Raw genomic sequence first — 48,524 nt, 5'->3', positions numbered from 1 at the left:
GGTATCTCGATCGCGGTGGCGGCGTACGTCGGCGTCCACCCGGGCCCGGACTCCGCCCGCCGCAGCGGGTGGTTGGCAGCTTGGCACCGTGGCTGCCGGGGGCCTTCGCCGGCCCCCGGACCCCCGCTCCCGTGGCACCGACCGGCGCGGCAAGGACTCGGGACGCTCCGGCCGGTGCGCGCCGGACGGCACCACGGCCCTGGTGTCGCCCCCGTCCGACCCGCCGCCACAGCAACCACACGGGCCACGAAATTGCACTCGATGCGCCGAACGCGCCCAGTAGCGCACTTCCTCGTTCCCGGACCGTTGTCGGTGCTTCGCGCTACCGTCGAAGAGGCCGCCGTACGTCGGCCTGACTCCGAGCCAAGTCCCCTCCCACGCGGGGGAAACGGCGACCGAGGACAAGGGGCTCCGCCTCACGTGCCGCATCCATCTGCCCCGTGGTCACGACCACCCACGGTGGGGATGCGTGGGATCTCCACCGGACGAAGGGATCTCGTGACCAGCGACAAGCAGTTCAAGAAGGACGTCCGCGCCCTCGCCGACGCCAAAGGCATCTCCTACACCGCCGCCCGCAGGCTGCTGCTGGCGGCCGCCGAGACCGCACCGGAGGCCGATGCGGCCCGCTACGGGTGGGCGGAGGTCACCGTGGACGCTCTTTCCGCCATCGTCGCCGAGCGCGGTGTCGTGCCGGTGACGGTGATCTGGGACGAGAGTGTCCGCCGGACCATGGTCCAGCGGGACAACGGCGTCCGCTGGGGCCTGGCCGAGCCTGCCGCCGACGGCTACGTCATCCGGGAAGTCGCCGACTGCATCAAGGCGGTGGAGAAGGGGACGCGGGTGCCCGTGCCGCACCGGTTGCCCGACGGCCGGGTGGAGGTCGCCGCAGTGTGGCCGGTTGTCTGGCTGTCCAGCGACCAGCCCTTTTGGCGGTTCGTGCACAACGGCTGGTCCGTCGAGCGGCCGGGCGACTTCCCCGACAGCCTCGACCCCGTATGCCCGAGCCGCGACCTGCCGTACGAGGTGCGCACCTACGACGTCCCGGACGGCGTCCTCGGGGAGGACCACAACGGCGGGGCGCCGAGCTGGTGGACGCGCGCCTGGTGCACCGACCTCGACAAGGCCCGGGAGCTGGCCGACGCACTCGTCGCCTACCGGCTGAGCGCCATCGAGCGGCCCGCCGGCGGAGACTGCGGGCGCCTGCGGGCCGAGGTCTGGGAGCACGTCACCACCGACCTCTCCACGCTGCCGACCCGGGTCCACCGGGCCGACGCCGCCCCGGACCGCCCGATGGTGCCCCGCCTGCCGTTCGACACCTGGCCGCCCGGGCGGCCGCAGTCCGCCCCGCCCACACCGGAGCCCGCCTGGTACCCGGGCGAGAAGCACCCGCCGACCTACGAACTGAAGGTGTGGCGCGAGGACACCGGGTGGACCTCGTACGCCTGGGTCACCGGCGGCCGCTCGGGCGGGAGCCTCGCGGCCACGCTGCTGCGCGTCGGCACCGGCGGCCCGTACCCGTTCGCCGAGACCTGGGGCCCGCGCCACCCCGACGCCTGGGCACACGACTGGACCCAGGAAGGCCGCGAGCTCACCGACCACCACCCGGACATGCCGTACAAGGAGCGCTCCGCCCACTACGACGCTCGCCGCCAGGAGAAGGAGGCCTGCCTCGTCGCCGCGCTCGCCGAGCGCAGCCGGGGCGCCCTCACCCCCGAGCAAGTCACCGAACGGCTCCGGGCCGGGGGCCAGGAGTACCGGGACTTCCTCCAAGTCGGTTCCGCCTGCATCGCCCGTGCCCTGAACCAAGCGCGCTGGGCGGCCGACGGAGATGAACGGCTGCGGATGCGCGAAGCCCTGGACGCTCTGGAGCGCCGCGGTGAGGTTGCGGACTGGGTCATCGACCTCACGCACACCTACCTGGCCACCAACCCCGACGCGCGCTTCACGGAGGGAGCACAGTTGTACGCGCGTAGGGCCTTGGCGGAGTTCCTCAGCCCCGGCTCGGCCCACGCTGTCCCCGGACTGTCCGCCGTCTGATCAGCCTGCCGGAACGGCAGGCAGTCCTCGTTCCCGTCGCGGCGTGCAGCCGTACGGCGACGTTGCCGCCCGGGCTGCGCTGTCAGGGCGCTGTGAGCGAGTTCAACGTGACACGGAAGCCCTGTCACTAACTGTAACTGATGCAGTGCGTGCAGTTACAGTGATCCTTTTGGTCTGCCCTCTGGCCCGGGTTTCTTTCCCCTATTGGGTTGAATTTTTCGCAGGGGCGTTCGAGGCGGAGGAAACCTGCTTCCGTGCAGGTAGAGGGAAAGATCACGTGGAAGGTTAGGCGGCGTGAATGCTCGCGCAAGTGGATTTGGTTGTCGGGTGGGCCTCGTAAGCTCTTTGCTGCGAGTTCGGCATGGAAAACGGAGAGCCCCACTGCGGCACCAGTGCTTTGGACGGCGTGGTGCAGCAGGGGGCCCACCGGACGGTGTGACCGGCTCGTGTCCAGGGATGGAACGAACTCATGAGGAGCATGAATGGCCACACCTGAAGACGAAGGTACCCCTTCGTCAAGCCATAAGCGTCATCACGGCGGCCACCCACTGGGTGAAGAATCGAACGCCCTGCTGACTGCGCACGCCACGCTCGTGCTCGTCGCTGCGGTGCTCATCGCCCTGATCTTCGGCGGCCTGACGTACCTCAGTGCGGGTAACGCGGCTGGCAGCGTGCTCGCCGGCCTCATGGCGGGAGGGGTGAGCGCCGTGGCGCTGCACAAGCTGATCGGTCCTTAGCCCGCGTACGGCTAACCGTGAGGCATGCCCCCTCGGCCCACCCCCCGTGCGAGGGAGATCGAGGGGGCTTTCCCCATCCTCGGCAGGCTGCTCGGGCGGGCGCCCTCCGGGCGCCGGTGTGGAGCTGCGGTGTCTTGAGAAGGCCCCCTGGAACGTCGCGGCCGGCCAGGGGCGCATCCAGAATACGCAGCTCCCGAATGCGACAAAGTGAGGGGACCGGTTACCCACGAGAAGGCGGGCGAGCGCATTCGCGCAGGGCTGCTCGTCGACACCGTACGCCGCCTGCACGAAGAGGGAATCTCGGGCGACGTCTATCTCTTCAAGAACAACACCGACTCGGCGGGAAACTCCTACGGCTGTCACGAGAACTACCTCGCCGCCCGTCACGGAGAGTTCTTGCGGCTCGCGGACATCCTCATTCCGATCCTCGTCACCAGGGACTTGCTCTGCGGCGCCGGAAAGGTGCTGCAGACCCCGCGCGGCGCCGTCTACTGCGTCAGCCAGCGCGCCGAGTACGTCCGGGGGCGTCAGCTCGGCGACGACCCGCTTGCCCATCATCAACACCCGCGACGAACCGCACGCGGACGCCGAGCGGTACCGCCGCCTGCACGTCATCGTCGGTGGCTCGAACATGCTCGCCGTAGCTGTACGAGATCATGGCCGCGTACGGCGGCCACACCTGGCCGCACGCGTCGGTCGTTGACCAGGCCATGAGCGACTTCGAGCAGTGGATGGCCGCCGTCGCAGTGACGCCCGGGCCGGACGAGGACCGCCTCGACCAGCTACGCGGCGGCGACGGGATCGACGGGATGGACGAGCGCGAACAGGCTGCGTGGGTGCTGCGCGTCATGGTCGACTACACCCGCGAGCCCATGGGCTGGCACGCCCGCGTCCTCGTCGGCCGAACCGGCCCCGAGTGTGCTGGCCCCGCCACGGGCTTCGGCCGCCTCAACCACACGGTCGTCGCCGTCATGGACCAGGCGCAGGCCCTCGCCAACATCACCCGCAGGCCGGTGAAGGTCATCCACGGCGTGAACGGCAAGCCGGATCGCTTCCTGCCCGCCCTGGCCAAGCACGCCCCCGGCGTGCGCGGCGTCGATTCCCCTGTGTGGGTCGCCTTCCCCGAGCCCCTCGCGGCCCCGGCGGCGCCCTGGGTCAGCCCCGTTAGGTCTGACGGTTCCTGAGAGCTGCACGGCAGTCCCGTCACCGGCCGCGGTCGCGCAGACCCGGCTCGCCGGCCGGGTCGTCAAGGGAACGGCGCGGGTGGACGAGCAGGCGCCCAGGGCCGCTACGCCGGGTGTTGCCGAGCCTGCATGTGGCGGCGACCCGGCCTAGATGTAGACGAGATTGAGCGAGTAGTGCGTGAACTCGAACTGGACGCCGCCGAAGATGGTGACAGGGCGCTTCCCGGCGGTGCCGTGGTGGTACTCCACGACAGCGCTGGTGATCCATTCGCGGACCGTGTTGAGATCATCCGCCTCATGATGCGCCACATGGCGAGCCCATCCGGCAAGCCGCCCCTCGCTGGTGACCAGGCCGCTTACGAGACGGTCGAGCGCGGCATACCGCTCATCGACGAGATGTAGATGGTGGCGGACCAGCCGGTCCACGGCAGGAAACCCACCCTCTGCTGCTGCTGCTCGCAGGTCGGACGCTTGAAGGAGTCCTTCGGTCAGATCGGCCGTGCGGTCCACGTACGCGGCAACATCGAGCCGCCGTGCCGCGGGGACGTAGTGGAACCTCCCGCTGCGCCAGCCCGCCCGGAAGTAGTCCGCATGCCAGGCGTCTACGTCCTTCCGAGGACGTAGACGGATCTCCGCATCCCCACACGTGAGCGTGTGCAGGTCGCGCCCCACTGCGCACCAGTCGCCGCTGGTACCGAAGCCGTCCCGAATGGAGTCCGCGAGGTTCTCCAGATCGTACCCGTGACCGCCCATCAGCTCCGGGGATGCACTTACCACGGGGATGTCCTGGACTCGGAGTTTCAGGGGGGAGATGTCGTAGTCGGCGACCATGGCGGGCTTCCCATCTGATCTCGGCGTAGGGGTATGCGGCACGGTCAACGAACGCGCGCAGCGGCCGGTACGCCGGTTGGGCCGTGCGAGCGTGGCTGCCCAGCGGCGCGGCAGCGAGTTCGTCCAACAGCTCCAGGACCTCGTCGCGGTTGATGGGAACCGTGCCGACACGGGCCCGCCGGCCAGCGGACGCCGAGGTTAACCCTGTTGGTTCCAACGCCCCTACCCCCCCCCCGACCGCCGGTCACCCGACGGGCGCCCAGCGGCTGCGGACCAGAAGACCTTCAGCCGCCCCCATATTGCGCCTTCCTATTTTAGGAAGCTACAATTGTGGCGGAAGTCAGGGGAACAGCCCCAGACTCGCACCGGAAGGACCCGGGCCCATGAGCATCACCACCTCCGCCGACCTCGCCGCCCTGCTGAACACCCACAGCCCGGCGACCCCCGAGGACGCGGCCGAGACCCCCCTGGACTGGACTGGCGGCCTGTGGGTCGACGGCGTCACCTACGAGGTCGACGCCACCGCCACCACCACCGACATCCTGGTGCTCGGCAACGGCGCCGCGGTCCGCTTCTCGCCCGCCGGCCAGTACTGCGGCGGCGAGGACGCCGGTTGCGGCCACGTCCGCAACGGCGCGGTCGCCTCCATGGCCGCGCACTGGGTCCCGGCCGACTTCGAGAAGTGGGACGACGACACGGACTGCACCGAGTGCAACGAGCCCACCTGCGGCGTGATGCGCGACTACCGGACGGTCAGCGTGTGGGACGGTGACGCCTTCAGCCAGAACGACGTCTACGACACCGTCGAGGACGCAAAGGAGGCCTACGTCAGGGAAGTCCAAGAGCTGACGAAGATGTCCGTCGAGACCGGCCGCCACGCCCACACCGAGGACGACTGACCATCCCACCCCCCTTCTCCCCAGCCCGCCCCCTCCCGGGGCGGGCCTCTGCCTTGGAGCCTGTCTTGACCGAGCACAAGAAGACCCGCCACTACACCGACCCACCGGGGATGCCCGAGGACGAGCGGATGACGTCCGCCGAGTTCAAGGTCGTACGCGAGTTCCTGGGGCTGACGGGTGACTGGCTCGCCGGACACCTGGGCGTCTCACCTCGGAGCGTGCGCCACTGGGAGCAGGGCAAGTACGCGATCCCGGACGGCGTCCGCATGGAGATCGAGGACCTGGAGCGCCGCACAGGCGAGTTCGTGGCCGGGTGCGTCGAGCGTCTGATGGACCTGCCCGATCCCGGAGTGATCACCTACCGGGACGATGCCGAGTACCACGCCGCCCACCCAGAGGTGCCCTTCCCGGCCTCATGGCACCGCGCCGTGGTCGCCCGCATCGCGCAGGAGGTTCCCGGCCTGTCGATCGCCTTCCCGGACGAGGCCTCTGACACGGCCAGCAGCGAAGACGAGCCGGGTGCCGACAGTCGCGGGAGGAACGCCTCCTCGTGACGATCCGCCCTCGCGCCCTGCCCAAGCTCCGTGCTCAGACGCTCCGGCGCATCGCCGCCCTCGGGCTGGACGACGGCAACTCTCCGCTCCTGCTACCCGGTGACGATGACCTGGTAGGGCACCTGTCCACCCACCTGCGCGCCGCCGAGCTGTACTGGGTCAGTGACGACATGACGGCGCTGGCCGTGCACGCGGGCGCGAGCCTGGCTGCGGCACGCTGGGCAACGGCCGACAGGCCGTCCCCGATCGGCCTCGCGGTGTTTGATGGGGGCCTGGGCATGGTCGACGTGTCCCCGGGGATTCAGGCGCCGGTCCAGGCCCTGGCCTGGGGACCGGGCCCGGGCCAGACGCTCACCGTCTGGCACATGCTCCACGGCCCCGATCTCTTCGCAGGGCTGCCCGGTGCAGACGCCAGTCGCGTGCCTCCGCTGCTGGCCGTGCGCGAGGCCCGCCTCCCGGTGACCGAAGAGCCCCTGCCGCTGGACGATCTGCCGGCACACGAAGGTATGCGCCCCTCACGGACGATCGTGGCCGCGCTGGCTGCCACATGGAACTTGATGCAGCAGCCCCAGCTCGTAGACCGGACAGTGCACGAGCCGGGAAAGGCGGATGCGAGGTCACTTCGGCGCGCAGCTATGCCGGACGCCGGGGTGACGCTGGTAGCTCTGCGCCGCCAGTACCGACCAACTGAGCGGGATCCCGATGCCGGATCGGACGGACGCCGCTACCGGCACCGGTGGGTCGTCTCCGGCCACTGGCGCCAACAGCCGCACGGGCCGGACCGGTCGCTGCGTCGGCAGACGTGGATCCCTGCCCACGTGAAAGGCCCGGAGGGCGCGCCGCTACTGGCGACAGAGCGCGTCAACGTCTGGCGCCGGTAGGGCGGCGGAGGGCGGCGAGACGCCGAAGGCGCCATCGGCGAGCAGCAGCGCGGACTGGTCCCCGTGTCGTCGGCGGGGCGGGCGGCCGACCTACGGCGGAGATCGGGAAGAGGGTCAGGCTCCGCCGGACGGCGCGCAGCGCGGCCCCAGCACCGCCGCTCCACGGCCTCGCTGTCCCCGGGTTCTACCGGTGCATGGAGCCCACGATCGAGAAGACGCGCACAGCTCGCCAACGCGAGATGGTGGTCTCGGTCGTGGTCTCCGTCATGCCTGTACCTCCGCGGTCTCGGTGGTGACGGGAAGGGCCCGGCCTCGGTCGGCAGGCCAGATGAGCTTGAGGAACTCCATGCGCCCCCCGTAGCTGCTGATGTCGACATGGGCGTTGGTCACCTCGTACGGCGGGTGGCCCCACCGCTCGATCCGCGCCGTGGCGGTGGGCCAGGGGATCCCGGGCCGCTCGGGTTCGAGGTAGCCGCTGAACTCCTGGTAGCCCGCGCCGCCGCTCCACGGCAGCGCGGGGCTGTGCAGCTCGGGCCCGTACACGGTGACCGCAGGTCCGCCCGTGAACGTCACGGTGGCCGGCGGGCGGGCCTGGGCAGGCTCGGGGAGCCTGCCCAGGTCGCGCAGCCACTGCTCGGCGGCGGCGCGGGGGAACGTGGGGCTCTCCTCGGTGCCGCCGGTGGCATCGAGCCCTCCGTGGCGGCGGCGCCAGGCGACGACGGCCGCGCGGCCGACTCCGGCCAGGCGGGCGATCTGGGCGAGGTTCACCTCGTCCTCGAAGTGAGGCAAGGGTGTGCGTCCTTTCTGCTCGTCAGGCAGATGCGGGGCTGGGGCCGGTGGCTGCTGGGGGCCTTCGCCGGCCCCCAGACCCCCGCTCCCCCGGCACCGCCCGGCGCGGACAGCGCTCCCGTGGTGCGGGTCGTGCGCGCCGGACGGCACCGGGGCCGTGGCACCGCTGACCTGGGCGAGTTCTAGATTTCCGACCGAAGGTGAGGCGGCATCAGGCCGCCGCCGGAGGTCACCGGAAGCTGGCCCGGGCCACAACGGCGACCAACTCGCCTCGGGCGGCCGCAGCGAGGAGTGCGTCCGGGTCGGGAGAGGAGACCGGCCCGCACAGCAGCGCGTGGCCAGCGATGTCGAGCAGACCCCACCAGTCCTCGAGCACCTTGACCTGGCCCCGCCACAGCCGGATGTCGTCCCAGCCCTCCATGTCGGTGTGGGCGACCTCTTCCAGGGCCTGGGCGGGGATGCTCGTGCGGATGCGCCAGTTGAAGTCCAGCTCAGGGAAGGCGCTGCCGCGCCCGTCCCACGGCTGCCACCGGCACTCGTCGCGCAGGTGCTCCAGCCCGGTCTTCTCACCGCGCGGCTCGAACGCAATCAACGGGAGCGGGCGCCCGTCGGCCATCTCGACGAACCCCAGGTGCAGGCCGTAGGCGCCCCCGGCCGCGCCCGCGCCCTCGGATCCGGCGACCTGGTTGGCGTAGAGGGAGACCTGGGTCTGAGGGTCGACCGCCGCGGCGACGTCCTCAGGAGACATACCGAGGTCGTCCGGGCTGATCACCTTGAACATGTCGGCGAGCTGCTCCGGCGTTGCCCCGCCCATCGCCCAGTGATCGAGCGCGTCCTCCAGCAGCTCCGACGCCTGCTCCGGCGTCATCTGCTCTACGGAGGTGAGCGCCGTCGCATCCGCGCCCATGAGCGCCTGCCCCTGGAGCATGTCCGTGACGGCCGCCACGGTCGGGCCCCCCTTGGCCAGGGCCATCCCGGCACGGGCCAGCGGCGCCCAGGCGCGGGTGGTGGGCGAGGCGAACGCCCCCGGAGTGGGGAGCGTGCTGTACGGAGCGGCCGCGAGCGCGGTGAGCGTCACGCGGTCCTCGACCATCTTCTTGGCCAGGGACCGCTGGCAGGGCTGGCAGGCGGTGCGGCACGCGGCGACGAGCCGGGCGGCAAGGTCCAGGTCGACTTCCCGGTCCCGGACGTGCGGGAGGTCCTTGAGGACGCTCATGTCCGGCAGAGGGGTGTGCTTGTGCGTGGTGTTCGCGGCCGCCGATGCGTGGGCGGCTCCGGTGCGCGCGGCCCTCTTCTTGGCGCGCTGCTTCTTCCCGTGCTTCTTGACCACGAGTTTCTCCTCGGTGGCGTGCAGCGGTTACCCATGACCCGTTGCACGCGGAGAACGTGGTGAACTGCGCGGCAAACGGAAGTGCGTCGTCGTGGACGAGCTGGTGATGCTCTCCGCACTGATGCGCTGGGACCTCCATCGGGTCCTGGCACCTTCGCCTCAGATGCCCCAGTCATGGGCTAGAGGCTGGCTTGGGCCTGTGCGTGGCCGTGCACGAGAACGATATCGGCCCCCACTGACAAAGAGCGCAGAAACCGGCCAAGACGCGGCCATAGAGATGCCGTTCGGAAACTCCGCATTCACCCGGGCTGGCCCCGGCGTATCTGGATCGAGGTTTTTGACCTTGGTCGGTAGGGTCCAGTGGGACGACGTGGCATGTGCTTGCTGACGTGCCACGGGAGTTACGTGGCACGGGGAGAGCGCATGGGGGATGAACTCGCGACGGTAGACACGGAAGCGCAGACCGCGTCCGAGACGGAATCGGCTGCCTCGCCTGGTCCGCTGCCTCTTCCCGAAGGGGTGGAGCCAGTCGACGGGGTGACGGGCTATCACGCGCTCATCAAGGACAGCTCGGTCACCGTCTTCGGTCCGGACGGCACCGAGATCGCCTCCGCTGCCCGACGGGGGTACAACGACGCCCTGGTCGGCCGGGTCGGTGACACCCGCCTGGTGAGCGACGGATACGGGGACGGGCGGCTGTCGTCGTTCGCGATGCTGGCCGCGCGCCACCACCGGGCGGCGACCGACCCGAACGTCCGCGACAAGGTCTGGGTGCGGTGGGAGGAAGACGGCGTCGCCGCGGTGTACGGCACCGACAAGTACGACGACGACGACGACCGTCGCGCGGTGAAGGCCGGGAACTTGTACTGGTCGGGGCAGCGCCAGGGATGGGTGACCGGCCGAAAGTGGAACCCGGGCACCCGCGACCGCAACCTCGCCGCCGTGCTGCAGGCGTTCTCCCGGCAGGACCGCAACATCGTGGTGCTCGGGCCCGGCCAGACCCCGGAGGACCTGGTCGCCTCGCCGGCGGCGGCCGCGGCCGTCCCGGCCCAGCAGGCCCCGCCGCCGGCGGCGGCCGCGCCCGCTCCCCCGCCCGAGCCGGAGCCTCTGGACCTCACCAGCCTGTCGTACGAGGAACTGGTGGAGGCGGAGGACGCCGCCGCCGTGGAGCGGTCCCGGGACTACAGCGCCACAGCGGAGGGGCGGTACCGGGCGCTGCGGCAGGAACGCGGCAAGCGGCTGCTGGACCGGGTGGCGACGGCGACGGCGGTCACCGAGCTGAGCAACGAGGAATTGGCCGCCGAGTACGAGTGGTGGCAGAAAAACCTCTACAAGACGCCGTTCCACTCCTCGGATGAGGAGTACCGGACGCTGGAGCGCCGCAACAAGGCGGTGCGCACCGAGCGGTACGCCCGCACCGCCCAGGTCCTCCTGGCCGGTCCGGCGGCGGACCTGGATGACGAGGCGCTGGAGAACGCCCACGAGCAGATCGGCCCGGTGTGGACGCGCCTGCCGAGCGACCACGAGCTGCACGACCAGGTCACCGACTACCGCAAGGCCGTCCAGGAGGAACGGGTCGCCCGCCGGGCACGGTCCTACAGCGAGCGGACGCCGGCGGGCGAGATGACGATGGAAGATCTGATCGCCGAGAACGCCGAGCTGGGGTCGAGCCTCAACGCCCGCAACGAGCAGTCCGCCTACTCCTACAGCGAGGCGGTCAGGGAGGCCCGGGCGGAGCGGCTGAAGGCCGTGGAGGCGGAGTGGTTCCAGCGGGGCATGGAGCAGCACCCGGAGGCGGCCCGCGCGACCCTGGGCGGGAGCCTCACCGGCCGCCGCACGGTGCTGATCGACGGCTCGGTGCGCACCTACGGCTACGTGGAGCGCCAGGGCCAGAAGTTCCGGGCCCTGGCCAACTACGACCAGCGCAGCAGCATCGGCGACTTCGACTCCGCACCGGCCGCGATGGCCGCCCTCGTGCAGCGCTACGACCAGGACCCGGAGACGCTGCCGCGGCGCACGTGGGGCCTGGAGCGGGAGGTGGACCTGCCGATCGGCTCCTACGACCCGCTGGTGTCGTGGTTGCGGCGCAGGCCTTCGGAACTCTCCCGCGAGCACGACCGGGTATTGACTCTCCTCACCCCCGACCAGATGCCGACGCAGACGAAAGTGGTGAACCCGCTCACGAACCAGGTGATGCGGGCCTACCCCTTTTACTTCGAGGAGGGGCTGCTCGGGGAACTGGCGCGGATCGCGGAGCGGACCACGGAGGACCTGCGCGAGCAGTCGCTGAATAGCAACCTGCCCAAGCGAGAGCGGGAGGCGGCCAAGCGGCGCATCCCGGCGTTGGGCGCCGCGCTCATCGGCGTCAACGCGGTGATCGAGCAGGTGCGCGCCGCCGGCGGCGACGTCGAACGGCGCGGTGTGGATCAGGGACGGCTGGCGGCGCAGATGGCGGCGCTGACCGGTACCGTCAACGAGCAGGAGGGAGGCGAGACGGATGGCGACGAACAGCCAGTACGCGACGCTGCTGCGCAGGCACTGGGAGGAGTTCCGGCCGCGGGAGCTGGCGGCGATGCAGGACCCGGATCGGTTCTTCCGGACGCTGGGGGCGCAGATGGGCGAGGCGATCGCCGTGGCGGAGGAGGACCTGGAGGAGAGCCTGGAGCCGGAGACGGACTACCAGGCGCGGGTCGGCCAGATGGCGCAGATCGCGGCGACGGCGCGGGAGCAGGTGCTGCGCGAGATGCTGCCGCCGCCGGAGGACGCGGACGGCCAGGCGGCGCCGCTGAGTCCGGAAGCGGCGGAGCTGGCGGCGATCCGCAGGGAGCTGGAGAACCTGTAGCGCGGTTCCGCCCTGATCCGGCCGACTTGCCGCGCGGCCCGCTGGCCCGGGCCGAGGCGAACCTCGAAGCCATCAAGGTGCTGCGAACGCTGGAGAACGACCGCCGCGGCGCCACCACCGAGGAAAAGCGCGTCCTGGCCCGCTGGTCGGGATGGGGCTCGGTCCCGACCGTGTTCCTCGACGAGCCGGACCCCGATGAGCCGATCTACCGGCCCGGCGGCGAGTGGGAGGGCAGGTTCGAGACGGACCATGCCCGCTGGGAGTCGTACGACCGGGTGCGCGGCGAGCTGCGGGAGCTGCTGGACCCCTTCGAGTGGCGGGCGGCGTCCCGGGCGGTGCTGTCGGCCCACTACACCCCGCAGGGCGTCGCTGAGGCGATGTGGCAGGGCCTGGTCGCGTACGGCTTCGACGGCGGGGAGGTCTTGGAGGCCGGGTGCGGGTCCGGCGCGTTCTTCGGGGTGGCCCCCCAGACCGCGCGGCTGACCGGCGTTGAGGTGGACCCCACCACCGCGGCGATCGCGGCCCGGATCTACCCGCACGCCAACGTGCTGTCCGAGTCGTTCACCGACACCGACGCCCCAGTCGGCACGTTCGACCTGGTGATCGGGAACGTGCCGTTCGCGCAGGCCCCCTTCGGGGAGCGCCGCTACGGCGCGACCGGGCACTCTCTGCACAACGGCTTCATCATCAAGCAGCTCGCACTGTTGCGGCCGGGCGGCTACATGGCCGTGATCACCTCGCGGTGGACGCTGGACGGCGAGGACACCGCCGCCCGCCGGGCCATGTCCCGCTGGGGCGATCTGACGGCCGCCTACCGCCTGCCGGCGGGCACCTTCGGCGAGACCGCCGACACCGACGTGGTCGCCGATGTGCTGGTCTTCCGCCGCCGCGCGGAGGGCGAGGAGCCGGGCGACCAGACCTGGATCGACGCGCCGGAGCGGGATCTCGGCGGCAACAGCCTCGCGGTGAACGCCTACTTCACCGAGCACCCGGAGAACGTGCTGGGACGCCTGACGTCCGAGACGGGACCGTACGGGCCGCGGGTGACGGTGCAGGGCGACCCGGCTGGGGCCCCCCGGCTGCTGCGCGAGCGGATGGAGGCCTCCGCCGCCGCGGCGATCGCCGCCGGCTTGGGCTACGTCCCGCATGAGGACGGGCCCGACCGCGCGCCGCTGCTGCTGCAGACCGCCCGCGAGAAGCACGCGTCGGATTTCACCGGCCGCCTCTACACCGACGACCACGGGCGGATCTGGCAGCACGTCAACGGCGAGGACCCGATCCGGGTCATCACCGCCGACGGCATCACCGGCACCGAGCAACTGCGGATGCTGCTGTCGCTGCGCGACACCGCGAGCGAACTGCAAGAGCTGGACCGCACCGGCAGCGATGCGGACCGCGCGAGCGAGGTCCGCAGCCAGCTTGCCCGGCTGCACACCGCCTACACCGAGGCGTACGGGCCGCTGTCCCGGCCCCGGCAGACCCGGATGGCGCTGCCGACCGACGAGGCCAGGGCCGCCGCCCGCGCCGCCGGCGTCGAGCTGGTTGACGACGAACGCCTGCCCACGGGCTGGGGCTGGTTCCGCCAGGACCCGCACGCCGCCGTCGTACTGGGCCTGGAGCACTGGGACCGGGCAAACGACCGGCCGGTGCCCTCCGAGGTCCTCACCCGGCGACCGGGCGCCCGCCGCGGCGACCTGAAGCCCACCGACGACCCGAAGACGGCACTGACGGCCGTGATGGGCGCCACCGGCCGGGTGGACCTGCCTCTGATCGCCTCACTGCTGGGCACGCCCCCCGAAGAGGCCCGCCGCCGCCTGGGCACCGAGGTCTTCGACAACCCAGTCACCAAGAAGCTGGAGCACGCCGGCGCCTACCTGTCCGGGCCGGTGCGGCAGAAGCTCGAACAGGCCCGCGAGGCGGCCGCCACCGATCCGACGTACGCGGTGAACGTCGCCGCGCTGGAGGCGGTGCAGCCGCCGCCGAAGCGCCTGGGGCAGTTCACCGCCCAGCTCGGCGCGCACTGGATCCCCGCCGAACTGGTGCAGGGGTTCTTGCGTGAGTACCTGGGCGACCCGACCCTCCAGGTCAGCCACAACGAGCGGTACGGCTGGTCCCTGGCCGCGGGCAAGGTCCCCGACGCGATCAACGCGCTCAAGGGCACCGAACGGCGCTCGGCGGTCCACATCGCCAAGGCCCTGCTCGGACGGGCCTCCATGGTGGTGAACACCCTGGACGGCGTCGGGGTGGACGAAGACGCCACCCGCGCCATGCGCTACAAGGCCGACGCGATGCGGTCGGCGTTCGAGGACTACTGCACCGCCAGCACCGCCCGGGTCACGCTGCTCACCGACGCCTACAACCGGCAGATGAACGGGCACGTCGTCCGCAGCTACGACAGCCTCACCCCGACCCTGGAAGGGTTCACCACCGAGCGGACCCCGCACCCGTGGCAGCTCTCGGCGGCCGCACGGATGCAGTTCGAGCGCGGCGTCGTCCTCGCGCACGAGATGGGCCTGGGCAAGACCACCACGATGGTCATGGGCTCCCAGGCCCTCAAGGCCTCCGGCCAGATCGCCAAGCCGTTCGCGGTCGTCCAGCCCAGCCTGGCCCGGCAGTGGCTGGACGAGGCCAAGCTGCTCTACCCCAACGCCGACATCCACCTGATCACCTCCGACGACCTCGCCGGCGGAGATCGCCGCCGGGTCCTGGAGTGGCTGCGCTCGAACACCCCGGACCTGGTGATCTTCACCGAGGGCGCGTTCGGGTCGATCCGGATGAGCCCCGAGCAGCAGGAGCTGTACCTCTTCCGCGAGCTTGAGTCGCTCAAGGAGCAGTTGGAGCGCGAGCGCGGGGTGCCGCACAACGCCTTCGCGCTGATGAAGCTGGAACAGCGCCTGGCCACGGTGGAGGCCCGCATCCGGCGCAACGACGCGCCGATGCGCACCCCGGGCGAGGTCTACTGGGACGACCTCGGGTTCGACTACGCGCTCGTCGACGAGGCCCACCGCTTCACGGCCGTGGGCTTCCGCTCGAAAGAGGCCGGTGGCGAGAGTGCGAGCGTCCGCGCGGTCGACATGCACCAAAAGCTCTCCTGGCACCACCGGATGGCGGAGTTGGACGGCGGCCGCCCGACCGTCACCCTCGGCACCGGCACGCCGATGGAGAACTCCATCTTCGAGCAGTACGCGGTCCTCGAACTGGCGACGCCGTGGCTGCTCGACCAGTTCGGGGTGCACGGCCCGGACCTGTGGTCGGACACCTTCGGGCAGAAGGTCCAGCGCATCGAGATGGCGCCGGACGGCAGCGGCCTGACGATCGTGGAGCGGTTCTCCCGGTTCGTGTCGAAGTCCACGATGAAGACGATGTGGGGGCTGGCCACCGACACCAAGACTGGCGACGACGTCGGGATCGAGCGGCCAAAGCTCGCCGGCGGCGCCCCCGAACTGGTGCTGGTCGAGCCGACGGCCGACCAGCGCGCCCGGCTCCAGTCCCTGGTGGCCAGGGGTCAGGCGATCCACGCCGGTGAAGTCACCCGCGACGAGGACAACATGCTGGCCGTCTCCGGCGAGGGCCGCGCAGTCGCGCTGGATCCCCGGCTGGTGGACGCCAACGCGCCCGCGGCGAACAAGCTGGTAACGGCGGCCGACATCATCGCGGCGGGGTACCACGCCCACAAGGACCACACCTACGCCGTCTCCAGCCGCGACGACACCCCGCACCCGGTCCCCGGCGGGCTGTTCTTCGTCTTCTGCAACAGCGGCACCCCCGGCGGCAACAACAAGGGCGGCTTCGACGTCTACGCCGAGCTGCGCGACCTGCTCGCCGCCCGCGGTGTCCCCCGCGACATGGTCCAGTTCGCGCAGGAACACCACACCCCGGAGAAGAAGGCCGCGATGACCGAGGCCGCCAACAACGGCGGCATCGCGGTGCTCATGGGCTCCAGTGAAGTCCTCGGCACGGGCTTCAACGGCCAGAACCGGGCCTACGCCCTGATGCATCTGGACCAGGACTGGACCCCGGCCATGATGATGCAGCGCAACTACCGCGTCATCCGCCCCGGCAACCAGCACGAGGAAGTGAACATCTACTTCCTCGCCACCAAGGGCAGCATGGACGCCTGGCAGGTCGGCCTGCTCACCTCCAAGGCGGAGGGCCTGCGCGACATCCAGCGCCCGCCCGGCGAGGGCGACGACGACAACGACACGGTCGAAGAGATCGGCGCGAGCGACTGGGACTACGCCACGATGGCCGCCGAGATCGGCGGCAACCCCTACATGAAGCAGTTCATGGAGGCCAAGATCCACCTCCAGGGCCTGGAGGCCGACCGGCGCAACGCGGCCGCCGACCGCGTCCGCCAGGCCGAGCTGCTGCTCGCCAAGGAGACCGAACTCTCCAGCACCCAGCACGCCATCGCCGCCCGGGACGCCGCTCTGCCGAAGGTCACCGCCACCATCCGCGGCGACGCCTTCCGCATCCGGGTCGGCGGCCGCGACTTCGACCAGCGCGGCGAGGCCGGTCCGGTCCTCCGCCAGGCCGTGGCCGATGCCTTGCGCGGCCACAGCAGCCTCGGGATGGGGCCGTGGACAAAGCTCGGCACCTTCGGCGGGCTCGACTTCGCGGTACGGCCGGAGATCCTGGAGGGCGGTGCGGAGATCCGCGCCCACGTCGGCTTCCCCGACCTGCGGCACAGCGAATCCGTCTGCTCCATCGGCGACCTGGCCAACCCGCGGTTCGGCGGCACCATCATCGGCCGCCTGGCGACCGCGCTGGAGAAGGCAGAAGACCACCAGCTCATGGACCGCGAGCGTCTTCCGGTACTGGAAGCCGAGATCGCGCTGCTCACCGCGCAGCAGGCCGCGGTCGACTACGGCCCGGCCATCGAGCACGCCCGGCGCCGCGTCGAGCTGCTGGACGCCGTCGTCGGGGCGATCACCGAGCGGGACAAGCTCCCCGAGCTGACCGAGTCCATGCTCGATCCGGAGAAGTACCGCACCCCAGAGAGCCGCCAGAAGGCCATCCGCGAGCGCGCCGAGCAGCGCGCACCCCACCAGGCCAAGGTGGACCAGGCCGCAGCCGCCCTCGCCGCGTACGACCAGACAACCCCCGCCCCCGAGCTGCCCACGGCCCCCGCGCCGGCACTGGTCCCCGCGCCCGACGCCACGGTGGCCGAACCCACCGACAACTCCGGCGACCGCGCCGCGAATGGGCACATCAGCGACCCACAAGCACCACCGGAACCAGGTGACAGAACCGAGGAGCCGACGACTCAGACCACCGAACCGCCCGGCGACGGGTACGGGACGGCCGACCTGTACGAGACGTTCGGCATCACGCCACCCGAACGCGTCCCGGCCCCGGCGCCGCAGGAGGCGCCCGGCCCCGGGGCGGAGGCGGAGGAGTCCGCCGGCGTCTCGGACGGGCAGATGACCGTGGAAGAGCTGAAGCCCGAAGCGGTCCCGGCCGAGCCGGACGCCGCTGCCACGCGGGACGACGGGCGGGAACGCAGGACCAGCGCGGACGGGCGGAGCCCGGGGGGCGACGAGGACCAGCCCGCGCCGGACCGGCCGACCGACCGTACGCAGGAAGGGGGGAGCGTGGCTTCCCAGAGCGCAGAGACGGAGCAGCTCGGGTTGTTCGGCGAGCCGCCCCCGGACGCGACAGACGGGCAGGCGGAGCCGGATACGGCCCGGCCAGCAGCCGCGAACAGCGAGGAAGCGGCGCCCGACGACCTGATGCGTGCCCAGATGGCCATGACCGAGGTGACCGGCGCGGCAGGCATCAAGTACGACCTGTTCGGAAGCTGGACGCCCGGCGACCCGCCGGAGCGGATCGTGTTTCGCGTCGTCCGCCAGTCCCGCGGCGTGACGGGCACCATGGACTTCACCGGCACGCGTGACGAGTGCCTGGCCTACATCGAGACGGAGTCCGCCGTACGGTCGGCCGCCGAAGCCGTGGACGGGAACAGTGAGGAGCAGGCGGCCGCGCTGGCGTGGCTCCGCGAGGCACAGGCGACCGCCGCCGGCCCGGCTGCCCCGGAGGAGACGACGCTGCCGGACCTGGATGTGGTGCTCCTGGATGTGGACGTGCCGGCGCTCGATCCCGCCGAGCCGTACACCACCGACGCCGAAGCCCATGCCGACATCGACCGGTTGGGCGAGGCGTTCGCACAGTTGGCCGCCCTGCCCGCCGTCCAGCGCTACTACGACGCCGACCGGCAGCAGCGCCCCGACGGCAACGGCGATCCGACCAATCCCATCGCGCAGCTCGCTGAGGCGTACCGAGATGCCGAGCGGACCCTGCGGGAGGGCCCGGTGGGCTCGCCGGACGATCTGGTGCGCCAGGTCCACACGGTGGCGGCCTGGAGCGGTGCCTTGGAGGCGGTCGTCGGTGAAGACCTGCGCGGCCCGCTGAGGCAGGTGCAGGAGGCCGCCAGTCTCCTCGCCTCCCGTTCGCGGGCGACGATCGCCGCCTTCGCCGGCTCGGAGCCCCAGGCGACGCCTGCCGAGTCGGTGACTGTCCCGGAGACAGACGCGCAGGAGACCGAGCTGACCACACCACCCGCCGGTCAGAGCACGGGACAGGAGGCGGATGGCGCGAGGCCTGCTGATGAGGCTGCGGCCGAAGGTGAGCGGCGGTCAGGGCTCCCGGGGGGCTTCGAGCGCTTCGCCCGCGTGTACCACGACGGCCAGGAGTACGGGGTCAACTCCGTCTCTGAGGATGGCCTTACCGTCTCCGTCGGCCAGGGGCTCACTTTTCCCAAGAGCGAGCTGACCCCTGCGGCAGATATGCCTCCCGTCACCAGCCGCCAGATCGCCGAGGGCTGGTGGGAGTACGAATATCAGGGCCGTACCTACACCGCGGCGAACTTGCCGGACGATCTGGTGCGCGGCCGCCTGGTCAACCTGTCCGTCGTGGTCGTGGACGAGGAGGGAGAACTTGTCGCACGCAGCTTCGGTGTCCCGTTCAAGAACACCATCATCTGGGCGCATGCCCATCCTGGTGTTCCCGCGCCGAATGTGGCCGGGTGGCTGCGCGTTGGCGGTGACTCGACCTGGCCCGAGTACAGCGACGCGGAGCGTGCGTACATGATGGCGGGCCCACCGATCGAGCAGATGGCCTTCGGCCTCGACGCCGACGCGGAGGTGGTCGACGTGGCCGCCGTGGACGAGGCGGCGCCGGACGGCGGCCCCGCCCCGGATCGGGAGACGGATGCTGCTCGCGGATCGGAGCCCGCAGAGGCTCCGGCGCCAGTCGTGGACGGAGTCGATATGGCGGAGCCCGCGCCGGAGCCCCAGGACGTCCTGGAATCCGCAGCCGCTGCCGTCAACGCCACGACGAACACCGAGGCGGACACCGCCGCTGACGGCGATCAGGTGTCGCCGGAGCGCCAAGACGTGCGGGAACCGGCGGCCGCCGTCGAGCAGTCTGCCGGCCCGGCCGAACAGCCTCCGCCATCAGCGGACGGCGACCAGCAGGCAGCAAAGTCCGGCCCGACAGCCGCGCCGACGGACGCGGCCCGGGCGGGCGGGGACGCCCCCAGCGACGAGACGGCGCATGACGCTTCGGAGGAACCGACCATGACCACCCCGCCGATCCCGGAGACCACCGACGCGCCGGACGAGCCGGTCACCGAGGAGCCGCCCGCGCCCCAGCGCTACTTCGAGACCGTCGCGCTCGCCGGGGACACCGGCTATGGCCTGCGCCTGTCCGGGCTGGACGGTCAGCCGGTCGACTCCGGCGACGTGCTGCGCGGTGACCTCGTCATCGCCACCATCCACCCAGGTGCCGAGGGGAAATGGTTCGCGCGCCTGGCCGCCGAAGGTCTGCCTGCCGACCTCACCTACCTGACCGACTCGCCGCAGGATGCGGCGGTCAACGCGGCCGTCATGTACTCCGCGTTCACCGGCGCCCCGGCCGGTCCGCCCGTCGGCGCGGCCGCCGGTGACGGGCCTCAGCAGCGGGTCGACGCCCTACGGGCCAACCTGCGCGACGCCGCCGTGCGGCACCGGGAAGCGGTCGCCGCCGCGGCCGCCCGTGCCTACACCGCCTTCGAGGAGAACGAGCGCTTCCGGGAGCTGGTCGGCAGTCTCGACGGCTTGGCGGCTGCGGTGTCCGGGGGCTACGGCTCTCAGCAGATGACGCAGCACCTCGACGCCGTCCAGCGGGCCGTCGACAACTGGGGCGGCTCGCTGCCGGCCGACCCGGACCATCCCGAGCGCCGTCAGCTCGCCTACCCGCTGGCTCATCTCCTGTACGACTCCCGGCGCCTACAGGACCAGGTGCAGGCCACGCTCGCCGCGGTCCAGGCGGAGCAGGTCGCCGTCCGCGACCAGACGGCCGCTGCGGCATCCACCCCGGAGGCGAGTGCCGTGCCGGCCGCGCCGAAGAACACCGCGGCGGTCCCCGAGACGCGGCGGGACGCCACGGAACCCAGGAATCACGAGGTCCCGAAGTCCCGGAGTGTCGAGACAGCACGGGAGGAGTCCCCGGCTGTACCGGCCGGTACTGCGGACGCGCCCGACACTGAGACGTCGGCCAGCACCGTGACACCCAACGGTGACGGTCCGGCCCTGGACGCCGCCGTCGACGGCATCCGCCGGGCCCTGGAAGACGCCCTCCAGGCCAGCCAGCCGGAGGCGGCCGCGCAGTCCCCCGGTGAGCTGCCACTGTGGACCGGCACGGAGGCCTCGCCCGCAGACACCGCGGCGACGGAACCCGCGACCGGACCGGTGGACCTCCGCGCCGAGTTCCAGGCAGTCATGGAGGCCTTCACCGAGCACGTACCGCCGGAGAACGGCACGGCGCAGGACCTGGTCGCCGACCTCGACGCCGACCTCACCACGCTGCAGCAGGCCTTCGCTGAGGCCGTCGCACCGCCCTCCCCAGCCGAACCGCCGTCCCCGGTCCAGGCTGACGCCGCCGCTGCCGAGCCGGGAGCGGAGACCACCACGCCCGTCTCACAGCAGGCCGATGCCGTCAACGCAGCCCTCCAGCGGGCCGATATGCACGCCGCGGCGCTCCAGGACCTCCCGGAGTGGGAGAAGATCCAGACGGTGCGCGGTGCGATCGGTCACCTTGTCCGCGTCATGAGGGAGCGGGCCGGGGAGCACTTCGACCGCCTGATGGGCGACGGCCGCGTCGGCGAGTTCTTCCGCAAGGTCTCGATCCGCGCCTGCGAGAAGGTCGCCCAGTGGGCGCAGGCGGCGGCGGACCGCCTCCGGCGGAGGGGAAAAGAGAAGGACTCCGACGCCCCGGCGGCCGCGGCACTGCGCGACCTGGCGGACGCCGCTACCGCCTACAGCTCACCCGCCGAGGGCCGCACCGGGCCGCCGCCGACGTCGCGGGACGCCACATCCACCACGGTGGACATCCCGGCGATGCGGCAACTCGGGGAGGCACTGTCCCGTCCCCTTCCCGAAGCCAAGGACGGGCGCGGTCCGCGCGTCTCCACGGCGGCCGCGCGGGGCAGGTCGACCACACGGCGCGGCGAGAAGAAGCCGGGCAACTCCACGGAGCAGGCGGGGCATCTGCGTCGCGCCGGCGCCGAGCAACAGCAGAACCGCAAGCCGACGCAGCACTAACCCAGACGCGCTGCCTGTGCGGTGGACGGCTCACGAGACCGGCGGCGCCGGACGCTGGTCTGGGCTGTGTGTGGGGCGGTGAGGGTGCAGTCTTCTGGGATGGTGCGGATGGCCAGGGTCACGCCGCTGGTGATCTGGCAGCGTCGGCCGATGGCGACGCCGGGGCCGATGCTGATGTTGTTGCCGGTTTGTGTGTCGTCGCCGATCACGGCTCCGAACTGGGTTGTCCCGGTTCGGTACAGGCCGGTCGTGGTCCGCGTGATGACTTCCCGGTCGGGCTTGCGCATGTCGGTGGTCATGTTGATGGCGGCGACGGTGACGTTGGCGGACAGGTGAGTCCGGGCGCCGAGGATGGTGCGGTTGATGCCGATCCTGTGTCCCAGGACGGCGTCTTCTCCGACGAAGGCGGCGGTGACCTCGCAGTTGAACCCGATCTGAGCGCCGGCGCACAGGATGCTGCCCTTGCGGACGGTGGTGAACTCGTGGACCTTGACGTCCGGGCCGATGATCACGTCGTCCCCGATGATCGCTGATGGGTGGATGTAGGCGGAGGGGTGGATGCGCTGGTCTTCTCCCAGCAGGACCAGGGCCTCGCGCTGGAGGCCGGGCCACTGGGCGAGGAAGTCGGCCAGCTCGAACGTCTCCAGTGCCTGGTAGGGGGTCGTGGCGATGGCTCCGCGGGTGGGGGCGGTGACGTAGTCGCCGAGGCTGATCCGTGCCATGGGTGGTGGCCTTTCTCTCGGTCGGGCGCGGGGGTTGGGCGGCGGTAGGCTCGCCGTTCACCTGACCCCTGGATGGAAGTGGTGGTGGTCGTGTCCCGGCCGCGTGTGGGTGTCGCCGTGCTGACGATGGGCGACCGGATGCCTGAGCTGCTGGCCCTGCTGGACTCGGTGGCGAAGCAGGACGAGCCGGCGGCCCGGATCGTGGTCGTCGGCAACGGCACGGCCCTGCCGGGTCTGCCCGAGGGCGTGACCGGGGTGGAGCTGGAGGAGAACCTGGGGGTGTCCGGCGGCCGGAACGTCGCCTGGCACCGGCTGCGGGAGTTCGGCGACGTCGACGTCCTGGTGGACCTGGACGACGACGGCCTGCTGGTCGAGGCGGACGTCTTCCGGCGGATCGCGGACCTGTACGCGGAGGATTCCCGTCTGGGCATCGTCTCCTTCCGGATCGCGGACGAGACCGGCGCCACGCAGCGCCGCCACGTGCCCCGCCTACGAGCCGGTGACCCGATGCGGCGCGGGCTAGTGACCACGTTCCTGGGCGGCGGGCACGCCCTGTCGATGCCGATGCTGGAGGAGACCGGGGGCTGGCCGGACGCCTTCTTCTTCACCCACGAGGAGACCGACCTGGCCTGGCGGGCCATCGACCGGGGCTGGAACGTCCTGTACGAGCCGGAGCTGGTCCTCCAGCACCCCAGGACGTCCCCGGCCCGGCACGCGGTCTACTACCGGATGACGGCCCGCAACCGGGTCTGGCTGGCCAAGCAGCACCTGCCGGCCCCGCTCGTTCCCCTCTACCTCGGGGTGTGGGTGGCCCTGACCGTGGCCCGGGCGCGGTCGCTTGCCGGTCTGCGGGCCTGGTTCGGCGGGTTCGCCGAGGGCGTCAAGACGCCTTGCGGCCCGCGCCGCCCCATGCGGTGGCGCACCGTGTGGCGGCTGACCCGGCTGGGCCGCCCCCCGGTCATCTAGAGCCTGGTCAGACCCCGGTGGACTGCCGCAGCCAGTCCGGGGCGGCGGCCGGGGTGGTCTGGAGCCACTTCACGTAGCGGTCGACGCCTTCCGCGACGGTGATCTTCGGCTTCCAGCCGAGGATGTTCTCCATCTTGCGGACGGCCGCGTACCCGCCCAGCGGGTCACCGGCAGGCAGCGGCGTGTCCAGGAACGCCGTGTGCGGGTAGTGGTCCTGGACCAGCTCGGCGACTTTGCGCACGGTGGTGGGCACGCCGGTGCCGATGTTCACGGTCTCGGTGTGGGCCCTGGGGCTGACCAGGGCACGCAGGGTGCCTTCGGCGATGTCGTCGACGTGGACCAGGTCCCGTACCTGGCGGCCGCCGCCGTTCAGGTGCAGGGGCAGGCCCAGGTGGGCGCGGGCGGCGAACCAGGCCACCACCCACGAGTGGGAGTGGGGCTTGATGGTCTGGGGTTCGCCGTAGACGGAGAAGTACCGGACGATCGTGTACGACGTGCCCACTTGATTGAGGATCAAGGCCGTCTGCTCCTCGCCCCACGCCTTGGTGTTGCCGTAGACGGACTTGGGCCGCATGCGGGTGAACTCGTGGAACTGGGGCGGGATGCGGCCGTGGACGGACTCCAGCAACTGCCGCATGGTCAGCAGCTCGGGGCTGTCGGTCTCCTCGGGGTTGCCGTCGCCGTAGACGCTGGCGGAGGAGACGAACACCATGCGGCGCACGCGGTCGGTGGCGGCCACGGCATCCAGGACGTTCTGGGTGCCAGCGACGTTGGTGTCGATCGCGGCCAGCGGATCGCGGGTGCACGCGGCGACGTCCGCCAGGGCGGCGGCGTGGATGACGTAGTCCGCTTCGGCGACGAGCTTGCGGACCAGGGCGGTGTCCCGGACGTCGCCCAGGACCACGTTGGGGTCGGACGTGCGGACGTCGAAGAGGTCGGCGTACACGTGGTCGGGGTAGGCGTTCATGGCGCACAGGGACACCGGCCGGGCCCCAAGGGCCCGCAGTCGGGCGGTGATGCGGGAGCCGATGAGTCCCGCGCCACCGGTCACCAGGACGGTGGCACCGCAGAGGGCGGCGAGGTCTGAGCGGTTGTGCACGATGCCTCCAGAAGCGGGGTTCGGGTGGTTTTCGTGACGGGGCCCGGCTCCGGGAGCGCCGGGCGGGTGAGCATCAGTCAACGGCCTGTGACCAAGCGGGAGGAGGGGCCATCTTGTAGGTCTCTGTAAGCCCGCGTAGGTCAGGGGGCAGCGGTGCAGACGGTGACCATCACGGACCTGATCCGGGCCGCGTGCGAAGAACGCGGGTGGGGCCCGACCAAGCTGGCCCGCGAGGTCGCCGTGGCCGCCGGCCGGGGGCCGGACGGTCTGGAGCGGCAGTACGCCCGCCGCTGGATGAAGGGCGAGCGGACCCCGTCGCCGGACGGGTGGCTCCCCTACATCGTCCAGGTCTTACATCTGGACCTGAACCGCGTCTGCGTTGCCGATCGGGGTGATCCTGAACCGTCCGGCCCGGATACCGTGGGATCAGTCCTTGCCCTGGGGAGGAGTGACGTGGAACGCCGCACCATGCTGGCCGCGACCGCCGCCTTCGCGCTGTCGGCCCTGAACCTCCCCGACGCCGAGGCCATCACCCGTCGGGTGGCCGCCGCACCGGCCGGGGCCGTACGGGTCGGGGCCGGTGAAGTCGCGGCGATCCGGCAGATGACCCGCACCCTCGGCGACACCGCCGCCGAATACGGCGGCGCCCACGCCCGCCGGCTGGCCGTCCAGTACCTCACCGGCAGCGTCGGCCCCTGGCTGGAAGGCCGCTACACCGAGACCACCGGCCGGGCCCTGTTCGCCGCCGCGTCCGAGCTGGTGCACCTGTGCGGGTGGATGGTCCAGGACGAAGGCAACGACGACCACCACCAGGGTCTCGCGCAGCGCTACTACGCGCACGCCTTCGCCCTCGCCGAAGAGGCCAAGGAGCCCGAGCTGGCCGCGACCGCCCTGCGCGGGATGGCCACACAAGCCATCGACCTCGGACCCCGCGGCCGGGCCGTGGCTCTGCGCCTGTCGGAGAAGTGCGTCGAGTACGCCGACCGGCTCGACGAGCCGAAGGCGATCGCCTACTACCAGACCACCCTCGCCGACGCCGCCGCCCTCGACAGCGACCAGCAACTGGCCCGCACCGCCCTGGCGAAATCCCAGAACGCCATCGAAAAGGCCACGGCCGCTCCAGGCGAATCCTGGGCCTCCCACTTCTCCACCGGCCGGTGGGCCCACCACACCGGCATGATCCTGGCCCGCCTCGGCGACCTGGACAGCGCCCGCGAACACCTCCAGCACGCCCTCGACGTCCACGGCCTGGACCGCCGACGCTCCCGCGCCATCGTCCTGGGCGACCTGGGCCACGTCCACCTCCGCCAGGGCGACCTCGACGGGGCCCTGGCCTCATGGGGCGAATTCCTCGACTGCGCCGAAGGCGTCCAGTCCGTGAAGATCACCGACGCGGTGACCGACATGCGCGTGCGGCTCTCCCGCTACAGCAAGGCCCCGGGCGTGGCAGAACTGGACGGACGGGCGGCAGCGCTGCTGTGACACCGCGGCGGGCCTTGCCGCTCGTGCGTGTGCCTCCGCTCCAGAGCGCGGATGCGGAGGCACAGTGGCGGGGCTGACAAGACGCTCACCAGGAAGGTGAACCCGCCAGCGGGCTACGGTACCGGCTCGTACGTCACCGTTGCCCCCGGACAGCGCGCGGCCGCGACGGCCAGGGCCTGGCGCTCGGCGTCGTCCACGGTGAGCTGCCACCGCTTCTTGGTGGCTGTCCAGTCGGCGAGGTACGCGCAGTGCTGACCAGTGGCAGGAGGCATCCACTCGGCCGGGTCCTGGTCGGCCTTCGAGCGGTTGGTCTTCGCGGTGACGGCGATCAGGGAGCGCTCGGCGTCCAGGTCGTTGGCGTACGCCTGGCGCCGCGCCGGCGTCCAGCCGCTCGCGCCGGAGTCCCAGGCCTCGGCCAGCGGAACCATGTGGTCGACGTCCAGGGCGGAGGCGGCGGTGACCCGCTGCTCGTCGTACATCGACCACCACACACCGCCGGTCAGCGCGCACCGGGCGCCGACGGTGGGCGGCTCGATCGCCTCGGAGAGAAGGACCTCGGCGCGGGTGTTGCACCCGTCCCGGTCGGCGTCCACCCAGTGCTTGAACGAGCTGCGGGTGTAGCCGTCGCGGGACTCGGCGGCACGCGGCAGCGAGGCGATGGCCTGGCCCAGCGGCACGGTCACCGCCGCGCGGGGGGCGGGCGCGGCGGCCGCGTGGGCGGGGGCGGTCGTCAGAGCGGTGAGGGGCAGCACGGTCAGCGCGGCCGCCGTGGCGGCGCGGAGAAGAGGAATGATCACGCGTCAAGGTCTACCGGCTCCGGGCGTACGCCAGGTTGCTCGGTGAGGGTGTATCACTCGCGCGGGGCGAGGACTTCACCGGCGAAACGTTCGAGCAAGTGGTCGGGGCCGTGATCAAGCGGGGGATTGCCGGTTAGCTCGATGCCGAACGTGGCGGTGGCCCCGCGCCTACGCGGGGCCACCGGGGTGAGCGGCAGAGCTAGACCTGCTGACGTACGAACTGCGGCGCGGCGAGCAGGGTCCCTAGGGCGGTCGCGAGCTCGTACTGGGCGGCGGCGACGGCCACCGTGAAGAGGACAACGATGATGACCGTGGGGACCTGCCCGGGCATGATCTCGGGCACCCCGCCGGGCTTCAGCGGCCGACGGGGCGGGAACGCGGGGAAGATTCCGGGGAAGAGTCGCGTTCCGGTACTGTCGTAGATGGACATTGTCGAGTGCTACCTGCTTTCGCTGTCGTGAATCGCGGTCACCTCGACGACGTCGCGTCGGAGAGCGTCCCCACGGCCTCACTTTCCTAGGGCGCGGCCGTGGGACCTCTCCGGCATCTCTGCCGCGAGGTGGACTCCACTCTAGCGGACCGACTCTCCCTCAACGCACTATCAACCACTACATGTTGTGTCGTGGGTCCACTCTGACCACAACATCTTGCGGTTTGGCTACAGGGCCCGCTCGACGGGCAGCAGCATCTCCGCTGGTGGGCGACTCACCGGTCCCGGCCGCTCAGCGGCACCGATCCCGGTCCTTCCGCTCCGCTCGGCCGGCGTATGAGGGCTCGCCCGTACCGGCGCGCCGGCCGCACAGCTCGACCGCATCGGACGGTCGCTCAGGCGGATCGCTGCCCAATGCGTTTCAAGTCGTCGACCTGACCGAGCAGGTAGAGCAGGGCGTCAGCACCTTTGATCATCGCCGCAGCCCGTACTTGCAGAAGGCTCGGCGCCGTGGAGCCTGCCGTCATGGCCATGAAGGGCGTCGGGCTCTCGGTCGTCAGATCCGTCAGGGCTTCATGAATCCGCACCGGCTGTTCCGGCTTGAGGCCGGAGTCGTAGAGGTACGGTCCGAGCACGGCTTCCACTTGCCGCCAGTACGCCTTGAGTTCGGCGAACCACTGCTTTTGCAGCGATCCCCGTACCTCAACGTCGAGGGTCTGCTCCAGGGCTCGGTTGATCGCCTCAACTTCGGCCGCCAAGTGCCGCGACGACGGTGACGCCTGGCGGCCGTGCGGCCGGCGCGCCGCATGGCTCAATGCCTTACACGCGCTCAGCAGATCGCGGAGACTGCTACGCGCCGCGTCGGGAGTCTCCGCAACGAATCTTCCCAGCAACGCTCCCGTGAACAGGTCGACCGCATTCGGTGCCTGCTTCATGGCCACTGTGCGTGCCATCGTCAGCGCCTGCCTGGAAGCAAGCTGGGACAGGAAGATCAAGGCAACCGGTACCCCGATAAGGAAGGCAGTGAGGCTGGAGTACAGGTTGGTAAGGATGGGCCAGTTGTCCGACCAGCACCGAAGCTCGCCGTACAAGCCGATCAAAAGAGCGACAACAGCCAGGGCCCAGCACCACAGGGACACACGTCGAACCCGCTCGTCCGTGTCCTTCCACCACCCCGGCCTCACGCCCATAACTGCCACCTTTGCCCGATTTGGTGCAGAGCGTGCCAGATTTGTCGGGCCGTTTGGGGATGCACGCCGCCGCAGTCGGCCTTGAGGGACCGGCACGCCTGCCCGAAGGCGAGTGACTCATCACTTCGCGGCAGCTCCGGGAGAACAGGGCCGGACCGTTGACGGGCTACGCCGACCAGGTGCTCGTCCTCAAGCGTTCCGGTCGGGTTGGCGGCGTACGTCGGCGTACACCCGGGCCCTGACCCCGCTCTCGCCGGGCACGCGCCATACCGGCGTGATGCCGGAGGTCGCCCACAGGTTCTGCAGAGCTTCCATCACCGACCGGAGCGTCTCCTCGTCGGCGGCAAGGATGTCCAGGACCGCGAGACCCGGCTCCGCGATGTGCTGCTCGTCAATGTCCATGCGCTGACCGACGACCAGGTACGGGCGGCCGGTTCGCCGCCGGCTGCCCGAGCCACCCGGACGAGCGACGGCTCACGTAGTGGTCGAGCGGAGAGGGAACCGGTCAGGCGTGACACACAAGAGTTGCATCACACGAGGCAACTTGCGATGGTGTGGCGGCGGGGCAACGCATCTCGGGATGCGTTGCGCGCAACGCATCTCCGGATGCGTATGGCAGTTCCCCCGCCGCTGGAACGACGGGGGCACCTTCTGCCGTACCAGGACGGTCGTCCCCGGCTAGATCGTCGAGCCGGGGGCGTCGTCACATCCGGGTGAGGTAGTCAAACCACTCCCGGATCGTGCGACCGATCCAGTACACGGCCGCCGTTACCGGTGCGAGCCACAGGCGGAGACGACGCTTCACCCTCTGCCAGCGAACCCACTTCGACCGCTTCTCGTGCTCACCCATCGAGTTTCCTTATTGACGGGGTGGACCCGGCTGCTTCATGCCGGACCCGGGCGCCCGGAGTCCGGTGAACTGACCGCCGTGGGCCCCTCGTTGGGAAGCGACGTTCACACTACGCGACGGGGGAGGCACCGCAAACCGCTCCGATCCCTTGGGAACACCGGGCGTTCACCCATTTGGTTTTTTTCCGGTTACTGAGGGTGAGCAGTCCCGGCCAGCCGATGGCCTGCGTGAGCGAGGGAACCCCGACGCGCCCGGGTCGACGTGAACCCGGTCTGCCCGGGCGGCCGCCCGGCCGGTGTGCACACCGTCACGAATATGACGTGGGTCACATTGCTCAAATCGTCGATTCGGACCTGGCGCCTTCGCCCGGCCTACAGCACCCCGGCCATGGCGTTGTCCTCCCAGCCGTCGCCGTCCTCGAAGTAGCCCTCCATGACCGCACTGTTGGGCACCCAGCCGCCCTGCTTGGCGATGACCTTGCGGTCGTTGCCCGCGCGGCGGGAAGATTCGGCGGCGCCGCGGCGGGTGGAGTGGCCGGTGTAGCGGACGGGGAGCTCGGCCCATTCGCCGAGCCGGGTGATGACGTCGCCGATGGTCTCGGGGGCGAGTCCGCCGGGCATGACGGTGTGCCAGCGGGGGTGCAGCGGTTTGTACGCGAAGTCGTCGGGGTCGGTTAGTCCGGCGGTGTCCTTCCACGCGCGCCAGGCGCGGACCGGGCAGGTGGAGGGCCGGGTGCCGTACGGGATCTTCACCGTGCGCGGGGCGGTCTTCGACACCCGGACGTCGACGATGAGGCCCTCGTCGACGTCGGTGATGTGGCGCAGCCGGAGGTAGGCCACCTCGTGCTCGCGGGCGGTGGCGGCGAACGCGGTCAGGCCGATGGAGCGGTTGCGGATCCCGAGCAGGGTGTTGGGGGCGGCCTGGACGGCGGCGCGCAACTGCCCGATCAGCATCGCCGGGGCGGGGCCGCGGCCGCGCACCTCCTCGGTCTTCTCCAGCTCCTTGACCTTGGCCTTGAGCACACGGCGGGCCCGGGCGGCGACCGTCTTGTCGAGCTTCAGGCCGTGTTCGGTGCGGCCGGTGACGACGACGCCGGACAGGCGCCGGTCGATGGTGGAGGGCGCCATGTACGTGCCGGTGCGCCAGCCGGGCTGCCACCACAGCCACTCCACAAACGCGGTGAGGCTGCCGGGGGTGATGGCGGTGACCGGCAGGCCCAGCAGCGCGGTGAACTGCTCCCACTGCTTCCAGTCGGCGGCGTAGCCGTCGACCGTGTTCTTGGGCCGAAGGTTCTGCTCGTGCTTCTTGGAGCGCTCCTCCAGCTCGGCGAGCTTGGCCAGCACCTCGGGGGTGAACTCGACCGGGGCCGGGGCGGGCGCGGCGCCGGCGCCCTGGTGCGGCAGCAGCGTGCCGGGAGTCACCGGCTCGGCGGCGGTGGTCTCGTCGGTCATCGTGAGCCTGCCTTCGGCCGCGCGGCCCCGGCCTCGGCGAGACGGCGGCGCAGCGGCTCGGGCAGCAGCCGCTCGGTGACGAGCGGCGCGCGGCCGCCGTCGCCGGGGCGGCACTTCCTGCAGTGCGGTGCGAGCACCATCCGAAACGAGAACATGATCCCCCTATCACCCGATGGCCCGTCATGGGCCTTTTTCCGTACCACTAGTTGTAGCGTCTTCAACCCGGATATGTGAGGTTATCCGGGCTGCATGCTCCGGTGGTCCTCACCCCAAGGGGCGAACGGTTGTTCGGTTGGCTTCCGCCTGGCGTTCTGGGTGTCGCGATCGGCCCGTGTCCGTGACCGGCCACCAGAGCGCTCCGGCCGGTGCGCGAAGTTCCTGTCCGGATCTCTCGAATGGCGGCCGTGATGCTGCTGGGATGCGGCCTGCGCGGCTAACCGGCGGGCCCTGCACAGTGCCGTGGCCGGCAGCCGGAATCCCTTCCGCTCCCGTGCCGTCAGCCCGAGACGGAAGGGCTGACGCCCCTGCACTCTCCACCTGCACGCGATGCAGCGCGTGCCCGACCAAAGGAGCAAGACCGCCGTGACCACCCTTCCCGACCACACCCGCCCCGCGATCCCGCCGCGTCCGGATCCGGAGATCACCATGGGGACCGCCGACGAACCGGGCCCACTCCTGAGCGCGCACGCTGCCCTCGTCCTGCTCATGGCGGTGGTCGCCGGCGGCATCGTGGGCACCCTGACGTACTTCATCGACCGCAGCGCCGCTCAGGCGGCGCTCGCCGCTCTCGGCACCTTCGGGGTCACCGCTCCGGTGGTACACCGGCTCATCGGCCGTTGAGGAGCGGCAGGTGCGCGGAGTCGGACGCCACAGTCCGGCAACGCGCTCCAGCCCCGCCCCTGGTCGTCCGATACGGAGCGGCATCACACCCCTGGCCACGGACGGGGGCCGATCCGCCTCCCTGTTCCCCAGGCGGCGGCCGGGCGAATTGCCATCGCCCCGCCCCCGCCCGCGCCCGGGGGACGCGGTCAAGCCGGTCAATGCACATGTTGACCTGGTCAATTGACCCGCGCGGGGACAGGGCGATACGTGCGTGTCCCGGCTAGCCGTCGCCGCAGACGACTCGGGCGTATGGCACCGGACGACGGCGGCGTCCGGATCCGGATCGACCGATCCGGATCCCCTCCGAGCCGGTGGCGTGCAGTCCTCAGCCGACCAGTCGCCGCTCTGGGAGGGGTCCGCCCGGACAGTCCGGACCGGATCCGGACCGATCCCTTGACTGGTCAACGTGACTCCGTTGACCAGTCAAGGTACAAAACTGACGCCAGCACCAGCCACGGATACAACATCCGGACGACGCTAACCAGTTGACACGGCTCGCAAATATTAACGCCGAAATCAATAATGACGACCCAAATAAGAAACCCCCGGAAACTAATCCGGGGGACAAAGCTGGTAGAGTTTATTTTGTCGGTGTAGGGTGGGCAACAGTCCACATGGGTGGACCCCGTGGCCGCCGGCCGGCAAACCCACGGGGTCCGTTCGACGAGTAGGACCTGACGGGCCCGACCTGGGAAGAGGTCGGGCCCGTTGTCGCACGCCGGAGGACTCCGCTACCAGTCGCGGTACGTACGCAACGCGTAGTACAGCGCCTGGGCCAGCCCCCCGAGCGTCCGGGCCGCTTCCGCAACCCGCTGCCAAACGGTCCTGTTCGCCGGCTCCTTGTTCTCGCCGACGGACACGTCGATCACCTCCCCTCGCCGGATGGATCCAGCGCTGGTGAACCCACCGGGCGCCCCATGGGGAAGTGACGTAAACAATACACCGCAGCAGCGCCCAGAAGTGCCCCCGAAAACACGTCGCCTGACGGACCGCCACGCCCTCCAGGAATTCCTGGAGGGAATCCCACCCCCGAGGCGCTGCTTATTCGAGTTCCAATGTGCAATAGCCGCTCGTGTTCCCGCAGGTCAGCGCACACGCCGCGCGCGTGCGGCACCGCTTGCCGATCCCCGCGCCGCTCGACCTGTGGCGTCGGCCACACCCGATCGTGGGCAGAGGCCCGGGACATCAACTCTGGCGGCATACCTGTACGGGCGGGGCGGCCGCCGCGCGGCGGGCCGGTTCCCCGTCCAGGCGTCCGGGGGCGTGGCTATCCGGCTGCAGGTGCGTTTCCTGCCCCGAACAGTGGCACGTCGGCAGGGGTCACGTCCAAGCGGAGACGGGTGTACCGGAGAGGGTGACGGTAGGCGCCGCCGCGATCGATCGAGGTGTCCGCGCTGACCTCGGCGACAAGCCGCGGCCGGACGAGTGTGACGTCGAGGGCCTGGCAACCCGGGTCCGGACGCGGCCACTTGTCAGGTTGAACCTGACGAAACCACTGAACTCCACGGCATGTCAGGGCTACCCTGACAGCATGACCGACACTGCACCGGCCACTACCGGCCCGCGCACTCTCTCCCCCCGCGACGAAGCACGCGTCGCCCTGGCCCGGAACGCCGCCCACCTCGCTCAGGACATCTTCGACCTCGTTCCCGTCGACCCCGACGTGGCGCCGGGGGACCTGCTGCGCCAGGCCCTCGACGTCTACAAGAAGGCCCAGATCCTGGTAAGCAGCGCCGTCGTCGCCGAACGGGAGCGCAGCACCACCTGGGAACAGATCGCCCGCGCCGCCGGCACCACCCGGCAGTCCGCCCACGAACGCTGGAGCCTGGATGTGCACACCTGGGCCAGCCGCGGGCGGATGGTCTCACCGAACAGCGGTCCTCCCACACTCGAGATCGCCGCGTACATCGACGAGCAGTACGCCCGGCTGCACCCCGAGCGCACCGACGCGGTCACCGGCGGACTCGACGCCACTCGTCACCCCGGCTCGGCCTCATACGAGGACGCTCAGCGCACCCGCGGCCAGGAGCTGCACGCCCAGTGCAGCGAACTCCACGCCGACCTGCGCCGCTCGCACGACGAGTACGACCGGCTGAAGGACGCGACCGACCCGGACAGCCGCCGCCAGCTCGCGGCCAACCTCACGGCCACCGCCACCCTCAACGAACGCCTCGCCGCTCTCTACGCCGAACTCGTCGGCGCGGAACCCGCTCTCGCCGACGAGCACCGCGCGCGCAGTGAGCGCTACCGCCACGACGCCACCCACAGCCGCGACTACGCCGCACTCGTCACCGACAAGGGCACTGACGCGTAGGCCGCCACCCGCAACCGAAGAGAGAAACGCATGGCCAACGACGCTCCCTCATACGAGAACACCCCGACCGCCATGGTCTACGACGTCTTCGCGGAGACCGCCAACGAGCTGATCGGCCTCTACACCCATCGCTCTGACACCACTGCCGACGAGGCCGAGCGCGAGCGGTGGTGGCAAAAGGCCCTTGCTGTCCGCGATGCCCGCCGCGCGGTGCCGGCGCAGGACCGGCAGGCCCTGCTGGAGCACATCGCCTCCTGGAAGCAGGCCATTGACACGCTGAAGGCTGGCCGGTGAGCGATCCGAGCGACTACTTCCTCACCGAGGATGAGTTAAGAGCGCGCTTCGATGAGCGGGTCCGGGACTTCGTGTTCGGCGGCTTCCAGCCGCTGGCTGAGCCGCCCCTCGTGCTGCTGGGCGGGCAACCGGCCGCCGGGAAGAGCCAGGCCATGGCCGCCACCGCCCAGCGCCATGGCGGAGCGATCGTCACTCTGACCGGCGACGAACTGCGCCCGATGCACCCGCGGTACCAGGAGCTGCTGACCGAGGACGCGCAGACCCGCGAGACGGCGACCGCGCAGGCCTCCGGGCCGTGGGTCCGGATGAGCATCCAGTACGCCCTCCAGCACGGCTACGGCCTGCTGCTGGAAGGCGTGTTCCGAGACCCGGCCATGACCATCGGCACCGCGGAGGAGTTCGCCCGCGCGGGCCGCCCTGTTGAAGTCGTCGCACTCGCTGTCCGGGAGGAACGCAGTCGGCTCGACGCCCTCGACCGCTTCCTGGAAGGCGGCCGCTGGACCCCGCCCGAGCTCCAGGACCTCGCCTACAGCAAGGTGCCAGACACCGTCGCAGCCGCCGAGCAGAGCCCCGCCGTGCACCGGATCGCCATCACCAACCGCTCCGGCGCCGACCTCTACGTCAACGAGCGAGGACCGGACGGGCGCTGGCTCGGAGAACCCGCTGCCGTACAGGCGCTGCAAGACGAGCGCGCGCTGCCGTTCTCCGCCCAGGAGGCCACATCGTGGCTCGCGAAGCAGCGTACGGTCGTGGTGGAGATGGCCGCCCGGGGGGAGACGAACGACAAGAGCCGTCCCGTCCTACGGCGGCTCGCGCACGAGGCCGAGGTCGTGGCGGCGATGGTCTCACCCGACTCCGCCCACCCCGAGCGCGCTGCCCACCAGGCGGCCAAGCCCCTGCTGACGCTCCTCGTGGAAGCACCTCTCACCCACGGTGCACCCCTACCAATCGAGCTACAGGTCGACCTGCCTTCCACCGCGGAGGGCCGGGACGAAGCGGTACGCCGCGCCCGGCTCGCGCCCGGCGAGAAGGCCGCGGAGGACACGGTCCGAAACTCCTTCGCTCAAGCCCGCCAACGAGCATCGGGCGAGGCCGAGCCGGTTTCGTCCGGGCAGCCGGGACCCCGGAGGCCGGACCCCAACGCCGCGCGAGCACGGTCGACAACGGCGGCCGCGCGCTCACGCAAGTCCGCTCCGGGCTCCACGCCAGCGGCGGGCAGCCCGGGCCGCTCAGCACCCCGGCAGGACCCACAGGGCCCGGAGCCACGCAAGGGACGCGGCAAGTAAAGCGGCCAGCGCGGCCGCAGCGGCGGGCCCCGGCGTTGCACTCCACAAGGGGGTGCCGGGGCCCGCTCTGTCGTCGCCAGCCGTGCCCCACGACGGTGGTACGCATGCAGAACGACGGGGGCCCGGCTTCCGCTTCCGCGAAGGGCACCGCCGGGGCGGGTTATCTGGCCAGAAAGACCCATTGACCTCCTGGGCGACGTCCTCCATGCAGTCGCTGCACATGATGTTGCGGCGCTGGTGGAGCAGGGTCAGTTCTCGGCATGGCGCCAGGCGCTGGGCACGGTGCCGGGCATGCGGTGGTCGATCTGGTGCTCGCCCTTGGTGCAGCCCGCGAACGGGCCGCTGGAGGCGCGGAGCTCACGCATGCAGGGGTCGAGATGGTCGCGGTGCCATACGGAGGGGCCGGTGTAGCCGCAGGTGGCTGGGTCGGTGAGTTCCTGCCAGGCCAGCCACAGGGCGTGGAGCCGGGCGACGGCGACGGGGTGCTCGAACCACAGGTGGCACCAGCGGGCGTCGGAGGTCGGCTCGGCCAGGTAGCCGGGGACGAGGACGCCCTCGACCCATTCGATGAGGGCGCGCAGTTCGTCGTCGTACTCGGGTGGGTCGAGCAGCAGGATGAACGGCGGGTACTGCCAGTCATCCTCCCCGCCGCCGTCGCCTTCCTCGCCGGCCGCCTGGTCGTCGGCGGAGGCCTCGCCGGGGCCCGTGTCGCTGCCCTCGCTCAGTGCTTTGACCTGGGCGGTCAGGGCGGCGACGCGGGCCTTGAGGTCTTCAAGGTCTTCGAACAGGCCCACGGGTACGTCGAAGTTGGGCTCGTGGGGTTCATCGGGCATCGCGGGCTGCCTTCCGCTCCTCGTACGCCGCAACGGCTCGCTTGGTGATGGCCTTCTCCTCGGCGGCCATCTGGGGGCCGATGTGGGCCATGGCCTTCTCCGCGTACCAAGGGCGCAGGCCGATCTGGGCGATGGGCATGCCGGTGGACATCAGCAGGGCGGTGCCCTTCTTCATGGCGCGGATGTCGGCGGGGTCCAGGATCTGCTCGCGCTGCTCGGAGACGCTGCGGGAGTAGCCCTCCTTGCTCTTGGAGTACGAGCCGCGGCCGACGTAGTGGGCGCCGACCAGGGTGGAGACGTCCTGGGCGAACTTGGCGTCGTCCAGGCCGACGCCGATCAGCTTCTTGGTGGCGGCCGACCACATGGCGTCCATGCCGACCTCGCCCCAGGCCTTCACGCCCTGGCGGTAGCTCTGGAGGATGACGTAGGGGGTGATGCCGCGCGAGCCGAGGTGGCTGTACAGGTCGGGCAGGTCGGCGATCTTGCAGATGTTGGCGGCCTCGTCGAGAACGGCGCGCATCGGTTCGGGCAGGCGGCCGCCGTGGCGCTCGCCCGCCTCGGTGCCGGCGGTGAACACGGCGTCCGCGCACGCGGCGACGACGGCCGACATCGGGCCGCCCTTCTTGCTCAGCAGGTACAGGGTGTCGGTGCTGGTGGCGAAGGCTTCGGGGTCGAACCGTTCGCGGTGCTTGTCCGGTGTCACCCAGGCGAGGGTCTTCTCGTCGCGCAGCGCGGACACGGCCGTACGCGCGTTCTGGAAGATTCCGGACTGGGTCTCTTCGGCGATGTTGACCGAGGAGTCGACTGCCTCGGCGAGTACGGGCTCGTGCTGGTAGAGCACCCGCATGGGTGCTTTCTCCTTGGGGTCGGCCAGCCACTTCATGACGTCGCGGACGCTGCCGCCCTCCCACCAGGCGGCGCGGAACAGCCCGACCAGCAGGTCGCCGGCGGCCTGGGACCAGAAGGGGTCGGCCTGCTCGCTGGTGATCTGGGTGACGAAGTGGCTGGCGAGCCGTTCGGCACCCTCCAGCGTCTCGGCCTGGGCGATCATGTCCCACCACATGTCCCGCTCGGCCTGGGCCACGCCCTGGGGATCGAGCACCCAGGTCCGGCCGACCTTCGCGCGGGACGCGCGGGTGGCGGCGTAGACGTCGGCCTTGTTGGACGTCATCAGCAGGGCGCCCGGGGCTTCGTCGGCGACCGGGATGGCCAGGGACGTCGACTTGCCCGCGCGGGGCGCCATGATGGCGACGTAGGTGTCCTCGTCGGAGCCGCGCAGTTCCACGCCGGAGGGCAGGTGGTCGCCGAGCAGGACACCCCGGTCGCGGGCCTCGACCTTCTTGGGGTCGGTGTTCTTCAGGGAGGCGCGCAGGCGGGTCGCGGTGCGGGCGGCGTGCGTGGGGGTGAGCTCACGGACCTGGTGCAGGGTGGCCAGGTGGCTCGGGTTGTGGAACCAGCGCAGTGACACCCGCAGCCCCCACACGACCAGGGCGATCACGGCGATGTCGAGCAGACCGGCGCCGATGGCGGAGGCGGTCGGCGAGTTCGTCCAGACCGCTGACCAGTCGCTGGCCATGCGGTAGACGGTCAGCGGGGAGGCGGGCGCGGCCTCCTCACCGGTCAGCACGGCGCCGGCGGCCGCTCCGGCCCAGGTGGAGGCGGACAGCGTCACCGCCCCGCCGAACACGATGCCTCCGAAGGCCCATGCGCGGTCGTTGTCCGTCATCATCGGCGGCCACCCCCTGTGGTCGTCCGGCGCCGGTTGTTGTCGGTGGCGTACAGCCGCTGCTCGGTCGGCGTGAGTTCGAGCGCGGCCGCGATGCCCGGCCGGGTGCCCAGCTTGATCAGGTACTTGCCGCGGCCGGGGTGCCGGGCGGACTCTTCCTCGGCAGGACTGTCACCGTCGTAGCTCGGTGCGATGTCGAGTCCGGTGGACGTCGCCGACGCCCAGGAGCTGACCATCATGACCTCCTGCTCGGTCAGCATCCGCTTGCCGGTGACCCGCCCGAGCTCCTCCTCGGTGCTGGCGCCGAGCACCCAGGTGTCGCAGCGGTCCATCAGGCCGCGGGCCTTGGCCCTGTCCATCTCGGTCGGCAGCGCCTCGACATCGAGGAGGCTGTGCGTGACGTAGATGGTGACGTCGTCGGTGGTGCGGTTGAGGCGGGAGATCGCGTCCATCGCGTCGACCAGGCCCGGGCCGGAGCGCAGGGCACGCCACATCTCGTCCATGGGCAGCACCAGCTTGCGATCCATCAGCCCGATGGACCGGGCGGAGTCGATGGAGCTGTAGGTGTACGCCCAGGTGGCGATCATCCCGGCGGAGACGACGTCGTTGCCGCGGGCCCGCAGGGCGGAGATGTCCACGGAGACGGCCGGGGCATTGATGTCCAGCGGCGTGGTGGTCGGGCCGTCGAAGAGGCCCTTGAGGGGGCCGCCGATGAGGTTGTCCAGTCCGGCGATGACCGAGCGGGTCAGGTCCTGGTACCGGGTCCCTTCGGCGGCCAGCTTGGCCCGCAGCTCCTCCGGTGCGGCGCGCAGGACGTCGACCACGTCCTTGACGATGGGGTCGCTGTCGGAGGCCTGGGCGGCGGAGGCGACCTGTACGGCCGTGTCCAGCGCGCTGCGTTCGACCTCGTCGGGGCTGCGGCCGAGGCCGTGCTTGGTGGACAGCAGCGCGACCAGCGTCTCCAACCTCCTGCCGTTGAGGACGTCGAGCAGCGCCTCCCGGCGCTCGGCGGGCAGCGCCTGGACGCGGCCCTTGAGCGGGCCGGAATCCAGCGGGTTGATGCGGCCGATGCCGTCGCCGATGCGGACCACGGAGCCGCCGAGTTCGCTGATCAGCGTGCTGTACTCGCCCTTGACATCGCCGGGGACGCACACCATGTGCCCGTACGCCGAGTACACCAGGCACACGCGTTTGACCAGGGCACTCTTGCCCGCCCCCGGCTGCGACATGACCCATACACCCGGGTTGGTCGTCAGCTTCCCCGTCCAGCCGCTGGGATCTATGCACACCAGCTCGCCGGTCAGGACATCCCGCCCGACCGGCACGCCGCGCGGCGGCAGGCCGGCGCCGAGCAGGAACGGATAGATGCCTCCGGCCTGGCTGGTGGGGCCGGTGTAGACGGTGCCGGAGTCCTCGACCGGGGCGCGGCCGCCGAACCGGCCGCCCCACCCCAGGCGGGGGGCGTACCGGCTCCTCAGCTTCTTCTGTGCCTGGCGCTCTTCACGCGTCGGGGCCTGCTCGGCCACCCGGGTCACGCGCTTGGGCGTGGTCACCGCCGGCGGCTTGGGCTTGCGTGCCATCTCGTCAGTCCTTCACCAAGGGGCTGTAGCCCAGCGGCAGTCCGGCCGCGAAGATCGCGGCCTGGGCGCCGTAGGCGGGGCGCATGCGGATACCTCGCGTCGCCTTCACCGCCCGCTCCAGCTCCTGCCGGGCCGCGGGCAGCTCGGTGGTGCTGCGGGCGGTGACGGTCACCATCAGCGTCCAGTCCACGACCTGGGCGCCGCCGGCCATCTGGGCGGCCGCCCTCTCCGCCCGCTGGGTGTCTGCCCGCTGTGACCACTTCGCGCGGCCCTTGACCTCGGCCATCGCCCGCTCCCGGTCCTGGGCGTGGCTGATCTCCCGCTCCAGCACCGCCTCGCCTTCCTGTGGGTCCAGGACCCGGTATGCGAGCGTGATGCGGCGCTGGAAGCGGCCCGGGGCCAGCAGGGGCAGCAGCACGCTGTAGGCGATGGTGCGGCGCGGCATCTCCCGCAGCACCCAGGAGATGGACACGCCGCCGTCGTGCGCGTACTCCTCCCACCCGTCATCGGCGGCCTGCGGCCCGCACTCCGCCCAGCTCAGATCCGCGAATTCGTTGTCGCGCGCGTTGAAGACGGCCGGGTCGTAGGCGGAGCGCACCAGGCGGCGCAGATCGATGTCGGTCGCCCGGCGCTCGATGTCGGTCCCGGTCCCGGACAAGTCCAGCGAGTCGGCCACCTTCAGTGCCTCGGCGACCTGTTCGGCCAGGTCCGTGGGAGGGTCAGCGGAGGCGCTGGGGTCGACCGTGACGGACATCCACGGCGCCACGCTGGCGGTGGCGTGCGGGGTGGTGCGCACGAGCTCGCTCAGGACCTTCTTGGCCAACTTCGGCGCGTGCGGGTCCTGACGGGCCTTCACGTCGTCGCTGAGCGCTTCCCCGGCGCCGGGGGTGATCTGGATGGTCACCGACGCTGCCTTGATCTGGTCGTCGGTGCTCATCGAGTCCAGCACGGACGACCAGGTCCGCAGGCTGCTCTGCACGGCGCTGGTGGGCGCCATCAGGCTGCCGCCGGGTGCGAGCAGCGTCGTGACGGTCATGTATCCCGTCGCCCGGTCGTGGACCACGCCGACCGGCTTGCCGCTGGTCGGGTCGTAGGCCTTGATCAGCGTGGTGGAGGCGCCTACGCCCGGCAGGTCCAGCGCGTAAGGGTGCGGCAGCAGCAGCCTGCGGTAGGCGGTCGCCTCGGCCCGGGAGGCGCGGCGCCAGGCGAACTTGGCCCAGTAGTACGCCAGGGCGGACATGCCGTGGCGCCGCGCGGCGGCCAGCGCGATGACCGCGCCGGTCGCCGGCAGGGTGAACAGCAGCGTGAGGGGCGCCTGGGTACCGATCAGCCCGTCCGCCATCAGCACCATCGCCGCGATGATGATCGCGCTTCTCGACAGCCCGCCGAAACCGCTGCGGCGTGCCCGGAACGGATCCACCATCAGGTTCCTGGGCACATCGTGGGTACTCACCGCGTTCCCTCTCTTCCAGCAGCAGCGTCCTGGACCATGTCGTTGACCCCGTCCAGGACCTCAACGGCAGAGGCGCTGGTCCCGGCCGCCGTCGACGAGCCCGTCGCCGGTGCCGCTCCGGCAGCGCCCTGGACCGTGTCGTTGACCCCGTCCAGGACCTCAATGGCAGGGGCACCGGTCCCGGCCGTCGCCGACGAGCCCGTCGCCGCTGCGGCGCTCGCGGCACCCGCCGTGCTGCCTGCGGCCGTACCCTCATCACCGGCGCTGCCGTCGGCGCCGTCCGCGCCGTCCGCCGAAGCGCCGGCAGCGTCGGCCTCGCCGCTCGCCTGGCCCGGCACCTTGGCACCGGCCTGGGTCCGGGAAGCGTGCGCCACAGCATCGCTGTCACCGCCGCTTGAGCTGCCATCCGCGCTGCCGCCCGCGCCGCGGCCCTGCTGGCCCATCTGCTGCTCGACGTAGTCGGCATGCGCCATCGGGGTCGCGGGGGGTGCGCCTTCGCCCCCGCCGCCCTGGCCCTTCTTCTGGGCACCGAAGTACGCGGCGGCCGCGTTCAGTGCGGCGCTGAACCCGCCGGACGCCAGCCCCCCTCCGGCCGCCGCGCCGAAGGGCGCGAAGATCTTGGTGAGGGGCGCGGGGGCGATGATCCCCAGGAACAGGGTGGCCACGCCACGCAGCCATTCCGCGAGCGTCTGTGCCTTCCCGAACTCCGTGAAGCCGGTGCAGATGATGACGGCCAGGATGGGCTTGTAGGTCACGATGACGAGCCCGCTCGTGATGAGCTTGGGCGCCCACTGCCGGGTGACGTCACCGCCCGCCCGGCCGCCGCCGGCCACCGGCAGGAGCAGGCAGATGATCGGGATCGCGCTCTGCCGCAGGAAGATCATGATGAGCTGAATGAAGCCCACCAGCAGCAGCACAGCCACCACGCCCAGCACGATGATCGGATTCTTGATCCCGGCCGGCAGCAGGACGCTGGTGATTCGCTCGTAGGCGGCGCCGTCGTCCTCGAAGGCCGCGTCCACCAGCCCGCTGGTCATCGCGTCGCCGGCAGCCAGCAACAGCGCGAACATGCTCACGCCCAGGGCGGACAGGAGCAGGTTCTCCACCCAGCCCACCATCGCCCGCCCAAGGTGCTTGGACTGGCCAGTGACGGCCATCTTGCCGATCTGCCACATCATCCCGAATGCGGCAATGACCAGGCCGAGCCAGGTCAGCATGCCCGCCAGGGTGGCTTGCCCGCTCCACAGTCCGGTTGCCGCCAGGTCGAGCGATGGCCCTTGGAGCGCGACGGTCAGAAGCGTCTTGATGATCCACTTCACGACGTCCATGGCGGCCCGAATGACGTCGCCCAGGATGCTGTTCCAGACCGCATCCCACGCCTTGTTGGCGGCCTTCTGGGCCTCGTCGCCGATCGTGTCGCACAGAACATCGGACTTGCCGCCAGAAACCAGGTCCAGCATGCCGCCGCTGGTGCCCTCGCACAGGACCTGGGCACCGCCACCGACCAGGCCGTCATCCGCAGCCGCGCTCTGCGGGGCGAGAACGGCAAGGCCGAGCACCGCGAAGAAGGTGAGCAGCAGCGCTGTGGCCCGACGTATCACGATGCCTCACGGATGGCTGTCCACCCGGCCTCGTTGAACGCCGAATCCCCGGGGGCCGCCATGGTCGGCTTCGGCTTGCCCTGCGCGGCCTGCTTGGCCCGCGTGGTTGCCGCGCCCGACAGCTTCCAGTCGCTGCCGTCCCATCGGGCGCCGGCCAGGACGCGGGTGTATCCGCCGGACTCCTTCGCCGTCTCCCCCGCCTTCTGCGTGACACGGGCCAGCACCCACACGCTGACCTCGTCGGCCGACTGCTGGAGGACCTGATAGCCCACCACATTGCTGCGCATGTACGCACCGGATGGCAGCGGCTCACCGGCGCTCACGCCCGACTGCCGGGCCAGCCTCTGGTCGGTCTGCTTGGCCTTCTGCTCAACCTGTTCGGCGATCTGCGGCGACTGATCATCCCGGCTCAGGTAGGAGTGGTAGAGGCGCATCTGCTCATCGACCGCCGACCTGTCGCCTTCCATGACGGTCTCGTTGGACGCCGCGACCATCGCCGCGGCGCCCTCGGTGGTGTGCGGGAAGCCGACCTCACTGCCGTACTTGTCGGTGCGCTGTCCGCGCGGGAGCGCCACCCAGCGCTCGGGCTCGGTCCATTCATCAGGAGCGGCGTAGCTCGGTGCCGTGCTGGCCGGAGCAGACGCGCCCGCTCCCGCGCCGCCCTTGGCCGGCGCGTCCGAGCCGGACTCGTCCCCGCCCAGCATCGCGTAGCCGGTCAGGGCGAGTACGGCAACGAGCACCGTACTGGCCAGCCACATCGGCCAGGTGTTCCAGGTCCCCCTCGTACGTGCCATCGTCAGCCGCCTAACCCGCGATGCCGTTGAGGATGGCGATCAGCGATCCCGACAGGAGGATCGCCGCGATGCCGCCGCCCATCCATTTGAACGGCTCGCTGCCGCCGCCGTTGCGGCTCTTGTCCGACACGGCGAGCTTGTAGACACCGAAGGCCGTGCCCCCCACACCCGCGAGGATCAGCAGCCACAGGCCATAGCCGAAAATCTCGGCGACGGGCCCGTCCATCCCGGGGATTTTGGTCGGCGTGGCAGGCGGAATGAGGCCGCCGCCGCCCTCCTCCTTGGCGGGGTCGCCGGGAGCCGCCAGGTATCCCGCGAGCGTGTAGAGCTTCTCCATCGCCATGCTCACTTTCCTTCCATCGTGCGCCGCAGCTTCTCGGCCGCGGTCTGGACGTCCTTGTGCTCCAGGGCCTCCACGGGGCCCTTCACGGCTCGCAGAACCGGCAGATACGGGACCCGCGCCACCCCGGCCAGCCGTGCCTCCAGGGCGCGCACCAGGTACCGGGCGTCCGCCGCCGGCCGGGCCGGGGCGTCGGCAACGAGCACCAGCCAGGGCTTGGGCAGCGGGCCCCAGCGGCGCAGCATCTCCTCCACGCACGTCGCCCCGTACACCGTGGTCTCGGCCAGCAACACCGGCTGAGACCCGTACGGGATCTGCTCTCCCGGCGCCAGGACACGAGCACGCGCACCGCCGCCGTCCGCGTCGAGCATGCATGCAACCGTCGCGACTGCGATCCCGTAGCCATGGACAGGAATCAGCGCGTACCTCGGCCCCACCATCGCACCGCTGCCCGGGGCAGATGTCACCGCATGGGTGTACACGCCACTTCCCCCTCAACTCCGGTATTCAACGAAGAGTTTGATTATGAGGTCACGAAGGGTAGCGCGAGCCACCGACAAACCCGCGCCGCATTTCCCCCGTCCAGCGGGGCCAGGGTCGGCCACACCCTCTGCGGCCTTCCACGCAAGCACGCCCCGGGTGAATCCGGCTCCGATTGCAAGCCCCCTCTGCAAGGCGGCGGACCGCCACCCCGGCACCGTCCGGAACGCTGAATCCGGTAAGGCCTGCCTTACTCCTATGCGGCCGTTGCCCGGCGCCGCCTTCCTGTCCTTTCGCCACGCGGAAACATTCCCACGGGCCGGTTTAGTGCCCTGACGGACCGGCAGCACCGCACGCTGTCCCAATGCGAAGGCCATCAGCGACGATGCCGCTGACCGAACCACCCCGCGTCCAGCACCTGTTCTCCTGAGCACGCCGAGACCCTATTGGTGGCGGCCCGGCTTCCCTATCCGCTGTCGTACTCATCCGCTGCGCACCCAAAAGGTGCAATCATGCCCGACGTCCACGACTGGCTCATGGCACTATCCGCATGCTCGGCGATCCACAGCTCGCGGAATCACCGGGCATGCGACCAGCGCCTCGTGATCTAGTACGGCCAGGAACTCAACGCACAGACACGGCAGCAGAAGGAAGCTTTACGGGGGGACACACACGTGAAGGTGCTCATCCGGGCTGTCATCGCGCTGCTCGCCGTCGTCGTGGTGATGGTCCTCGGTCTGGTCACGCTCGTACTCGTCGATGCAGACGCGGAGGCCACCGAGATATCCGACGGAGGCGGGGGTCTACAGGCCGTCCCCGCCGAGTTCCGCCCCTGGATTCTCAGAGCCGACGGCGAATGCAAACAGCCTGCGATGACCCCGGCGCTCCTGGCGGCCCAGCTCTACCAGGAGTCCAAGTTCCAGACCACCGCCACCTCGCCCGTCGGCGCGCAAGGCCCCGCGCAGTTCATGCCCAGCACCTGGGACACCTGGGGCCTTGATGCCGACGGCAACGGCGAAGCCTCCCCCTGGGACATCGGCGACGCCGTCATGGCCCAGGGCCGCATGATGTGCTCCCTCCTCCGACAGGCCAAGGACTCGGGCTACGGCGGCGACGTACGGGCACTGGCCCTTGCCGGGTACAACGCCGGATGGGGACGGGTCGAAGAGTTCCGCGGCGTGCCCCCGAAGTCCTTCGCCAACGGCGAGACCTACAACTACGTACACACCATCCTGTCGACCATGTCCCGCTTCCAGGGCCCCGGCCGCCTCGAAGTCTCCGGCTCCGGCGCCGGCGCGGACGCCCTGCGCAAGGCGGCCACCCAGATCGGCACCCCGTACTCCTGGGGCGGCGGCGGCCCCGGCGGCCCATCGCCCGGCTTCTGCGACGGCACCAACGGCTACCTCAACGGCAAGTGCTCGGCCAGCAACACCGCGGGCTTCGACTGCTCCAGCCTCGTGCAGTACGCCTACTGGGACATCCGCAAGCTGCCGCGCGTCGCCGCCGCCCAGTACGGCGCCACATCCGACCAGGCCGTCTCCCGCAACGACCTCAAGCCGGGGGATCTGCTGTTCTGGTCGCACGGCGGGCAGGGCGCCATCTACCACGTCGCCATCTACGCGGGTGACGGCAACGTCCTGCACGCCCCGCGCACCGGCAAGGACGTACGCGTCGAACCCATCACCTCCGCCATGCCGGCGCGGGACTACTTCGGCGCCACCCGCCCCTGACCCGAAATGACGTGTGGCGCAGACCGATCCGGGTCTGCGCCGCACGTCCGGTCTGGGGAGTCCTTACCGCGTCCTGCCGCTCTTCGGAGCAGGCCCAGCCTGGCGGTGCGGGGACACCGCCGGTTCCCCAGGCGCCGCCTCCTGGGAGGCTGGCGCCCTAGTAGGGCCCACGCTCGGCGAGTGCGCGCGGGCCGCCGTAGTGTTCACCGCCACCTTCGAGTCCGCCGCCGGTCCGCCGACCGGCCGGACCAGCGCGTCGCTGGTCGCCATGAGCAGCCGCTCGCCCACCTTCGACGGCGATCCCTGCGCCCAGGCCGTGTCCTTCGACAGCCGGGTCAGATGCTCCGCCACCGGCTCGCCGTCCTGCTCCAGGCGCGCCATCCGGGCGGCGATCAGCGGCCACTGCCGCGAGGCGATGAGCAGGTCCGCCTCACGCTCCCGCCCGGGCAGCGCCTCACGCACCATCCGCACGAAGCGCTCGTTCTCCGACCGCCCGATAGCCAACTGCTCATGCAGGGCGACCTCCCGGTTGTCCAGGTCCAGATTCTTCGGGACGTCCAGCCCGGTGGTCAGGGGCCCGTACGACAACAACGCGTCCCGGCTCGTGGTCGGCACCACGGCGGCCGAGATGGCCCGATCGACACCAGCCCCCTCCTCGTAGGCGGAGGACAGGATCGCCCGCACGTCGACCCCACGCTCGTCGAGTCTCGCCATCGTCGCCGCCATGTCGGGCCACGCCGCAGAAGACAAAATCGCCTCGCGTACCGGTCCCGCCGGCATCGTCTCGCGCAGCACCTTCGTCCACGTCTCGCTGCGCTCGGCGGCCACCCGCTCGGCACTCACCGCGACGGCATCCCGCACCGTCACCACGATCTCGCCGACGCGCGGGAGCATCTCCTCCAAGTCCACCCCAGCCCGGCGCAGCGCCACCAGTTGCTGGGCGAGCAGCGGCCAGTCGGCACCCTGCATCAGGGCCGCGCCGATGTCCGGCGCCAGCAGCCTCTTCACCTCGCCGGAGGCCTCGGCCATCGCCTTCTCGGCGTCCGGCAGCTCCTCCTCCTTTCCCGCCTTCCGCTGCTGGTGACGCCGTACAGCGTCCGCGATGGCCATCACCAACCGGTACGACATCACAGCCGTCTGCACAGCCTCTGCCGCTGCCTCGATAAACGCCGCACTCGCCTGCTCCTCTGGCGTCGGTGTTGCCATGGCTCACTCCCCTCGTCAGCGGGTCCGCCGCGGACCCTTGTGCTGCTCGTCACCCGGCGGCCGACGCCTCGGCCCGGGCACCCCCGTCTCGCGGGCCGCACCGGTGCGCCCGGTGCCGCCTTCGGACGTCGGCGACGGCTTCTTCGTGGTGGCGTCCGACGCGGAACTGCGCTGGCGCTGCCACCCGTCCAGCCGCCATGTAAGCACCTCGGCAACCGAATCCGCTGAGGACAATTCACGGCGGGCAGCAACCGCGGCCAGGACGTCGACCGGGTTCTCGCCCGCCTCCTCGACCGCCGCCAGGCGCGTACGCAGCGCGGGCCACGCCGGGTCCGCGAGGACCGCACGCGCGTGCTCGGGAAGAGCCTGCTGGAGCACGCCCGCCATCGGCCGCTCACCGGACAGCGCGGTTGTACGACGCACACCACCGGGCCGTGGGGCCACGCGACGCTTTGGACGTGGCCGGTATTCCCGCGCCGCGTTCGCGCCGGCGGTGACCTCCACCGCCTCGCGAAGCAGCCGACCGGCCCGCCCAGAAGCCTCCGCCTGAGCGCGATGATCCTGGGCCTCGTGCCACCGCCGCGACGCCTCGATCGCCGTCACCAGAGCCAGGAGGAACCCGAGGGCGGCAACCGTATCGCTGCGTCCCGCCGCAGCCGCCGACTGGGACAGGAGCTGTGTGGACTCCCGATACAGCTCACGCGCCCGCCCCTCCATGCGGCGAGCGGCCGGGGCTCGGGAAGCGCGCTCGAACTCGTAGGCGGCCTGGCGCAACTGGCTGCGCACCAGGTGCGGGGAGACGACGGCGGCGACCACAATCAGGTCCCCGAGCGCGGCCACGTCTCCGGCACCCTCGTGCAGTCCCCCGGCGCCGAGCTGGTCGGCGGCAGCGCGGACCTTCTCCTCGGCCGTACGCCACATCTCCGTCTGCGCGGCCACCGCATTCACCGGCCGCCCGCTCCACCGTTCCCGTACGCGCGGCAGGGACAGGTCCGGGGCGAGCCGTGTGCCCGGGAACCACACCGGCCTTTGCCCACCGTCGCGGTCGCCGGGCAGCGCGACCGAGTAGCCGGTCACGTTGCCGTCCGGTGCGACTCTCTGCTTCACGCGCAGTCCGGCCGCGGCGAGCCGCTCGAAGAAGTCGGCGTCATTGACCGCCCCAGCCGCCGCCTCACGCACAGCGCGCTGCAACGTCTCGCGGGGAGGCTCGGACAGTCCCCTTCTCGTCGCCTTCTCCGTCTCCCCGGTCTTCGCCCACCGGCGCGCGGTCCCGTCGGCGTGGGTCAGGCGACGCAGGCCGAACTCGACCTCGAACCGGCGCGCGACCTCCTGCATGCGGAGCTTGCTCCAGCT

The 48,524-nt window shown here is 71.0% G+C and carries 36 protein-coding genes and 1 pseudogene (1 of these 37 only partly in view); 15 read left to right on the top strand and 22 right to left on the bottom strand.

The window, feature by feature from the left end; translation table 11 throughout:
- Positions 1-498 precede the first annotated feature (498 nt).
- From ACZ46W_RS34880 to ACZ46W_RS34865, 4 genes and pseudogenes are all read left to right on the top strand, one after another.
- Positions 499-2,037, top strand: coding sequence for a hypothetical protein (locus ACZ46W_RS34880; protein WP_468346346.1), 1,539 nt, complete (start codon positions 499-501; stop codon positions 2,035-2,037).
- Positions 2,038-2,519: 482 nt separating this feature from the next.
- Positions 2,520-2,774, top strand: coding sequence for a hypothetical protein (locus ACZ46W_RS34875; RefSeq protein WP_468346344.1), 255 nt, complete (start codon positions 2,520-2,522; stop codon positions 2,772-2,774).
- 168 nt (positions 2,775-2,942) lie between these two features.
- Positions 2,943-3,408 (top strand): annotated as a pseudogene (locus ACZ46W_RS34870) (proteasome accessory factor PafA2 family protein); the annotation flags it as partial.
- A gap of 22 nt (positions 3,409-3,430) precedes the next feature.
- Entirely contained in the window at positions 3,431-3,958 is a 528-nt protein-coding gene (locus ACZ46W_RS34865; protein WP_468346342.1) for a hypothetical protein, read from the top strand.
- 147 nt (positions 3,959-4,105) lie between these two features.
- Here ACZ46W_RS34865 and ACZ46W_RS34860 read toward each other — a convergent pair whose 3' ends face one another.
- On the bottom strand, positions 4,106-4,789 hold the full coding sequence (locus tag ACZ46W_RS34860; RefSeq protein ID WP_468346340.1) for a hypothetical protein: 684 nt from the start codon (positions 4,787-4,789) through the stop codon (positions 4,106-4,108).
- Between the two features lie 383 nt (positions 4,790-5,172).
- Here ACZ46W_RS34860 and ACZ46W_RS34855 point away from each other — a divergent pair, with 383 nt between their 5' ends.
- The 3 genes from ACZ46W_RS34855 to ACZ46W_RS34845 all read left to right on the top strand — a co-directional run bounded on the left by ACZ46W_RS34855 (position 5,173) and on the right by ACZ46W_RS34845 (position 7,123).
- Positions 5,173-5,688 (top strand): hypothetical protein, encoded by a 516-nt coding sequence (locus tag ACZ46W_RS34855; protein ID WP_468346338.1) that lies wholly within the window; start codon positions 5,173-5,175, stop codon positions 5,686-5,688.
- Positions 5,689-5,753: 65 nt separating this feature from the next.
- Positions 5,754-6,242, top strand: a complete 489-nt coding sequence (locus ACZ46W_RS34850) for a helix-turn-helix domain-containing protein (protein ID WP_468346336.1) — start codon at positions 5,754-5,756, stop codon at positions 6,240-6,242.
- Positions 6,239-7,123 carry a hypothetical protein gene (locus tag ACZ46W_RS34845; RefSeq protein WP_468346334.1) on the top strand — a complete coding sequence of 295 codons (885 nt, stop codon included), beginning with the start codon at positions 6,239-6,241 and terminating at the stop codon, positions 7,121-7,123. The genes ACZ46W_RS34850 and ACZ46W_RS34845 overlap by 4 nt, the downstream gene beginning before the upstream one ends.
- Before the next feature lie 264 nt (positions 7,124-7,387).
- On the opposite strand, the gene ACZ46W_RS34840 is transcribed toward ACZ46W_RS34845, so the two are convergent.
- Complete coding sequence (locus ACZ46W_RS34840; RefSeq protein WP_468346332.1) at positions 7,388-7,912, bottom strand: hypothetical protein; 525 nt, start codon at positions 7,910-7,912, stop codon at positions 7,388-7,390.
- A gap of 229 nt (positions 7,913-8,141) precedes the next feature.
- Positions 8,142-9,242, bottom strand: coding sequence for a hypothetical protein (locus tag ACZ46W_RS34835; RefSeq protein WP_468346330.1), 1,101 nt, complete (start codon positions 9,240-9,242; stop codon positions 8,142-8,144).
- A 537-nt stretch (positions 9,243-9,779) separates the two neighbouring features.
- Here ACZ46W_RS34835 and ACZ46W_RS34830 point away from each other — a divergent pair.
- Positions 9,780-21,665, top strand: coding sequence for a hypothetical protein (locus ACZ46W_RS34830; RefSeq protein WP_468346328.1), 11,886 nt, complete (start codon positions 9,780-9,782; stop codon positions 21,663-21,665).
- Here the strand turns inward: ACZ46W_RS34830 and ACZ46W_RS34825 are convergent.
- The gene (locus ACZ46W_RS34825) at positions 21,662-22,387 is read right to left on the bottom strand and encodes an LbetaH domain-containing protein (RefSeq protein ID WP_468346326.1); all 726 of its coding nucleotides are present in this window, start codon (positions 22,385-22,387) and stop codon (positions 21,662-21,664) included. The two genes, ACZ46W_RS34830 and ACZ46W_RS34825, sit on opposite strands and share 4 nt — an antisense overlap.
- A 90-nt stretch (positions 22,388-22,477) precedes the next feature.
- On the opposite strand from ACZ46W_RS34825, the gene ACZ46W_RS34820 reads away from it, so the two are divergent.
- Entirely contained in the window at positions 22,478-23,353 is an 876-nt protein-coding gene (locus ACZ46W_RS34820; RefSeq protein WP_468346324.1) for a glycosyltransferase family 2 protein, read from the top strand.
- A gap of 7 nt (positions 23,354-23,360) precedes the next feature.
- Here ACZ46W_RS34820 and ACZ46W_RS34815 read toward each other — a convergent pair whose 3' ends face one another.
- Positions 23,361-24,452 (bottom strand): NAD-dependent epimerase/dehydratase family protein, encoded by a 1,092-nt coding sequence (locus tag ACZ46W_RS34815; protein ID WP_468346322.1) that lies wholly within the window; start codon positions 24,450-24,452, stop codon positions 23,361-23,363.
- A 162-nt stretch (positions 24,453-24,614) separates the two neighbouring features.
- Here ACZ46W_RS34815 and ACZ46W_RS34810 point away from each other — a divergent pair, with 162 nt between their 5' ends.
- On the top strand, positions 24,615-25,934 hold the full coding sequence (locus ACZ46W_RS34810) for a tetratricopeptide repeat protein (protein WP_468346320.1): 1,320 nt from the start codon (positions 24,615-24,617) through the stop codon (positions 25,932-25,934).
- Positions 25,935-26,047: 113 nt separating this feature from the next.
- Here ACZ46W_RS34810 and ACZ46W_RS34805 read toward each other — a convergent pair whose 3' ends face one another.
- From ACZ46W_RS34805 to ACZ46W_RS34780, 6 genes are all read right to left on the bottom strand, one after another.
- A complete protein-coding gene (locus ACZ46W_RS34805) occupies positions 26,048-26,731 on the bottom strand; it encodes an HNH endonuclease family protein (protein ID WP_468346318.1) in 684 nt (227 codons plus the stop codon).
- Positions 26,732-26,930: 199 nt separating this feature from the next.
- Positions 26,931-27,161 carry a hypothetical protein gene (locus tag ACZ46W_RS34800; RefSeq protein ID WP_468346316.1) on the bottom strand — a complete coding sequence of 77 codons (231 nt, stop codon included), beginning with the start codon at positions 27,159-27,161 and terminating at the stop codon, positions 26,931-26,933.
- Between the two features lie 395 nt (positions 27,162-27,556).
- On the bottom strand, positions 27,557-28,351 hold the full coding sequence (locus ACZ46W_RS34795; protein ID WP_468346314.1) for a hypothetical protein: 795 nt from the start codon (positions 28,349-28,351) through the stop codon (positions 27,557-27,559).
- 189 nt (positions 28,352-28,540) lie between these two features.
- The gene (locus ACZ46W_RS34790) at positions 28,541-28,753 is read right to left on the bottom strand and encodes a DUF6207 family protein (RefSeq protein ID WP_468346312.1); all 213 of its coding nucleotides are present in this window, start codon (positions 28,751-28,753) and stop codon (positions 28,541-28,543) included.
- Positions 28,754-29,572: 819 nt separating this feature from the next.
- Positions 29,573-30,652, bottom strand: a complete 1,080-nt coding sequence (locus tag ACZ46W_RS34785) for a site-specific integrase (protein ID WP_468346310.1) — start codon at positions 30,650-30,652, stop codon at positions 29,573-29,575.
- Positions 30,649-30,807 carry a hypothetical protein gene (locus tag ACZ46W_RS34780; protein ID WP_468346308.1) on the bottom strand — a complete coding sequence of 53 codons (159 nt, stop codon included), beginning with the start codon at positions 30,805-30,807 and terminating at the stop codon, positions 30,649-30,651. Before ACZ46W_RS34780 ends, ACZ46W_RS34785 begins: the two co-directional genes overlap by 4 nt.
- 427 nt (positions 30,808-31,234) lie before the next feature.
- Between ACZ46W_RS34780 and ACZ46W_RS34775 the strand changes: the two genes are divergently transcribed.
- On the top strand, positions 31,235-31,492 hold the full coding sequence (locus ACZ46W_RS34775) for a hypothetical protein (RefSeq protein ID WP_468346306.1): 258 nt from the start codon (positions 31,235-31,237) through the stop codon (positions 31,490-31,492).
- Positions 31,493-32,265: 773 nt separating this feature from the next.
- On the opposite strand, the gene ACZ46W_RS34770 is transcribed toward ACZ46W_RS34775, so the two are convergent.
- Positions 32,266-32,403, bottom strand: coding sequence for a hypothetical protein (locus ACZ46W_RS34770; RefSeq protein WP_468346304.1), 138 nt, complete (start codon positions 32,401-32,403; stop codon positions 32,266-32,268).
- 662 nt (positions 32,404-33,065) lie between these two features.
- Between ACZ46W_RS34770 and ACZ46W_RS34765 the strand changes: the two genes are divergently transcribed.
- From ACZ46W_RS34765 to ACZ46W_RS34755, 3 genes are read left to right on the top strand one after another with little or no spacing between them, the layout of a single operon-like run.
- Complete coding sequence (locus ACZ46W_RS34765; RefSeq protein ID WP_468346302.1) at positions 33,066-33,848, top strand: hypothetical protein; 783 nt, start codon at positions 33,066-33,068, stop codon at positions 33,846-33,848.
- Between the two features lie 30 nt (positions 33,849-33,878).
- A complete protein-coding gene (locus ACZ46W_RS34760; RefSeq protein WP_468346300.1) occupies positions 33,879-34,142 on the top strand; it encodes a hypothetical protein in 264 nt (87 codons plus the stop codon).
- Positions 34,139-35,428 carry a zeta toxin family protein gene (locus ACZ46W_RS34755; RefSeq protein WP_468346298.1) on the top strand — a complete coding sequence of 430 codons (1,290 nt, stop codon included), beginning with the start codon at positions 34,139-34,141 and terminating at the stop codon, positions 35,426-35,428. The genes ACZ46W_RS34760 and ACZ46W_RS34755 overlap by 4 nt, the downstream gene beginning before the upstream one ends.
- Positions 35,429-35,676: 248 nt before the next feature.
- On the opposite strand, the gene ACZ46W_RS34750 is transcribed toward ACZ46W_RS34755, so the two are convergent.
- From ACZ46W_RS34750 to ACZ46W_RS34715, 8 genes are read right to left on the bottom strand one after another with little or no spacing between them, the layout of a single operon-like run.
- On the bottom strand, positions 35,677-36,261 hold the full coding sequence (locus ACZ46W_RS34750; RefSeq protein WP_468346296.1) for a DUF4913 domain-containing protein: 585 nt from the start codon (positions 36,259-36,261) through the stop codon (positions 35,677-35,679).
- A complete protein-coding gene (locus tag ACZ46W_RS34745) occupies positions 36,251-37,990 on the bottom strand; it encodes a type IV secretory system conjugative DNA transfer family protein (protein WP_468346294.1) in 1,740 nt (579 codons plus the stop codon). Before ACZ46W_RS34745 ends, ACZ46W_RS34750 begins: the two co-directional genes overlap by 11 nt.
- Complete coding sequence (locus ACZ46W_RS34740; protein ID WP_468346292.1) at positions 37,987-39,567, bottom strand: ATP-binding protein; 1,581 nt, start codon at positions 39,565-39,567, stop codon at positions 37,987-37,989. The genes ACZ46W_RS34745 and ACZ46W_RS34740 overlap by 4 nt, the downstream gene beginning before the upstream one ends.
- Before the next feature lie 4 nt (positions 39,568-39,571).
- Complete coding sequence (locus tag ACZ46W_RS34735; RefSeq protein ID WP_468346290.1) at positions 39,572-41,020, bottom strand: SCO6880 family protein; 1,449 nt, start codon at positions 41,018-41,020, stop codon at positions 39,572-39,574.
- Positions 41,017-42,621, bottom strand: coding sequence for a hypothetical protein (locus ACZ46W_RS34730; RefSeq protein WP_468346288.1), 1,605 nt, complete (start codon positions 42,619-42,621; stop codon positions 41,017-41,019). The genes ACZ46W_RS34735 and ACZ46W_RS34730 overlap by 4 nt, the downstream gene beginning before the upstream one ends.
- Complete coding sequence (locus tag ACZ46W_RS34725) at positions 42,618-43,415, bottom strand: hypothetical protein (protein ID WP_468346286.1); 798 nt, start codon at positions 43,413-43,415, stop codon at positions 42,618-42,620. The genes ACZ46W_RS34730 and ACZ46W_RS34725 overlap by 4 nt, the downstream gene beginning before the upstream one ends.
- A gap of 10 nt (positions 43,416-43,425) precedes the next feature.
- Positions 43,426-43,758, bottom strand: a complete 333-nt coding sequence (locus tag ACZ46W_RS34720; RefSeq protein ID WP_468346284.1) for a hypothetical protein — start codon at positions 43,756-43,758, stop codon at positions 43,426-43,428.
- Between the two features lie 2 nt (positions 43,759-43,760).
- Complete coding sequence (locus tag ACZ46W_RS34715; RefSeq protein ID WP_468346282.1) at positions 43,761-44,126, bottom strand: hypothetical protein; 366 nt, start codon at positions 44,124-44,126, stop codon at positions 43,761-43,763.
- Between the two features lie 783 nt (positions 44,127-44,909).
- Between ACZ46W_RS34715 and ACZ46W_RS34710 the strand changes: the two genes are divergently transcribed.
- Complete coding sequence (locus ACZ46W_RS34710; RefSeq protein WP_468346280.1) at positions 44,910-45,965, top strand: C40 family peptidase; 1,056 nt, start codon at positions 44,910-44,912, stop codon at positions 45,963-45,965.
- A gap of 63 nt (positions 45,966-46,028) precedes the next feature.
- Here ACZ46W_RS34710 and ACZ46W_RS34705 read toward each other — a convergent pair whose 3' ends face one another.
- Complete coding sequence (locus tag ACZ46W_RS34705) at positions 46,029-47,108, bottom strand: hypothetical protein (protein ID WP_468346278.1); 1,080 nt, start codon at positions 47,106-47,108, stop codon at positions 46,029-46,031.
- Positions 47,109-47,186: 78 nt separating this feature from the next.
- Positions 47,187-48,524, bottom strand: partial view of a relaxase/mobilization nuclease domain-containing protein gene (locus ACZ46W_RS34700; protein ID WP_468346276.1) — the 3' portion only. The gene runs 432 nt beyond the window's last position; only the last 1,338 of its 1,770 coding nucleotides appear in the window; the start codon falls outside the window, past its right edge; it ends in the stop codon at positions 47,187-47,189.

It is taken from the genome of Streptomyces sp. NPDC031064 (assembly GCF_055570965.1).
This window is presented reverse-complemented; position numbering and strand designations above follow the sequence as displayed.

Coding starts and splice junctions, on each gene's coding strand:
- ACZ46W_RS34760 (WP_468346300.1), top strand. CDS start 33,879: ATGGCCAACGACGCTCCCTCATACGAGAACACCCCGACCGCCATGGTC.
- ACZ46W_RS34725 (WP_468346286.1), bottom strand. CDS start 43,415: ATGGCACGTACGAGGGGGACCTGGAACACCTGGCCGATGTGGCTGGCC.
- ACZ46W_RS34860 (WP_468346340.1), bottom strand. CDS start 4,789: ATGGTCGCCGACTACGACATCTCCCCCCTGAAACTCCGAGTCCAGGAC.
- ACZ46W_RS34720 (WP_468346284.1), bottom strand. CDS start 43,758: ATGGCGATGGAGAAGCTCTACACGCTCGCGGGATACCTGGCGGCTCCC.
- ACZ46W_RS34745 (WP_468346294.1), bottom strand. CDS start 37,990: ATGATGACGGACAACGACCGCGCATGGGCCTTCGGAGGCATCGTGTTC.
- ACZ46W_RS34855 (WP_468346338.1), top strand. CDS start 5,173: ATGAGCATCACCACCTCCGCCGACCTCGCCGCCCTGCTGAACACCCAC.
- ACZ46W_RS34780 (WP_468346308.1), bottom strand. CDS start 30,807: ATGTTCTCGTTTCGGATGGTGCTCGCACCGCACTGCAGGAAGTGCCGC.
- ACZ46W_RS34740 (WP_468346292.1), bottom strand. CDS start 39,567: ATGGCACGCAAGCCCAAGCCGCCGGCGGTGACCACGCCCAAGCGCGTG.
- ACZ46W_RS34800 (WP_468346316.1), bottom strand. CDS start 27,161: ATGTCCATCTACGACAGTACCGGAACGCGACTCTTCCCCGGAATCTTC.
- ACZ46W_RS34790 (WP_468346312.1), bottom strand. CDS start 28,753: ATGGACATTGACGAGCAGCACATCGCGGAGCCGGGTCTCGCGGTCCTG.
- ACZ46W_RS34765 (WP_468346302.1), top strand. CDS start 33,066: ATGACCGACACTGCACCGGCCACTACCGGCCCGCGCACTCTCTCCCCC.
- ACZ46W_RS34875 (WP_468346344.1), top strand. CDS start 2,520: ATGGCCACACCTGAAGACGAAGGTACCCCTTCGTCAAGCCATAAGCGT.
- ACZ46W_RS34750 (WP_468346296.1), bottom strand. CDS start 36,261: ATGCCCGATGAACCCCACGAGCCCAACTTCGACGTACCCGTGGGCCTG.
- ACZ46W_RS34825 (WP_468346326.1), bottom strand. CDS start 22,387: ATGGCACGGATCAGCCTCGGCGACTACGTCACCGCCCCCACCCGCGGA.
- ACZ46W_RS34795 (WP_468346314.1), bottom strand. CDS start 28,351: ATGGGCGTGAGGCCGGGGTGGTGGAAGGACACGGACGAGCGGGTTCGA.
- ACZ46W_RS34785 (WP_468346310.1), bottom strand. CDS start 30,652: ATGACCGACGAGACCACCGCCGCCGAGCCGGTGACTCCCGGCACGCTG.
- ACZ46W_RS34865 (WP_468346342.1), top strand. CDS start 3,431: ATGGCCGCGTACGGCGGCCACACCTGGCCGCACGCGTCGGTCGTTGAC.
- ACZ46W_RS34715 (WP_468346282.1), bottom strand. CDS start 44,126: ATGCTCGACGCGGACGGCGGCGGTGCGCGTGCTCGTGTCCTGGCGCCG.